The sequence below is a fragment of the Arthrobacter sp. Soil_C_60 genome, assembly GCF_057656375.1.
This window is the reverse complement of sequence record NZ_JBDGKM010000001.1, coordinates 280,351-336,325: the sequence shown is the minus strand read 5'-3', so window position 1 is coordinate 336,325 and position 55,975 is coordinate 280,351. Positions and strand designations below refer to the sequence as shown.

The 55,975-nt window shown below is 65.1% G+C and carries 55 protein-coding genes (2 of these 55 running past the window's edge); 16 read left to right on the top strand and 39 right to left on the bottom strand.

The features are described from left to right. Nucleotides 1–809: the 3' portion of a glutamate--cysteine ligase gene (locus tag AC3A4M_RS01695; protein ID WP_498733486.1), read on the top strand. The gene continues 340 nt to the left of window position 1, outside the view; the window shows 809 of its 1,149 coding nt (coding positions 341–1,149); its start codon lies off the left edge, out of view; it ends in the stop codon at nt 807–809. A 101-nt stretch (nt 810–910) separates the two neighbouring features. Here the strand turns inward: AC3A4M_RS01695 and tsaD are convergent, their stop codons facing one another. The 8 genes from tsaD to AC3A4M_RS01655 form a co-directional block, all read right to left on the bottom strand. Beyond that, nucleotides 911–1,978 carry a tRNA (adenosine(37)-N6)-threonylcarbamoyltransferase complex transferase subunit TsaD gene (gene tsaD, locus AC3A4M_RS01690; RefSeq protein ID WP_498733484.1) on the bottom strand — a complete coding sequence of 356 codons (1,068 nt, stop codon included), beginning with the start codon at nt 1,976–1,978 and terminating at the stop codon, nt 911–913. Continuing rightward, nucleotides 1,975–2,484 carry a ribosomal protein S18-alanine N-acetyltransferase gene (rimI, locus tag AC3A4M_RS01685; RefSeq protein ID WP_498733482.1) on the bottom strand — a complete coding sequence of 170 codons (510 nt, stop codon included), beginning with the start codon at nt 2,482–2,484 and terminating at the stop codon, nt 1,975–1,977. The genes tsaD and rimI overlap by 4 nt, the downstream gene beginning before the upstream one ends. Before the next feature lie 41 nt (nt 2,485–2,525). After that, complete coding sequence (gene tsaB, locus AC3A4M_RS01680; RefSeq protein ID WP_498733480.1) at nt 2,526–3,194, bottom strand: tRNA (adenosine(37)-N6)-threonylcarbamoyltransferase complex dimerization subunit type 1 TsaB; 669 nt, start codon at nt 3,192–3,194, stop codon at nt 2,526–2,528. Between the two features lie 18 nt (nt 3,195–3,212). Then, complete coding sequence (locus AC3A4M_RS01675) at nt 3,213–3,413, bottom strand: hypothetical protein (RefSeq protein ID WP_498733478.1); 201 nt, start codon at nt 3,411–3,413, stop codon at nt 3,213–3,215. A 194-nt stretch (nt 3,414–3,607) separates the two neighbouring features. Next, nucleotides 3,608–4,069, bottom strand: a complete 462-nt coding sequence (locus AC3A4M_RS01670) for a hypothetical protein (RefSeq protein ID WP_498733475.1) — start codon at nt 4,067–4,069, stop codon at nt 3,608–3,610. Between the two features lie 160 nt (nt 4,070–4,229). Next, complete coding sequence (gene tsaE, locus AC3A4M_RS01665) at nt 4,230–4,838, bottom strand: tRNA (adenosine(37)-N6)-threonylcarbamoyltransferase complex ATPase subunit type 1 TsaE (RefSeq protein ID WP_498734076.1); 609 nt, start codon at nt 4,836–4,838, stop codon at nt 4,230–4,232. A 23-nt stretch (nt 4,839–4,861) separates the two neighbouring features. Beyond that, complete coding sequence (gene alr, locus AC3A4M_RS01660; RefSeq protein WP_498734075.1) at nt 4,862–6,142, bottom strand: alanine racemase; 1,281 nt, start codon at nt 6,140–6,142, stop codon at nt 4,862–4,864. Between the two features lie 64 nt (nt 6,143–6,206). Then, nucleotides 6,207–7,304, bottom strand: coding sequence for a carbohydrate kinase family protein (locus tag AC3A4M_RS01655; RefSeq protein WP_498733473.1), 1,098 nt, complete (start codon nt 7,302–7,304; stop codon nt 6,207–6,209). A gap of 72 nt (nt 7,305–7,376) precedes the next feature. On the opposite strand from AC3A4M_RS01655, the gene AC3A4M_RS01650 reads away from it, so the two are divergent. Beyond that, nucleotides 7,377–8,717 carry a family 4 glycosyl hydrolase gene (locus tag AC3A4M_RS01650; protein WP_498731168.1) on the top strand — a complete coding sequence of 447 codons (1,341 nt, stop codon included), beginning with the start codon at nt 7,377–7,379 and terminating at the stop codon, nt 8,715–8,717. Between the two features lie 139 nt (nt 8,718–8,856). Here AC3A4M_RS01650 and AC3A4M_RS01645 read toward each other — a convergent pair whose 3' ends face one another. Then, nucleotides 8,857–10,647, bottom strand: a complete 1,791-nt coding sequence (locus tag AC3A4M_RS01645) for an NAD(P)-binding domain-containing protein (protein ID WP_498733471.1) — start codon at nt 10,645–10,647, stop codon at nt 8,857–8,859. A gap of 176 nt (nt 10,648–10,823) precedes the next feature. On the opposite strand from AC3A4M_RS01645, the gene AC3A4M_RS01640 reads away from it, so the two are divergent. After that, on the top strand, nt 10,824–12,173 hold the full coding sequence (locus AC3A4M_RS01640; RefSeq protein WP_498733469.1) for a GAF domain-containing protein: 1,350 nt from the start codon (nt 10,824–10,826) through the stop codon (nt 12,171–12,173). Nucleotides 12,174–12,524: 351 nt separating this feature from the next. Here AC3A4M_RS01640 and AC3A4M_RS01635 read toward each other — a convergent pair. The 4 genes from AC3A4M_RS01635 to AC3A4M_RS01620 all read right to left on the bottom strand — a co-directional run bounded on the left by AC3A4M_RS01635 (nt 12,525) and on the right by AC3A4M_RS01620 (nt 16,147). Further along, nucleotides 12,525–13,714 (bottom strand): IS3 family transposase gene (locus AC3A4M_RS01635; protein WP_498733467.1). Its coding sequence is split into 2 segments (ribosomal slippage): nt 12,525–13,447 and nt 13,447–13,714, totalling 1,191 coding nucleotides; the frame shifts between segments, so codons are not numbered across the junction. A gap of 61 nt (nt 13,715–13,775) precedes the next feature. Continuing rightward, nucleotides 13,776–15,020 carry an HNH endonuclease signature motif containing protein gene (locus AC3A4M_RS01630; protein ID WP_498733465.1) on the bottom strand — a complete coding sequence of 415 codons (1,245 nt, stop codon included), beginning with the start codon at nt 15,018–15,020 and terminating at the stop codon, nt 13,776–13,778. Beyond that, entirely contained in the window at nt 15,017–15,766 is a 750-nt protein-coding gene (locus AC3A4M_RS01625) for a hypothetical protein (protein ID WP_498733463.1), read from the bottom strand. Before AC3A4M_RS01625 ends, AC3A4M_RS01630 begins: the two co-directional genes overlap by 4 nt. A gap of 162 nt (nt 15,767–15,928) precedes the next feature. Further along, complete coding sequence (locus AC3A4M_RS01620) at nt 15,929–16,147, bottom strand: hypothetical protein (RefSeq protein WP_498733461.1); 219 nt, start codon at nt 16,145–16,147, stop codon at nt 15,929–15,931. Nucleotides 16,148–16,382: 235 nt separating this feature from the next. Here AC3A4M_RS01620 and AC3A4M_RS01615 point away from each other — a divergent pair, with 235 nt between their 5' ends. After that, nucleotides 16,383–16,697, top strand: a complete 315-nt coding sequence (locus tag AC3A4M_RS01615) for an MmcQ/YjbR family DNA-binding protein (RefSeq protein ID WP_498733459.1) — start codon at nt 16,383–16,385, stop codon at nt 16,695–16,697. On the opposite strand, the gene AC3A4M_RS01610 is transcribed toward AC3A4M_RS01615, so the two are convergent. From AC3A4M_RS01610 to AC3A4M_RS01595, 4 genes are all read right to left on the bottom strand, one after another. Beyond that, complete coding sequence (locus AC3A4M_RS01610; protein WP_498733457.1) at nt 16,694–17,188, bottom strand: GNAT family N-acetyltransferase; 495 nt, start codon at nt 17,186–17,188, stop codon at nt 16,694–16,696. The two genes, AC3A4M_RS01615 and AC3A4M_RS01610, sit on opposite strands and share 4 nt — an antisense overlap. Before the next feature lie 89 nt (nt 17,189–17,277). Beyond that, a complete protein-coding gene (locus AC3A4M_RS01605) occupies nt 17,278–19,896 on the bottom strand; it encodes an MMPL family transporter (RefSeq protein WP_498733455.1) in 2,619 nt (872 codons plus the stop codon). A gap of 3 nt (nt 19,897–19,899) precedes the next feature. Next, entirely contained in the window at nt 19,900–20,538 is a 639-nt protein-coding gene (locus AC3A4M_RS01600) for a TetR/AcrR family transcriptional regulator (RefSeq protein ID WP_498733453.1), read from the bottom strand. Nucleotides 20,539–20,600: 62 nt separating this feature from the next. Then, nucleotides 20,601–21,158 (bottom strand): hypothetical protein, encoded by a 558-nt coding sequence (locus AC3A4M_RS01595; RefSeq protein WP_498733451.1) that lies wholly within the window; start codon nt 21,156–21,158, stop codon nt 20,601–20,603. A gap of 297 nt (nt 21,159–21,455) precedes the next feature. Here AC3A4M_RS01595 and AC3A4M_RS01590 point away from each other — a divergent pair, with 297 nt between their 5' ends. Then, nucleotides 21,456–22,187, top strand: coding sequence for a hypothetical protein (locus tag AC3A4M_RS01590; RefSeq protein WP_498733449.1), 732 nt, complete (start codon nt 21,456–21,458; stop codon nt 22,185–22,187). Here AC3A4M_RS01590 and mgrA read toward each other — a convergent pair. Beyond that, nucleotides 22,165–23,202, bottom strand: coding sequence for an L-glyceraldehyde 3-phosphate reductase (gene mgrA / locus AC3A4M_RS01585; RefSeq protein WP_498733447.1), 1,038 nt, complete (start codon nt 23,200–23,202; stop codon nt 22,165–22,167). The genes AC3A4M_RS01590 and mgrA overlap by 23 nt on opposite strands. Before the next feature lie 45 nt (nt 23,203–23,247). Then, nucleotides 23,248–23,658, bottom strand: coding sequence for a hypothetical protein (locus tag AC3A4M_RS01580; protein WP_498733445.1), 411 nt, complete (start codon nt 23,656–23,658; stop codon nt 23,248–23,250). Nucleotides 23,659–23,749: 91 nt separating this feature from the next. Here AC3A4M_RS01580 and AC3A4M_RS01575 point away from each other — a divergent pair, with 91 nt between their 5' ends. Continuing rightward, nucleotides 23,750–24,421 (top strand): helix-turn-helix transcriptional regulator, encoded by a 672-nt coding sequence (locus tag AC3A4M_RS01575; RefSeq protein WP_498733443.1) that lies wholly within the window; start codon nt 23,750–23,752, stop codon nt 24,419–24,421. Between the two features lie 43 nt (nt 24,422–24,464). Here the strand turns inward: AC3A4M_RS01575 and AC3A4M_RS01570 are convergent, their stop codons facing one another. From AC3A4M_RS01570 to glgX, 4 genes are read right to left on the bottom strand one after another with little or no spacing between them, the layout of a single operon-like run. Beyond that, entirely contained in the window at nt 24,465–26,054 is a 1,590-nt protein-coding gene (locus AC3A4M_RS01570) for a bifunctional ADP-dependent NAD(P)H-hydrate dehydratase/NAD(P)H-hydrate epimerase (protein WP_498733441.1), read from the bottom strand. 4 nt (nt 26,055–26,058) lie between these two features. Further along, complete coding sequence (gene treZ / locus AC3A4M_RS01565; protein WP_498733440.1) at nt 26,059–27,819, bottom strand: malto-oligosyltrehalose trehalohydrolase; 1,761 nt, start codon at nt 27,817–27,819, stop codon at nt 26,059–26,061. After that, the gene (gene treY / locus AC3A4M_RS01560; RefSeq protein WP_498733438.1) at nt 27,816–30,119 is read right to left on the bottom strand and encodes a malto-oligosyltrehalose synthase; all 2,304 of its coding nucleotides are present in this window, start codon (nt 30,117–30,119) and stop codon (nt 27,816–27,818) included. The genes treZ and treY overlap by 4 nt, the downstream gene beginning before the upstream one ends. After that, complete coding sequence (gene glgX / locus AC3A4M_RS01555; protein WP_498733436.1) at nt 30,116–32,305, bottom strand: glycogen debranching protein GlgX; 2,190 nt, start codon at nt 32,303–32,305, stop codon at nt 30,116–30,118. The genes treY and glgX overlap by 4 nt, the downstream gene beginning before the upstream one ends. Nucleotides 32,306–32,453: 148 nt before the next feature. Here glgX and AC3A4M_RS01550 point away from each other — a divergent pair, with 148 nt between their 5' ends. After that, nucleotides 32,454–32,819, top strand: a complete 366-nt coding sequence (locus AC3A4M_RS01550) for a TfoX/Sxy family protein (RefSeq protein ID WP_498733434.1) — start codon at nt 32,454–32,456, stop codon at nt 32,817–32,819. Between the two features lie 18 nt (nt 32,820–32,837). Here the strand turns inward: AC3A4M_RS01550 and AC3A4M_RS01545 are convergent, their stop codons facing one another. Both AC3A4M_RS01545 and AC3A4M_RS01540 read right to left on the bottom strand, forming a co-directional pair. Further along, nucleotides 32,838–33,065, bottom strand: coding sequence for a hypothetical protein (locus AC3A4M_RS01545; RefSeq protein WP_498733432.1), 228 nt, complete (start codon nt 33,063–33,065; stop codon nt 32,838–32,840). Nucleotides 33,066–33,097: 32 nt separating this feature from the next. Continuing rightward, nucleotides 33,098–33,481 carry a VOC family protein gene (locus tag AC3A4M_RS01540; RefSeq protein ID WP_498733430.1) on the bottom strand — a complete coding sequence of 128 codons (384 nt, stop codon included), beginning with the start codon at nt 33,479–33,481 and terminating at the stop codon, nt 33,098–33,100. Between the two features lie 102 nt (nt 33,482–33,583). Here AC3A4M_RS01540 and AC3A4M_RS01535 point away from each other — a divergent pair, with 102 nt between their 5' ends. Continuing rightward, a complete protein-coding gene (locus AC3A4M_RS01535) occupies nt 33,584–35,260 on the top strand; it encodes a glycoside hydrolase family 10-like protein (RefSeq protein ID WP_498733428.1) in 1,677 nt (558 codons plus the stop codon). 14 nt (nt 35,261–35,274) lie between these two features. On the opposite strand, the gene AC3A4M_RS01530 is transcribed toward AC3A4M_RS01535, so the two are convergent. Genes AC3A4M_RS01530 through AC3A4M_RS01520 form a run of 3 tightly spaced genes read right to left on the bottom strand, consistent with a single transcriptional unit; the run spans nt 35,275 to nt 38,388 of the window. Continuing rightward, nucleotides 35,275–36,429, bottom strand: coding sequence for a DUF6226 family protein (locus AC3A4M_RS01530; RefSeq protein WP_498733426.1), 1,155 nt, complete (start codon nt 36,427–36,429; stop codon nt 35,275–35,277). A 43-nt stretch (nt 36,430–36,472) separates the two neighbouring features. Continuing rightward, complete coding sequence (locus AC3A4M_RS01525) at nt 36,473–37,975, bottom strand: multicopper oxidase family protein (protein ID WP_498733424.1); 1,503 nt, start codon at nt 37,973–37,975, stop codon at nt 36,473–36,475. Then, complete coding sequence (locus AC3A4M_RS01520) at nt 37,972–38,388, bottom strand: hypothetical protein (RefSeq protein WP_498733422.1); 417 nt, start codon at nt 38,386–38,388, stop codon at nt 37,972–37,974. The genes AC3A4M_RS01525 and AC3A4M_RS01520 overlap by 4 nt, the downstream gene beginning before the upstream one ends. A gap of 154 nt (nt 38,389–38,542) precedes the next feature. On the opposite strand from AC3A4M_RS01520, the gene AC3A4M_RS01515 reads away from it, so the two are divergent. After that, nucleotides 38,543–39,718: a sensor histidine kinase gene (locus tag AC3A4M_RS01515; RefSeq protein ID WP_498733420.1), complete on the top strand. Its 1,176-nt coding sequence runs from the start codon at nt 38,543–38,545 to the stop codon at nt 39,716–39,718. Beyond that, nucleotides 39,715–40,383 carry a response regulator transcription factor gene (locus tag AC3A4M_RS01510; RefSeq protein ID WP_498733418.1) on the top strand — a complete coding sequence of 223 codons (669 nt, stop codon included), beginning with the start codon at nt 39,715–39,717 and terminating at the stop codon, nt 40,381–40,383. Before AC3A4M_RS01515 ends, AC3A4M_RS01510 begins: the two co-directional genes overlap by 4 nt. Here AC3A4M_RS01510 and AC3A4M_RS01505 read toward each other — a convergent pair. Then, nucleotides 40,369–40,539 carry a S26 family signal peptidase gene (locus AC3A4M_RS01505; protein ID WP_498733416.1) on the bottom strand — a complete coding sequence of 57 codons (171 nt, stop codon included), beginning with the start codon at nt 40,537–40,539 and terminating at the stop codon, nt 40,369–40,371. The genes AC3A4M_RS01510 and AC3A4M_RS01505 overlap by 15 nt on opposite strands. Before the next feature lie 125 nt (nt 40,540–40,664). On the opposite strand from AC3A4M_RS01505, the gene AC3A4M_RS01500 reads away from it, so the two are divergent. Together AC3A4M_RS01500 and AC3A4M_RS01495 are read left to right on the top strand one after the other, a co-directional pair. Beyond that, a complete protein-coding gene (locus AC3A4M_RS01500) occupies nt 40,665–41,192 on the top strand; it encodes a hypothetical protein (protein WP_498733414.1) in 528 nt (175 codons plus the stop codon). A 99-nt stretch (nt 41,193–41,291) separates the two neighbouring features. Then, nucleotides 41,292–42,227: a hypothetical protein gene (locus tag AC3A4M_RS01495; protein ID WP_498733412.1), complete on the top strand. Its 936-nt coding sequence runs from the start codon at nt 41,292–41,294 to the stop codon at nt 42,225–42,227. A gap of 22 nt (nt 42,228–42,249) precedes the next feature. On the opposite strand, the gene AC3A4M_RS01490 is transcribed toward AC3A4M_RS01495, so the two are convergent. The 3 genes from AC3A4M_RS01490 to glmS all read right to left on the bottom strand — a co-directional run bounded on the left by AC3A4M_RS01490 (nt 42,250) and on the right by glmS (nt 45,625). Beyond that, a complete protein-coding gene (locus AC3A4M_RS01490; RefSeq protein ID WP_498733410.1) occupies nt 42,250–43,080 on the bottom strand; it encodes a hypothetical protein in 831 nt (276 codons plus the stop codon). 161 nt (nt 43,081–43,241) lie between these two features. Then, nucleotides 43,242–43,592, bottom strand: a complete 351-nt coding sequence (locus tag AC3A4M_RS01485; protein WP_498733408.1) for a holo-ACP synthase — start codon at nt 43,590–43,592, stop codon at nt 43,242–43,244. A gap of 110 nt (nt 43,593–43,702) precedes the next feature. Next, nucleotides 43,703–45,625 (bottom strand): glutamine--fructose-6-phosphate transaminase (isomerizing), encoded by a 1,923-nt coding sequence (gene glmS / locus AC3A4M_RS01480; RefSeq protein WP_498733406.1) that lies wholly within the window; start codon nt 45,623–45,625, stop codon nt 43,703–43,705. A 147-nt stretch (nt 45,626–45,772) separates the two neighbouring features. On the opposite strand from glmS, the gene coaA reads away from it, so the two are divergent. From coaA to mscL, 3 genes are all read left to right on the top strand, one after another. Then, nucleotides 45,773–46,750: a type I pantothenate kinase gene (coaA, locus tag AC3A4M_RS01475; RefSeq protein ID WP_498733404.1), complete on the top strand. Its 978-nt coding sequence runs from the start codon at nt 45,773–45,775 to the stop codon at nt 46,748–46,750. 193 nt (nt 46,751–46,943) lie between these two features. After that, a complete protein-coding gene (locus AC3A4M_RS01470; RefSeq protein WP_498733402.1) occupies nt 46,944–47,645 on the top strand; it encodes a M15 family metallopeptidase in 702 nt (233 codons plus the stop codon). A 65-nt stretch (nt 47,646–47,710) separates the two neighbouring features. Next, nucleotides 47,711–48,091 (top strand): large conductance mechanosensitive channel protein MscL, encoded by a 381-nt coding sequence (gene mscL / locus AC3A4M_RS01465; protein ID WP_498733400.1) that lies wholly within the window; start codon nt 47,711–47,713, stop codon nt 48,089–48,091. Between the two features lie 138 nt (nt 48,092–48,229). On the opposite strand, the gene AC3A4M_RS01460 is transcribed toward mscL, so the two are convergent. Beyond that, on the bottom strand, nt 48,230–49,624 hold the full coding sequence (locus AC3A4M_RS01460; RefSeq protein ID WP_498733398.1) for a cation:dicarboxylate symporter family transporter: 1,395 nt from the start codon (nt 49,622–49,624) through the stop codon (nt 48,230–48,232). Between the two features lie 181 nt (nt 49,625–49,805). Between AC3A4M_RS01460 and AC3A4M_RS01455 the strand changes: the two genes are divergently transcribed. Further along, the gene (locus AC3A4M_RS01455) at nt 49,806–50,798 is read left to right on the top strand and encodes an SMP-30/gluconolactonase/LRE family protein (protein WP_498733396.1); all 993 of its coding nucleotides are present in this window, start codon (nt 49,806–49,808) and stop codon (nt 50,796–50,798) included. A gap of 18 nt (nt 50,799–50,816) precedes the next feature. Here AC3A4M_RS01455 and glmM read toward each other — a convergent pair whose 3' ends face one another. From glmM to AC3A4M_RS01425, 6 genes are all read right to left on the bottom strand, one after another. Continuing rightward, the gene (gene glmM, locus AC3A4M_RS01450; protein WP_498733394.1) at nt 50,817–52,184 is read right to left on the bottom strand and encodes a phosphoglucosamine mutase; all 1,368 of its coding nucleotides are present in this window, start codon (nt 52,182–52,184) and stop codon (nt 50,817–50,819) included. Nucleotides 52,185–52,337: 153 nt separating this feature from the next. Further along, nucleotides 52,338–52,838 carry a 30S ribosomal protein S9 gene (rpsI, locus tag AC3A4M_RS01445; protein ID WP_498731132.1) on the bottom strand — a complete coding sequence of 167 codons (501 nt, stop codon included), beginning with the start codon at nt 52,836–52,838 and terminating at the stop codon, nt 52,338–52,340. Nucleotides 52,839–52,877: 39 nt separating this feature from the next. Next, nucleotides 52,878–53,321 carry a 50S ribosomal protein L13 gene (rplM, locus tag AC3A4M_RS01440; RefSeq protein ID WP_074701333.1) on the bottom strand — a complete coding sequence of 148 codons (444 nt, stop codon included), beginning with the start codon at nt 53,319–53,321 and terminating at the stop codon, nt 52,878–52,880. A gap of 391 nt (nt 53,322–53,712) precedes the next feature. Next, nucleotides 53,713–54,798: an inositol-3-phosphate synthase gene (locus AC3A4M_RS01435; protein ID WP_498733391.1), complete on the bottom strand. Its 1,086-nt coding sequence runs from the start codon at nt 54,796–54,798 to the stop codon at nt 53,713–53,715. An 82-nt stretch (nt 54,799–54,880) separates the two neighbouring features. Beyond that, nucleotides 54,881–55,636 (bottom strand): hypothetical protein, encoded by a 756-nt coding sequence (locus tag AC3A4M_RS01430; protein ID WP_498733389.1) that lies wholly within the window; start codon nt 55,634–55,636, stop codon nt 54,881–54,883. Between the two features lie 70 nt (nt 55,637–55,706). Further along, nucleotides 55,707–55,975, bottom strand: partial view of a mannitol-1-phosphate 5-dehydrogenase gene (locus AC3A4M_RS01425; RefSeq protein WP_498733387.1) — the final stretch only. Its footprint extends 880 nt past the window's final position; only the last 269 of its 1,149 coding nucleotides appear in the window; the start codon falls outside the window, past its right edge; it ends in the stop codon at nt 55,707–55,709.

Below are 55,975 nucleotides of genomic sequence, written 5' to 3'. Positions count from 1 at the left end.
AGCCGGTGACGGACAAGGAACGCTATGCCAAGCTGATCGACCGGACCCAGTGGTGGGGCCAGCAGATGGTGATCTACGGCGTGCATGTCCACGTGGGCCTGGACCACCGGGACAAGGCTTTGCCCGTGCTGGACGGCCTGGTCAACTACTTCCCGCACTTTCAGGCACTGTCCGCATCGTCCCCCTTCTGGGGCGGCGAAGATACCGGTTATGCCTCGCAGCGCGCGCTGATGTTCCAGCAGTTGCCGACGGCGGGCCTGCCGTTCCAGTTCCCAGCCTGGGCCAACTACGAAGACTATGTGCAGGACATGTTCAACACCGGGGTGATCGACACGCTCAGCGAGATCCGCTGGGACGTCCGCCCGGTGGCCGCCCTGGGCACCATCGAGATGCGCATCTGCGACGGCATGTCCTCGCTGCAGGATGTCGGCGCCATCGCCGCGCTGACCCAGTGCCTGGTGGACGAGTTCTCCACCGTACTCGACGACGGCTGGGCCATCCCCACCATGCCCCCGTGGCATGTGCAGGAGAACAAGTGGCGCGCGGCCCGCTACGGCATGGAGGCGATCGTCATCCTCGACGGCGCCGGCAAGGAAAAGTTGGTCACCGAGCACCTGCGCGAAGACGTGCTCAACCGGCTGGAACCGGTGGCCAAGAAGCTCGGCTGCAGCAACGAGCTGGCGGACGTGGAGAAGATCATCGAGCGCGGCGCCGGCTACCAGCGCCAGCGCCGGATTGCGGCAGAGAACGACGGCGACCTGCGCGCCGTCGTGCTCGATGTAGTCCGGCAGATGCGCGGCGAAGCCTAGCTACCGCCGCCTGCTCATCGAGGAAGCAGATAACGCCCTTCCCAAGGCCGGGAAGGGCGTTATCTGCTTCCTCGATGGAGGGGTAACGGGGAGAGGCGGGGCTACAGGTGGACGCTGGTCACCGGCATGGAGGAATCCGGGGCGAAATCGATCCCGGACGGTTCTCCGCCGGCCATGATGATCTGCGAGCCGAGTGCCGCGACCATGGCCCCGTTGTCCGTGCAGAGGTTGATCGGCGGGACGCGCAGCGTGATCCCGTTGGCCGCACAGCGTTCCGCGGTCAGCTCGCGCAGTCGTGAATTGGCGGCCACTCCCCCGCCGAGCAGCAGGTTGGTGATGCCGTGTTCGGTGCAGGCGAGCATGGCCTTGGCGGTGATGACGTCCACCACTGCTTCCTGGAAGGACGCGGCGATGTCGGCCACCGGTACCTCCTGGCCGGCCGCCTCGAACTGCTCCACTGCGCGGGCCACGGCGGTCTTCAGCCCGGAAAAGGACCAGTCGTACCGGTGCCGCCCGGGCTGCTCGGCCGAGCCCATGTACTTGGGCTGGCTCAGTCCGCGCGGGAAACGGATGGCCTTGGGGTTGCCCTCCTTGGCCAGCTTGTCGATCACCGGCCCGCCCGGGTAGCCCAGGCCGAGGATGCGGGCCACCTTGTCATAGGCTTCGCCGGCGGCGTCGTCGATAGTGGAGCCGAGCAGTTCGACATCGTCGGTAATGGACTTCACGCGCAGGATCTCCGTGTGGCCGCCGGAGACCAGCAACGCGCCGAGGTTTTCGGGCAGTTCCTCACCGTCCAGCAGGCCCACGCCGACGTGCGCCACCAGGTGGTTGATCGCGTAGAGCGGTTTGCCCGTTGCGACGGCGAGCGCCTTGGCCGCACAGACTCCCACCATCAGTGCACCCGCAAGGCCCGGGCCGGACGTCACGGCCAAAGCGTCGACTTCGTCCAGGGTCACCCCGGCTTCACCCAGTGCCTGCTGGAGCGTGGGGACAAAGGCATCCAAATGGGCGCGCGAGGCGATCTCCGGGATCACGCCGCCGAATCGCACGTGTTCCTCCATCGAGGAGGAAACGGTGTTGGTCAGCAGGGTGTCACCGCGGACTATGCCTACACCGGTTTCGTCGCAGGAGGACTCGATGCCCAGTACCAGCGGTTCGCTGCGGTTCATGGGGTCTCCTCCGAAGGGGTCGAGGTCGTCGTCGTGGGCGTTGTCGTTTCAAACTGTGCGCCGGGCGCTCCGGTCCAGCCGGCCAGTTCCAGCCGCATGATCAGCGCGTCCGCGCCGTCGCGGTAGTAGCGCGGGCGGCGGTGGATCTGTTCGAACCCGAACCATTGGTACAGCCGCTGCGCCCGCGGGTTGTCCATCCGGACCTCGAGCAGCACGTCCTTGGCCTTGCGCCGCGCGGCCTCCTCGATCAGGCGGGTCAGCATCAGGCTGCCGATCCCCTGCCCTTCCCGCTCCGGCACCACGGCGATGGTCTGCACGTCCGCGATCGGCTCGATGCACATCAGTCCGGCGTACGCGATCACCGTCCCAGCTGGGTCGACGGCGACATAGTAGCTGCGGGTTTCGGGCTGGGACAGCTCGTCGAAGAACATCTGGGTGGGCCAAGCGTCCATCGGAAACAGGCTCTGCTCCAGGGCGTCGACCTCGGGAATGTCGGCCTCGGTCATCGGGCGGATGCCTCCGCGCTGTATGGCCCTGTCGGCCGCCTTCACAGCGCACGCTTCCGCGGCCCGGGGACCTTGGCATCGGATTCGCGCAGGTACAGCGGCGTGGTTTCCAGCAGGGGCAGACCCCGTGTCAGCTTGACGACGGCGGTGCGGCCGAGCGCTTCGGCGGTCGGTTGGGTGCCGCTGAAGTCCGCGACGGCGTGCAGCTGGTCCGGATAGATGCCCGCGCCCTTGCCGTAGGCCGGCAGCTCCGGCACGTCCGCCGGCGCGGAGACGTGCGGGCCGTCCAGCAGTTCGGGGGTTCCGCCGGTGCTGCGGTACCGCGCCCAATAGACTTCCTTGCGGCGCGCGTCCGTGGCCACAATGAACTCGTCGATCCCCAGCCGCCAGGCATCCAGCGCTGCCTCTACGGCGATGGCGTCCAGACTCATCACCCCGTGCAGGGGCTTGTTCCAGGCGAAAGCCAGCGACCTGGCGGTAGCGATGCCGGAGCGAAGGCCGGTGAACGGCCCGGGACCTACGCCCACGACCAAGGCGTCGATATCGGCAGCGGTGACGTCCGCCGTCGTAAGTATTTCCCGGATGCCGGGGGCCAGCACTTCGGCGTGGGTCCGGGTGTCCTCGGTGGCGAATGCCTGCAGGGTCTCCCCGTCTCCGGTGATGAGAGCCGCGCTGGCGATGGCGGAGGTATCGATGGAGAGAATCAGCACCAGACCATTTTACGTGGTTTAGCCGTCGCCCTGCTGCCGTGCGTGCAGCTCTTCGTTCTGCTCGGTTGCCCGCACCCATGCCGGACGCATAAAACGCGGAAGCCAGGCAAGGCTGAGCAGCGAAATCAGCATGCCAACGATGGCGGGAATGACCATCGCGGCCACCACCGCCTTGGGCGCACCGGCTCCAGCAAGCCACGCCGCCGCGGGCGCCAGCACGAATGCAATTCCCCCGTAGAGCAAGCCAAGCCCAGGGTAGCTGCGTACGCCTGGGATCAGGCCGCCGTACGCGAGTCACCTGCGCCAGCGGCCAGAGTAGGACCTCCAACCGGCAAACACCATCGCCGCAGCTGCGAGGCCAGAAGGCCGCAGGCCGGCTGCCTTGGCCGGCGGCTCCGGCTGCGTCAACACGCTCACGCGGCAGCGCTTTCCCACGCCAGCGAGCTGAACATCGCGTCGAAGGCGCCCCGGACCAGCGGCACCTGCCCGACGGTGCTGCTGGCGATGACGTCCAGGCAGCGGCTGTCGAGCTTCAGGATCCAGCGGCGCACAAATACCGTGGTCTCGCCGATCCGGTAGGTGAACTCGATCCGTCGGCCCGCCCGGCCAAAATGTTCCAAGTACTCGCTGGAGATCAGAAGCGGGTCCTCGTGCTGCTGCTGGGCCTCCTCGGCGGCGCGCAGCGCGATCTGCGGCAGCGGTTCTTCGGAGAAGTAGCTCACCACCACGAGGCTGGGGCGGAAGACACCGGCGGGCATGCCGGCCAGCGCCAGGACCAGCTCGGTGTGTTCGACGTAGATCCGTTCCCAACGGGCGGGGGCGCTCACGGCCACTTCGAGGGGCGGACGGATAGTCCTTTTCAGCCATCCGGCCACGCTGGAGCTCCTCAATCAACCCGTTCAAATTGTGCTCCCCACCGTAGGCAGACCGGCCGTGCCCGCGCGATGGGGAGGACTGCCCATGCCTGCTCGTTGACCCCGCAGCGCCGGCATGGGCGAGCGCAGGTCCGGGCGCAGCCCTGCTCTGGCGAGACTCCTAGAAAGGATTGCCGCAAGCCCAGCGCGGACCGTAGGCACTGATGCGGATCTGCCGGTCTTCAGCGTCGTCCGGTTCATCAAAATCGAGTACGACGGCGGGGCTGCCGCCGGCTTCCGCGGTGTCCGTTGAGCCCGCTGAGCTGGCTGAGTTCACGGTGCTCGCGGTGCTCGTGTTGTTCGCGGTGTTCGTTCCAGCTGCGGCCAGATCAGCTCCGGTGGCGCGCACCAGCGTGATGTCCAGCCGGCTCTCCGCCAGGTGTTCGACCCGGTCGCGGCCCCACTCGACCACGGTCACCGCGCTGTCCATCGTGTTTTCCAGGTCGATATCGTCAATTTCGCCAGACGACTCCAGCCGGTAGGCGTCCACATGCACCAGGTCCGGCCCGTCCCCCAGGCTGGGGTGGACCCGCACCAGCACAAAAGTGGGCGAGATGATGCCGGATCGCACGCCCAGGCCTTCACCCAGCCCCTGGGTGAAAGTGGTCTTTCCTGCCCCGAGTTCCCCGGTCAGGACGATCAGATCCCCCGCCTGCAGCTGTGCACCGATCCGGGCAGCCAGGGCCTGGGTTTCTTCCGCACTGGCTACCGAATACTCCGCTTCCCACATCGGTGTTGGTTCCTCGAGGCCAGTCACTCGCGGTCCCCCGCACCATGGCTGCCGTCCGCAGCGGCGGAGGGCCCGCCGTCGTAATCCCCGCCGTCGTAAGTCCCCGAGTTGCGGTCCGCGCCGTCGTAATTCGCGGTGAAGTCCACGGAAGGCTCCATGCCGGCGGCCGCACCGGTCTCGAGGTCCCGGCCGATGTAGACGCGGGGCACGCGCGGACTGACCCTCGTGACGATCTCATAGTTGATGGTCCCGGCCGCCGCAGCCCAGTCCTCCGCCCCCGGCGCATCCTCGCCTGGGCCGAACAGGATGACTTCCGCGCCGACAAGGTCCTCGGCCTCGGAGGTGCGCAGGTCCACCACGAACTGGTCCATGGCCACCCGGCCCACCACGTCATAGCGCTTGCCGCCGATGGCAACCTGGGCTCCGTTGGCGCTGCGGGGAATGCCGTCGCCATAGCCCATCGGCACCAGGACCAGGGTTGTGGGCTCCTCGGTGTGGTAGCGCAGGCCGTAGGAAACCCCTTGGTGCTCGGGAACGAGTTTGCAGTTAGCCACCCGGGCGCGCAGGGTCATCGCCGGCTTGAGTTTGAGGTCCTCCGCCACCTGCCCCTCAAAAGGTGAAAGACCGTACAAGCCAAGGCCAACGCGCACCAGGTCGAAGTGCGCATCCGGACGGGTCAGGGTCCCGGGCGTGTTGGCCAGATGCCGCACCTCGAGGTCCAGGCCGGCGTTCTCGGCCACCGCCACCGCTTCGCGGAACCTGTCAATCTGCTCATCCGTTTCCGGCCGGTGCGGTTCGTCGGCGACGGCCAGGTGCGAGAAGACCCCGACCACGCGCAGCAGCCCTTCCTCCTGGAACTCCACGGCCCGGCTGACCAGCGGCTCCCATTGGGCAGGCGGGCAGCCGTTGCGGCCCAGCCCGGTATCGATCTTGAGCTGCACGCGCGCCGGCCGTTCCTGCCGCTTGGCCGCCGCCGCCACGTATTCCAGCTCCCAGCCGGAAATGCCCAGATCCACGTTGGCATTGATAGCGGCGTCGAAATCGCTGTCGGGAGTGTGCAGCCAGGCCAGGATCGGGGCGTCGAAGCCGGCCGACCTGAGTTTGAGCGCTTCGGAAATGTGCGCGGTGCCAAGCCAGCTCGCCCCGGCTTCCAAGGCCGCGCGGGCAACCTCAACGGCGCCGTGCCCGTAGCCGTCCGCCTTGACCACGGCCATCACCCGCGCGGGGGCCGCGATCTCGAGGAAATGCCGGACGTTGGCCCGGATGGCGTCCAGGTCAATCACTGCCTGACGGTCATAACTCATGCCTGCTGGAGAACTCACCCGTTCATTCTTTCATCAGCAGCCCGGAATCCGGCTCAAGCCCGTCTCAGACGTCCGAATGCCGCGCCACGGTGGCGGTGGCCCGGCGGACAGCCAGCGGCGGAATCTCGGGGATGATCTTCTCCAGGAAGGCATACCGGCGCAGCCACTGGCCGCGGACTCCCTCGCGAGCGTCGTTCACCCGCTGCCACCAGTCCGCCACGTCGCCCCAGCCGGGTGCCGCCAGCGACCCGCCGAATTGCTGGACAGACAACGCGGCACACAGGTTGGCAAACGCGAGCCGGTCGGCCAGCTTCCATCCGGCCAATGTGCCCATCAGGAACGCCGCGCTGAAACAGTCCCCGGCGCCGGTGGAATCATAGGCCTTCACCGGCAGTGCGGGGACCCAGTCCTCTTCCCCAGTGATCGAATCGATGGCAATCGCCCCGCGCGAACCCAGGGTCACCACGGCCACCGGCACACGGTCCGCGAGGGCATACAGTGCCGCCCACGGATCATCGGTACCTGTGTAGTGCATGGCCTCGGCGTCGTTCGGCAGGAAGGCGTGGAATCTTTCGAGATTGGCCAGGGTGGACTCGGACCACTGCCCGGTAGGGTCCCAGCCAACATCGCCGAAGAGTTTTGTCCCGTTTCCGGCAGCGGCCAGTGCCCACGGTTCCAGTTCGGGCGCCAGCGACGTGATGGCGGCCCGGCACGGCGGCGGATCGCCAACCAGTTCGGATGCGCTGAGCGGGGCGGCGTGGCCATGCGTAATAAACGAACGGTCCCTGCTGGTGGAGAGGGAGACCGTGACCGGCGAATGCCATCCCGGGAAGTTCCGCGACAGCGACAGGTCAACGTACTCCTGCGCGCCGATCGTGTTGCGGTTGAATTCGCCGTACGCGTCGTCCCCGAAAGCCGCGGCCAGTGTGGTGTTCAGGCCCAGCCTGCTGGCGGCAATGGCCTGGTTCGCCACACCCCCGGGGCAGGACCCCATTCCCTCGCTCCACAGTTCTTCCCCCGGCTCCGGCAGGGAGCTGAGACCGGTGAAGATAATGTCCAGAAAGACCGGCCCCGTCAGCAGCAGGTCGAAAGCCGGGCTCTCCGGTGTCCGGCTTGCAGCCAGCGGGTCATATCCGTGTGGTTGGTTGAGGATGTTGGTCATACTGGCACAATACAAGCAGGGGGCTGGCTGTCATTTTTGATCCAGCCGGGTAATTCGTCTCAAAGGGGTGCTGTGGTCAAGCTGGTAATTCTGGGCGGCGGAGGTTTCCGGGTGCCGTTGGTCTACCGGGCGCTTTCCACCGGACCTCATGCGGGGCTCATTGATGAACTGGTGCTGCAGGATACGGACGGCAGCCGGCTGCAGGCCATCGCACGCGTACTCGGCGATCTTCCCCTGCCCGACGGCGCTCAGCCTCCCCGGTTCACGCTGACCGAAAACCTCCAGGACGCTCTTGCCGGAGCGGATGTGGTTTTTTGCGCCATCCGCCCGGGCGGCACTGCCGGCCGAACCGTCGACGAACGCGTTGCGGCGCGGCTGAACATCCTCGGCCAGGAAACCACCGGCGCCGGCGGCATCGCCTATGCGCTTCGGTCCATCCCCGCCGTCCTGGAGATCGGCCGGCAAATGCAGGTGCACTGTCCGGACGCGTGGCTCATCAACTTCACCAATCCCGCGGGCATGGTCACCGAGGCACTGCACAAGATCCTTGGCCCCAAGGTCATCGGCATCTGCGACTCCCCGGTCGCCTTGGTCAGGCGCGCGGCCCAGGCTGTCGGGGTTCCGCTTCAGGAGGGGCGGTTGACCGGGGTTGATTACGTGGGCCTGAACCACTTGGGCTGGCTGCGTGCCCTGAATTACGACGGCGAGGATCGGCTTCCCAAGTTATTGGCCGACGAGCGGGCACTGGCCTCCTTCGAAGAGGGCCGGGTGTTCGGCGCGCCGATGCTTCGCGTGCTCGGAACCGTTCCCAATGAGTACTTGTTCTACTACTACTTCCGGCGCGAAGCGACGCTGGCCATGGCCGGGGCAGCCAGGACCCGCGGCGAGTCCATCCACGATCAGCAGCAGGAGCTCTACGCCAAGCTGCACTCGTCGCCGACGCCGTTCCAGGACTGGGATGCTGTCCGACGGTCGCGCGAAGAGGGCTATCTGGCCGAAGCCCGGCCCGAAGGCGGGTCGCGGGATGAGTGCGATGTGACCGGCGGCGGGTATGAACGAGTGGCGCTCCAGACCATGCGGGGACTGCTCTCCGGGGAACGGACCGAGTTGATCCTGAACGTCCGCAACGGCTCCACGCTGCCGCAGCTTCCTGAGGATGCCGTCATTGAAGTCCCTTCGGAAGTGACGGCCGATGGCGCCCGGCCGCTGCCGGTCAGGCAGCCGCTGACTCTTCACCAGGCCGGCCTGATGGCACAGCTGAAGGCGGTGGAACAGGAGACTATCAAGGCAGCCCATGGAGACCGGGATGCAGCCCTGCGGGCCTTCATGATCCACCCGTTGATCCTGTCGGGCCACGTGGCGAACCGATTGCTGGAGGCCTACGAACAAGCCCACGGCTACAAGTGGGCTTAAGAACGACGTCCCGCCCGCGCAAGGATTCGCGCTCGCAAAGCTGACCGGGAAACGACGCCGGCCGATCGCTTTGGGGCGACCGGCCGGCGTCGTTGTTCATTGTTTCTGCGGTAAGGTCCTCTGGACGGGCATTGCCCGGCTAGCGCGCGTGGTGGGACTCCTGCAGTTCGTAGACCGGAGTCTTCAGACCTTCCATCCGGGCCTTGAGCTGCAGGGCCAGGTAGGTGGAGTAGTGCCGGCTCTGGTGCAGGTTGCCGCCGTGGATCCAGAGGTTCTCCACATTCGTGGGCTTCCACATATTGCGCAGTTCGCCCTCCCAGGGACCCGGATCCTTCGGTGTGTCGGAGCCGTACCCCCAGCACTTGCCCACCTGGTTGGCCACTTCCGGCGACACCAGGTCCGCCAGCCACCCGTTCATTGAGCCGAAGCCGGTGGCGTAGACGATCAGGTCCGCCTCCAGCTCCGTGCCGTCGTCGAGCACCACGGCGTTGCCGGTGATCTTGTCCACCTCCCCGTTGGCCAGTTTGACCCGGCCGTCAATGATCAGCTGGGACGCGCCTACGTCGATGTAGTAGCCGGAGCCGCGCCGCAGGTACTTCACGAACAAGCCGGAACCGTCTTCGCCGAAGTCCAGGTCGAACCCCGCGGCCTCGAGCTGGGAGTAGAAATCGGCATCACGTTCGGCCATCTTCTCGTAGACCGGTTTCTGCGCGTCCGGCAGGATCCGGTACGGCAGCGAGGCGAAGAGCATGTCCGCCTTCTCGGTGGTTACACCGTTGGCCAGAGCCTTTTCCGAGTACAGGTCCCCGAGGCCCAGGTCCATCAGGGACTCGCTGCGGGAGATGTGCGTGGAGGAACGCTGCACCATGGTCACGTCCGCGCCGTGCTCCCACAGGTCGGCACAGATGTCATGCGCCGAATTGTTGGAGCCGATAACCACGGCCTTCTTGCCGGTCCAGTCCCCACCGCCCGGGTGCTGGGAGGAGTGGTGCTGCTGGCCCAGGAAGGAGTCCGCGCCGTCGAACTTCGGGATGTTCGGGTAACCGGAAACACCGAGGGCGAAGACCAGCTGCTTCGGCCGCAAGGTGACCGGTTCGCCGTCGCGTACAACGTCCACGATCCACTCGCCGGCGGCTTCATCGAACTGGGCCTTGGCGCACTCCGTGCCGGACCAGTAGTTCAGCTCCATGATCCGGGTGTAGTGCTCCAGCCAGTCGCCGATCTTGTCCTTCGCGGCGAAGACCGGCCAGTCATCCGGGAACTTCATGTACGGCAGGTGGTCGTACCAGACCGGATCGTGCAGGTGCAGGGACTTGTACCGGTTGCGCCAAGAGTCCCCCGGCCGCTGGTTCTTCTCGATGATGATGGTGGGCACGCCGAGCCGCCGCAGCCGCGCCGCCAGCCCGATCCCGCCCTGCCCGCCGCCGACAATGACGGTATAGGGCTGCTCCTCGTAGCCGAGCCTGGCCTCCTGCTCTTCCTTCAGTTCCAGCCAGGACTTGCGGCCCTTGGTGATGCGGTGCGCTACGCCTTTGTCCCGGTTGGGCCCCTTTTTCTCCTCGAACCCCTTGAGCTCCTGCATCGTGGTCAACAAGGTCCAGCATTTGCCGTCGCGCAGCCGTAAGTGGGCCCAGCCCCGGGCGGCGCCGGTCTCGAAATTAACCCAGGCCTCGGTCGCCGCCGCGTCCCCGGTGGCGTCCTCCGCCAGCTTCCAGCCGGAGGGCTGCACATCGGCCAGCCTGGCTTCGAGCATCCGCCGGATCTCGGCCTTGCCTTCCAGGGTCTTCAGGTTCCAGGTGAAGGAAACAAAGTCCCGCCAGAAGCACTCGTCGTCGAAGAGCTCCAGTGCGCCGTCGATATTTCCGGCCTGCAGCGCTTCGTCCAGATTGTCCAGCCACGCCTGCGCGACGTCGTTCGGTGAATCCGCCATGTCCACTCCTTTGTGTCAATTGCTCGTGTCCTGAGGGTCGCAACAGCTTCGGCGGTACGCGTATGCTGGTGCGAACGTGATCGACATCACCAGTGTCAGCCAGCGGGGGTTGCAACGGCGTTACACAGCGGCCGGATCCCCTTCCCTCCGGCTGGCATCGAACGAAGGAGCCACGGTTGCCTGCAAGCCCGCCCTATCCAAATACGGGTGCCGCCTTGGAGCCTGGGCTGCGTTTCACTGCGCCGCGTGAGTACGCCCGGCTGCTGCGCACCGCACACGAGCAGGTCATCGGTGGGGTCCACCGTCCCGAAATTCCTTCCGTTGTGGTCGACTCGTGGCGGCGTTCCATGGCCTTGGGCATCGACCCGGACCAGCACAGCCCCAGGCATCTGCACGATCCGGCCGACGTCGCCGATCTACGCCGCGGCCACCGTCTCCAGACAACGCTGCCAGCGCTCTCAGACCTGCTGGCCGAAGAAGGTTCTGAAGGCCGCCACCTGCTCATCATTACGGATGCCCAGGGCGAGGTGCTGTGGCGGATCGGCAGTCCCTCGGTGCTGCGCAGGGCTGACTCGCTGGAGTTTATCGAGGGCGCGGACTGGTCCGAGGCCGGCATCGGCACCAACGCCATCAGCCAGGCCCTGACCACGGGCGCTCCGGTCCAGCTGTTCTCTGCCGAGCATCTCGTCCGCACCCACCACGAATGGGCATGCACAGCGGCGCCGATCCGGGATCCGCGAACCGGCCGCATCCTCGGAGTGCTGGATGTTTCCGGACCGTTGGACACGCTGACCACGGACAGTTTGCGCATGGTGCGCTGCGCCGTCCGGGTGGCCGAGGAACTGCTGGCAAAGCACGACGGCGGCGTGCGGGCTACCACTTCCGCCCCACCGGAGCGCCGCAAGGGTTCCCGCCCGCCGACGGCGCCGCAATCATCTGCAGGCGTGAAGCTGGAACTATTGGGCGACAGGCCTGCCGCAGTACTAGCCGATGGCTCGCAGGTTCCGCTGACGTTGCGACGGGCCGAAATCCTGGCACTGTTGGATTCCCGCCGCCAAGGCTGGAGCGCGGACGAGCTTGCGTTCGAGCTCTACGGCGATACAGGAACGCCCTCGACGGTCCGCATAGAAATGCACCGGATCCGAGGTGCGCTCGGCGATGTCGTCGCTTCCACGCCGTACAGGCTGATCGGGCTGACGGAACGGGGATCGGATGCCCGTCAGGTGATGGAACTGCTGCGCCAAGGCAACGTGCGAGAGGCGCTTGATGCCTATGGTGCGCCATTGCTCCCCCGCTCAAGTCTGCTCTGCGTGGAACTCCTGCGCGAGGAACTGAACCTTGCTGTCGGCGCCGCCGTACGCGCCAGCGGCTCAGCCGAACTGATCAGCCGGTGGCTAGCCACGGACATGGGCTCGGGCGATGCCGGCGCCGTTGACGCTCTGGAGCGTCTGCTCGGCCCTTCGCATCCCCGATGCTCTACCTTCCGTGCTCGGATCGAATTACTGGATCGAACTCTCCGCAGCTGACCGGTGAGATCGCCAAAGGCTTCGAAGAGGAGTCCGCGTCCGCGTCCGACAGCATCTGACAGATCCTGTCCCGAGCCAACTCCCGCCGCTTCCCCATTGGTCAGAATGGTGGTTCTTTTTCGTCGTCGGGTGGTTCCGGTGGTGGTGGTCTTTTGCGTTTGAGGCGGCGGCGGAAGTCGTCGGGCAGCGTATCGAGGACCCGGTCGGTGAAGGAGGGCGGTCCGGCGCCGGTATCGCCGGGTCTGGTGGTGTAGGTCTGGTTCCCGGGCGGGGTGGTAGTGAATTCGCCGGGCCTGGTCTGGGTGACTTTGGGCTGCTTAGCGAATTTCGGACAGCGGAATTAGCGGTTTCCTATGCGGCCAGGGCTGGCTGCTGGTAACTGTAGTGGACGTCGTTGGGGTACCGGTAATAGAGTGCGGAGTGCCTTCTGCGGGAGTTGTAAAAGCCCTCGATGTAGCGGATGACGTCCCTGCGAGCCTGGGTCTTCGTCGCGTAGACCGTGCGATAAACACGCTCGTTTTTCAGCGCGGAAAAGAAGGATTCGGCCATCGCGTTATCCCAACAGACCCCGGTCCGGCCCATCGAGGACCGCATGCCTAGTTCGGTGACCAGGGCGCGGAACGAGGCGGAGGTGTATTGGCTGCCGCGGTCCGAATGCCAGATCGCACCGGGCTCGATCACGCTCGTCTCGGCGGCGTTACGCAGGGCGGTCTCGACCAGCTCCGCACGCATGTGGTCGGCGACGGCCCAGCCCACGACTTTCTTGGAGTAGCAGTCGATGACGGTGGCGAGATAGACGAAGCCCTGCCAGGTATGGATATACGTGATGTCGCCGACGAACTTGGTCCCGGGCCGGTCCGCGGTGAAGTCCCTCTTCATCAGATCCGGGATCTTCGCCGCCGCGTCGGCATCGGCCTCGGTCGTGGTCCTGAACGGGCGCGGCTGGCACGGGATGAGGTTCTCATCGCGCATGATCTGGCGCACCAGCTCCGGTGAACAACCGGTGCCCTCGTCGGCCAGGTCGGCGTGGATCCGCCGGTAGCCGTAGGTGCCGTCGGATGTTGTGAAGAAGTGCCGCACGCGGGCGGTGAGCGCCTGCCGGCGGGCCGCGGTGGCTGAGAGCGGGCGGGAGAGCCAGTTATAGAAACCGGACGCGGAAACGCCAAGCCACCGGCACATCTCCACCACCGGACTGGTGCCGGCTGGGTCGTTGCGCTGGGAGTCGATGAATTCATACTTCGCCACTACCGTGGCTCCCGTGCAAAGTATGCGGCGGCTTTTTTTAGGAATGCGGCTTCGGCTTTCAACTCGCGGTTTTCCCGTTCGAGTTCCTTGAGCCGGGCACGTTCGGAAACGTTCAGGGCCTCGTCCTCATCGGGCACGTTTCCTGCGTTACGGTATTTCTTCAGCCAGGTCCGCAGAGTCTCGGCCCCGACGCCGTTCTCCTCGGCAACGGATTTGATCGTCTTGGAGGTTGTGATGACCTCCTGGCACAGATCGTCCTTGAATTCCTGGGTGAACCGTCGTTGTGATGCAGACATTCTGCACGTTCCTCATTTCAGTAGTCCCTCTAATTTTATGAGGGTCCACTGTCCGAAATCCCTAGGCTCCCCACTTTCCGGCGAGGGATTTGAGCCGGTGGTCCGACCCGCAGCGCGGGCCGAGGTTGCCGAAATCCGTCCGGCCGTGCCCGCCGTTCGCGTGGTAATCGATGGTGTGGTCCAGGTCGCAGTCCTTCGCCGGGACATGGCAGCCCGGCGCCGTGCAGGTGGTGTCGCGGTGCCGGACCGCGCGGGCCAGGTCCGCCGGCGGCCGGTACACCGTTTTGCCGTAGGAAAGGATCGTCCCGGTCTCGGGATGCGTCAGGATCCGGTAGAACGACGTGGCGCCCTCGCAGAGTTTCCGGGCGGCGCCGGCGGGAATCGGCCCGTACCCGTCCAGGGTGGCCGGTTCCTCGTCCAGGCCCATCAGCGTGAACACCGGCACGGTCAGCGCGACCTCGGGCCGGATCCCGGCCGCGGGCCCGGCCTCCATCCCCGCGTGCAGGAGCAGCTCGCTGAACACGTCCGCGCGCAGCTGCCCCACCGTGCGGGTCTCCGCCGCGGTCTGCAGGCCCCGCGCGGCCTGGGTGAGGCGGTCGTACGCGGCATAGGCTTCCTCGGCGGGCAGGTACGCGCCCAGGAACGCCATCCCGTCATCCGCCGGCTCCAGATACACGCTCCGGCACTTTTCCTGCCGTTCGCGGCGCACGGTGATGGTTTCCGGATTCAGTTTCTCGCGCTGCTTCCGCGCCGCGTACTGCAGCTCGCCCGGCGTTTTATCCGGCGCCTCCCCCAGCAGCGCCTGCTCGAATCCGGGTTTCGCCTCGTCCGGGAGGGTGTCGCCCTGCCGGGTGATCACGCCCGCGTGTTCCAGGTCCAGCTCCCCGGCGGTGAGCGCGGCCAGCGTGCCCGGGTAGTGTTCGCACAGCTCCTGCGCGGTCTCGTACCGGCCGCGGGCCTGCTTCTCCGTGATCCGGTACAGGCAGGCCAGTTCCTTGATCACGGACTGCTCGGCCAGCTCTTCCAGCCCGGCCCGGCCCGGCGACGGTGTGCCCGGTTCCGGCGGCGGCAGCTCTTCGACGGCGGTTTGCCCGATCCGGTGGGTCAGGCGCACCAGGCCCGCGTCCAGCCACGCCGCCAGCCGCCGCCCCGCGGCCAGCTGCTCCACCGCCGACCGGTAATCCAGTCCCTCATACCCCGGCACCCCGGCATCGGCATCGGCATCGGCAACCAGAACGGTGCCCGCAGCGGCGACCGCGGCCCCGGCGTCGGCCGCGCCAGCGGCGGCAGTACCGGCAGTGTTCACCGCGTTGCTGCTGCCGTTGCTGGCGGTGGCGGTCTTAGCCTCGGCCGCATCACCGGCGTTGGCTGCATCGCCGGGGTTGGTGTTGTTGGCGGTGGCGGTTGCGGTGGCGGTGGCGTGGCGTGGAAGAGTTTGAACCAGTCGGCCGGGGTGCCGGCGGTGATCCGGCGGAGGCGTTCGGCGTAATACTCCCCGTGCGTTTCGGTGAACAGGTCCCCGGGCAGCCCCTCGAGGTCTTCGGCGGGCCCCCAGCTGGCGGGGAACGGGCCGGACGGCGGCCAACTGGCCCAGGCTTCCTCGCGCTCCCAGGCCGCGAAGTCATCGAGGCCGGCGCTGGCACCCAGATGCTCCGGCTCCCCGACCCGGGCCGGGACCTCCTGCCCGGCCAGCGGGTCCTCGCCGTAGGACTCCAGCGTCGGCGGGTCCAGGACCGGGCCGCGGGCCTCTGCGTAGATCTCCTCCATGTAACCGGCCATCGTCGCGTGCTTGGGCGGTTTGCCGGCCGCAATGTATTCGCGGGCGTGTGCCAGGCCGCGTTTGCGGTCCTGCGCAGCATGCAGGTCCAGGCGCTCCAACGCCTTGCGCAGCGCTTCCTGCCGCTGCTCGGCGGTCGTGGGCCGGCCCTGCTGAAGGCAGCGCACTGTAAACCCGTGCGCCGTGAGCCCCTGCGCCCCGGACTCCTGCCCCGCGGACTCCTGTCCGGGGGCCGGGGAACCGGAAACCGGTGCCGAACGCTCTTCCGCTGCCATGACTTCAGTCCATCATCCGGCTGTGACAATACGGACGCTTATTCACAGCGTCTGACGGGTTCCACGGATTCTCTTCAAAATTCTTTTCCACACCGGTTTTCCCGAGCCCGGCAGGCAGGACTCCGGCAGGAACATGCAGTCGCGTAGAAGTGCAGTTTGCAGCTAAAGACCGCTGAGGTCGCGAAAGGCTTCGCGGATGGCTACCTCATGGGCGACGGCGTGGAATCTGAACATCGTTTCAGTGTCCGCTACCAGCCGTTCATTACACTCCCGAAAGAGTTCCTCATTAACACGCCTCTGCAAAACCTCCAGATCAGGCTCGGACAGGGTTGAAAGATCTTTCGGAAACTCGTCCGATGGTTTCAAAGCAGAGAACGGCATGTCAGATCCCTTCTCCAGCTACCCCAAGCTGGGCCTCCTCAATGAATTCGGCGAAACGGCTGCTACCGCATCGACTTCTCCATTTGACCGCCGTTCCATCAAACTGGCAATAGTCGGCGCAGGGGAAATACCCAGAGCCTCGGACAAAGCCGGCAGTAGCTGAAAAGGCACCGCCCGGAACGTCTGGCGGACAGGTTCGTAGACGTTCCAGCCAGCGCCATGCAAAGGTGGTGCCATGCAATCCGAAGACGACGTCCGCCGCATCTGCCTGTCATTTCCGGGAGTCACCGAGAGACTCAGCTGGGGCAATCCGGCATGGTTTGCGCGAACGTTAATGGCCCGCATTTGGGAGGAGGGCGTGCTCACGGTCAAGACCCGGGAACGCGACGCCCTCGCCGGCACATCCCCGGATACGTTCTTCTGGACACCGCATCATGAACGCTCGCCCGAGCTGGTGCTGGTGCGGCTGGAGCAGATCTCCGCTGAGGAGCTGACCGAGCTTCTGGATGATTCCTACCGCATCGCAGGCACGGTCAGGAAAGCCCGCTAATCCAGCTTCCGGTGCATGACATGCAGCCCCACCAGCCCCTCAACGGGATGGTCAAAGGCGTCCGGAATAGTCGCCAGGATTTCGAAGCCCAATGATTGCCACAGCCGAACTGCCCTGACATTGGAAGCAACGACGGCGTTGAACACCATGGCGCGGTAGCCGTCTGCCCGTGCCTGCTCCAGAACGTGCTCGGCCAACACCCTCGCGATACCTTTGCCGCCGTGGTCCGGGTGCACCATGAACCCGGCATTAGCAACCCCGGCCGCAGCACCGCCATAGTTCGGGTGGACCTCGGCAGTCCCGGTGACTGCACCGCCGTCGTCAATTGCTACAAAGGTGCGGCCCCGGCCGGACAGATGCAGCCACTTCGCGCGAAGCGACTCTTCCGAGCTGTCGGGGTCCAACGTGTAGGTCTCCCCCGCCCGGATGATCGGTTCCATAACGGACCAGATGCCGGGCCAATCGTCAGCCGTGGCGTCGCGAATGTGCATAGTGCTCCTCATCTCCAGGCGAGCCTGCCGGAAGGTTGCAACGGCGGGCGGAAATCCCCGTCCGCCGTGCAAGCGATGCCAGCTTGCGGTTAGCGGACGCTTGCTTCCTCAAGCGTATCCGTGGCGCCGTCGGCAGGGGCGGCGGCAGGACCGCCCGAAACCAGCTTCGCCCCTTCGACATCGACGTCCGGCAGGATCTTGTCCAGCCAGTTCGGCATCCACCACGCGGACTTGCCCAGCAAATGCATGGCCGCGGGGATCAGCGTCATGCGCACCACGAACGCATCCAGCAGCACACCCAGCGCCAGAGCGAACCCGATGGGCCGGACCATGGTCAGGTGGGAGAAGATGAAGCCGGCGAACACGGAAACCATAATGATCGCGGCGGCCGTGACCACCTTGGCTCCGTGGTTGAAGCCACTGACCACCGCGGTCCGCGCATCCTCGCCGTGGGCGAAGGATTCGCGCATTCCCGAGACCAGGAACATCTGGTAGTCCATCGCCAGGCCGAAGAGCACGCCGATCAGGATCATCGGCAGGAAGCTCAGGATCGGGCCGGGATGGTGGACGCCGAATACCTCGCTCAGCCAGCCCCACTGGTAGATCGCCACGACGGCGCCGAAGCTCGCCCCGAGCGACAGCAGGAAACCGGCGGTAGCCAGCAGCGGCACCAGAATGGAGCGGAAGACCAGCAGCAGCAGGATCAGCGAGAGCCCGATGACAATGGCCAGGTAGACCGGCATGGCGTCGGCAAGCTTGTCCGAGACGTCGATCTGCATGGCGGGCTGGCCGGTCAGCGAAACCCCGACGCCGGTGCTCGCCTCAAGCGCGCCGGCTTCGGCCCGCAGGTTATGGACCAGGTCCTCGGTGCTCTGCGCCGCCGGGCCCTCCTCCGGGATGACCTGCAGCACGGCGGTGCGGCCGTCCTCGCTGGTGCCGGTAGGCACCGCGGCGGAGACGTAGTCCATGGCGCGCAGTTCCTGCGACAGCTCCAGCAGGGCCTCGTCCTTGGCTGTGCCTTCAAGGCCTTCCGGCAGATCCGCCACGATGATCAGCGGACCGTTGATGCCTTCGCCGAAGTTCTCGCCGAGCTGCGTGTAGGCCTGGTATGCCGTGGAGTCCGCGGGTTCGGAGCTGCCGTCGGGCAGGCCCAGCCGCAGTTCGGCGGCGGGAACCGCCATGAGTCCAAGAATGGCGACGCCGGCCACCAAGGACAGCCACGGATGACGGGTGACGGCCTTGCCCCAGCTGCGTTTGGGATCGTTGTGGAACTCGGGCGCCGCCGTCGTTGTTTGAACGGTTTTTTCACTGGCGGGGCCGCTCATTCCGGCCTTGGCCCAGGCCCGCTTGGACAGGATCCGCTTGCCCATGATCGAGAGCATGGCCGGGGTCAGCGTCAAAGCAACGACGACGGCGACCGCCACCGTTGCGGCGCCTGCGAGTCCCAGCACGGCCAGGAACGGGATGCCCGGGACCGCGAGCGCGGCGAGGGCGATGATCACGGTCAGGCCCGCGAAGAGCACCGCGTTGCCGGAGGTGCCGGTGGCGCGGCCGATCGATTCGACCAACGGGACGCCGGAGAGCAGCTGCGTGCGGTGGCGGTTGACGATGAACAGCGAGTAGTCGATGCCTACGGCCAGGCCGAGCATCAGGGCCAGAACCGGCGAGATGGAGCTCATTTCGACGACTCCGCTGAGCGCCATGGTACCGCCGACGCCAACACCGACGCCGATCACCGCCATCAGCAGCGGCAGCCCGGCTGCGATAAGCGTGCCGAGCATGAGGATCAACACGGCTGCGGCGACGGCGATACCGATGATCTCCGCGGCGCCGAAGAGCTGCGAAATGTCCTCGACGATGTCCTTGCTGTACTCCGCCTGCAGACCCGGGACGAGGCCGGCCTCAGTGATCTGCTGGACCTGGTCGCGGTCGGACTTGGCGACCTCCATCATGGGTTGTTCGAACTGGACCTGGACGAAGGCGGCCGAACCGTCCTCGGAAACGAAGCGCAGGCCTTCGGAGGACTGCTGCTGCAGTTTCGCTGCTTCAAGCTCGGCGACGCCGGACTCGTACTCCGCGCGGCCGTCTTCCAGCTGCTGCTCGGCTTCGGCCAACTGGGCCTGGGCCGCTTCCAGCTGTGCGCGCTGCGGCTCCAGCTGGGCGCGGGCCTGCTCCGCCATGGCGGTTTGACCGGCCGCCTCGAGCTGCTGGATCTGCGCCTCGGCGGTCTCGATTTGCTGCTGGGCCGGTGCAAGCTGAGCCTTGCCGGCGTCCAGCTCGGTCTGGCCAGCCTCCAGCTGCTGCTTGGCTGCGTCCAGCTCGGCTTCGCCGTCGTCAATCATTTCCGGTGCATCGTCCAGGGAGGTCTGTAGGGCGAGTGGATCGGTGGCGCTCTTGACGGCGTCGTTGTCCGTCAGTTCTTGGGAGATCGCGGTGATGGCGTCTTCCTGCTCGGCGGTGAAGGCTGCGCCGTCCTCGGTGGTGAAGACAATCGTGCCGAGGCCACCCGAGGCCTCCGGCATCTTCTCCTTGAGCTCATCCAGCACGCCCTGCGCAGGGGTGCCGGGGATGGTGAAGCTGTTGGACAGCGTGCCGCTGAACGCAACGAGGGAACCGCCGACGGCCACCATGATGGCGAGCCAGGCCGAGACGAACCACCACCGCTTGCGGGCGGCGAACTTGCCAAGGGAATACAGCAACGAGGCCATGCGTCAGGAGTCCTTCGAAAGTGAATTGAAGCCGGTGCGCAGCATCCCGATGCTCACCAGCAGATGCTTTTGGAACGAGCCCGGATCCGGCGAGCGGCCGGAAGTTTCGGCAGCGGCTTCCCGCATTGCGGCCTGGCCGCAGGCGATCAGGGCACCGGCGAGCGAATTGATCAGCAGGTCACTCTCGGACTGGGGCAAGCGGACGCGCAGGCCCTCTTCGAGTTTCTGCTGGGCTTTATTCCAGACCTGCAGCTGCATCCGCTCCAGCTGGGGATCGTCCTCCCCCATGGCGTAAATCTCGCAGAGCAGCGCCATCTGTTCCTGGGACACTTCCCCGCCCAAGGTGGCGAGCACGGCGTCCATGATCGGCTCGTCGGCCGGGCGGTCATAGAGCTGTGCGAAGGCGCCTTCCAGGAACTCTTCCACGGGGCGAGTGAGCGCAGCCTCGATGGAGGGGAAGTAATTGAAGAAGGTGCGGCGGGAGATTCCGGCCTCTTCGGCCAGTTGGTCAACGGTGAAGCCGCCGGGCCCATTGGCGCGGGCGAGGCTAAGCGCCGCCGTTGATATTGCGGTCCGGGTGGCGCGCTTGTTCAGCTCGCGCCGGCCGGAGGGGTCGGCTGATGGTGGTTGTTCCGATGTCACTCATCTACGATAAACCCAACCTTGCACAGCATGCAAAGTTGCACACAAGGCACTATTTATTTCTAGTCCTGGTAATTCACGAACCGCTTGACGTCGTCGAGCTCCTGCTGAAGATCTTCAATGGTCCGCTTATAGAGGGCGAACTCTGCTTTTTGCCACTTCCTCCGAACAACGAGGGCGAAAAGTGCCAACGGAATCACCGCAAGGCATCCCCACCCGGCCGCAGCGAAGAATTCGAGAGCAACGGGAATGGCGTGTTGAATATCCCGGACATCGTTAATCCTCGCCACGACGTCGTCCATGACGGAGTCGAGCGGTTGCAGATGCTGTCCGATCATCGGAGTGCCCGACAATGATGGGGCGGACAGCGGAGCATCATCAGACCAGCGTGGATCCCTCGGATGCGCAACCACGTAGATTCCGAAAGCGATGTTGGCAGCAATGAAGGTCACCACGGCTCCGAGGGCGCCCGCGAGCAGTTTTCGCGCATACCGCAGGTATCTTGGCGGTTGCGACAGACGCTTCCGTGGCTGCCACAGGCACACCGCCAGCCCCACCACGGTTGCCAGTATCCAGGTGCCCGCACTGAATTCTTCGATACTGATTTGGGCCATTGCCACAGGGATAACCGCTCCTAGTAAATACAAGGCAGATTCTCGGCCTTGACGCTACCGATTCTTGCGGACGCGTAGCGCCTGCGGCCAAATCGACTCGCAGAGTGACCACAAAGGCCATGCATCAAGAAAAGGGTGAATGACCTTAGAAGAATAGGTGAAGCGTCATCTACGACGAGTCTCTACTGGGACTGTTACGGTCACGATTGGGATTCAATGTCGGCAGGCAAGCGTTGAGAGATTGCTTCCCCACGATAGGGTCCACTCTGGCCCACCGGCACGGCCAGCTGTCACGATGGTTTCATGCCATCACTTCACGGCAGGGAGAAGGAAAAGGGGCAGGCTGTACGTCGGGAGCCTCCAGCGGACTGGTCTACGTTGCTGGACCGAATCACCAATGAAATCACAGAGCTGCTGGAAAACCGGCGGATCTGGTTGAAGATGACTGCGGGTTCTACAGAGCAGGAGACCGAAAGCCGCTTCCAGAGTGCCGATGGATGGTGCAATGCTGCAGCTTCACCAGACGGGCAAAACTGGCTGGCCATGCTCTACCACCGCGACGCAGCACTGGGAATCCGGCGCATGGTCGACGGCGACCGCCGGACCGGCTCGTTCAAGCGGCTCCTGCAAAAGATGGCAGAAGAGCCCAGCGCGCTGACCCGTGAATGGTTCCTCGGCGATGCAACCGAAGAACGCCGTCGTGAATTGGATCTTGCTTTCAAGACAGAGGCAGACACGCTGAAGTTCGGGCACCTGAATCCTGCGGTGCCGCGCGCGGACCTAGCCGTGCTGACCGAGAAGACCGCCGGGATCAAGTGCTATGTGGACCAGCACATCACCCACGCCCAGCTGGATCCGCACTCGGCCATGCCGACGCCGTCGGACATAGACGCGGCGTTGGATCTGCTGGCCCGGTTGCTGGACAAGTACACGTTCCTGCTGCAGCCCCCGCGGGCTGATGGCGTGGCAGTGGCTTCAGAGCCCGACGACGCCGGAAGCGCCGCGCCTGGCGCTACTGCTGGGCCCAGAGGTTAATGCCGGATTCCACCGCATACTGGTCGATCATGTCGATCTCCTCCAGGGAGAAGTCCAGGTTCTCGACGGCGGCGAGATTGTCCTCGAGCTGCTTCACGCTGGAAGCGCCGATGAGCGCCGAGGTGACCTGGCCGCCCTTGCGCTGCTCACGGAGCACCCAGGCGATGGCGAGTTGGGCCAGGGACTGGCCGCGTCCGGCGGCGATCTGATTCAAGGCACGGACACGTGAAAGCCGGTCTTCATTCAGCCAGTCCGCCGCGAAGGACTTGTTCTGCGCAACCCGCGAGTCGTGCGGGATCCCGCCGAGGTAGCGGTCGGTCAGCAGACCCTGCGCCAGCGGGGAGAAAGCGATGGAGCCCAGGCCCTCTTCCTCGAGGACTTCGAGCAGGTTGGGGCTGCCGTCTTCGACCCAGCGGTTGAGCATGGAGTAGGACGGCTGGTGGATCAGCAGCGGCGTGCCGAGTCTGCGCATGATCCGTGCGGCGTCGCGCGTCTGCTCCGGTGTGTAGGAGGAGATGCCGGCGTACAGCGCCTTGCCCGAGCGGACGGCCTGGTCCAGCGCGCCCATGGTCTCTTCGAGCGGGGTCTGGGGATCCGGCCGGTGGCTGTAGAAGATGTCGACGTAGTCCAGTTCCATCCGCTTCAACGACTGGTCGAGGCTGGAGAGCAGGTACTTCCGCGATCCCCATTCGCCGTACGGGCCCGGCCACATCAGGTAGCCGGCTTTGGTGGAGATGATGAGTTCATCGCGATACGGCAGGAAGTCCTCGCGCATGTGCCGGCCGAAATTGGTCTCGGCGCTGCCGGCCGGCGGCCCGTAGTTGTTGGCGAGGTCGAAGTGGGTGACACCCAGATCGAAGGCGCGGCGCAGGATGGCACGCTGGGTTTCGAACGGCTTGTCGTCGCCGAAGTTGTGCCACAGGCCCAGAGAAACCGCCGGGAGCCGCAGTCCACTGCGTCCTACCCGGCGGTATGGAATCTTCTCGTAGCGGTTGCCCGCAGCCTCAAACGTCATTCGTCCATCATGCGTTTACCCTCCGGTCGCTTTCAAATCGAAAATTCAGTGCTTGTCGTCAGAGGACAGGCGGTTAAGGGCCAGAGCGCCGACGAGGAGTCCGAAATCACGCAGGGCGACGTCGAAGTAGCCGGGTACCAGCAGCAGGTTGATGATGATGCCGGCGAGCCAGGCAGCGACGACCAGCGAGCCGATCCGCGGCTTCCATGCCACGAGAATGCCGGCAAGGATTTCTATAACGCCGACGGCATACATGAATGCTTGAGGAGAAACCGGGATGATGTCGGTCGCGATGGGGGCCAGGTAGGTGGTCCAGTCGACCATCACGTTGAAGAACTTATCGAGGCCGAAGAGAATCGGCGCGATGGTGAAGACGGTACGCAGCAGCAAAAAGGCCTGGTGCGTGTGGCTGCGCAGACCGGGGCGGTCTGCTAGGCGGGACTGGTGGGTGACCATGACCGTTCCTTTCTAAAAGTAGTGATACTTGACTTTAGAAAGACGCGGCTGTTATGTCAATGGTTGTTGTTTTTAGAGTAAAATCGCAGGTATGAAAGCACGCACGGAGTCCGATTCGGTCAGCGCAGTTGCCGCTTTAGCAGATTCCTCCCGGCGTGGCGTCTACGAATACATCCTCGAAGCGGAGGGGCCGGTGAGCCGGGACGACGTCGCCGGCGCCCTGGGCATGGTGCGCGGCACGGCGGCCTTCCATCTGGACCGGTTGGCGCGGGAAGAACTGCTGACCGTCAGCTACCGGCGGCTCACCGGGCGCAGCGGACCCGGGTCAGGCCGGCCGACCAAACTGTATGCCCCGGCGGTCCGGGAAGTCTCGGTCAGCCTGCCCCAGCGCCATTATGACTTGGCCGCCGAACTCCTCGCAGCCGCCGTTGAGAATTCGCACCGCACCGGAACGCCGGTGGACGAGTCCCTGCGGCGGGTGGCCGCCGAGGCCGGGAACTCCATCGGCAAGGACGCGGACAGCTTGGAGCAGGCCCTGGAGAAGTACGGGTTCAAGCCCGAGACGGAAGAGGACGGCAGCATCGTCCTGCAGAACTGTCCTTTCCACCGCCTGTCGCAACGCCACACTGCCACCATCTGCGGGCTGAACCTGGATCTGCTGTCGGCGGTGACCGGCAAGACCGGACCTGCGGGCTGCACCGCGGTGCTGGATCCTGCGCCTGGGCGCTGCTGCGTCAGGATCCTGCCGCCCGATCCCGCCTGAATCCCCGCAACTCCGCCCGAGGTACAGCCGTCAGGTGGGAGCTTCAGCCGTCCTGACGGAGTTCCAGCAGCATCCGCACGGTTTCGGGCACGGCCCGGCTGATGTCCGACGCGGCGACGGGTCCCCCGGCGGCGGCCTCGGTTCCGGCAATCCCGTGGACAGCGGCGGCCATGGCAGCCACAGCCGCCCAATGGTCCGGCTCCGCAATGCCTGCGTTGGTCAGGAGGTCGCGCTGGACTGCGGCGGCGAGCGCGCCGAGGATCCCGGCGAGCGTGTCACCCGAGCCTGCCGTCGCCAGCCAGGGCGTGGCGTTGTCCTGGGTAAAGAGGGCACCGGATGGTGAGGAAATGACGGTGGTTGCGCCCTTAAGCAGCACGGTGGCACCGGTGAGCCCGGCGGCAAGGCGTGCAAAGTCCGACGGCGATGCCTCCACCTGCTCGCGCGTCACCTCCACCTCCTGCTCGGCGAGAATACGGACGAGTTCGCCGGCGTGCGGCGTCAGGATGACCTGCGGGCCCAGGTCGGAGGGCAAGTTGTCCAGCGCGCCGGCGTCTGCCACTACCGGCAGCCCGGAAGAGAGTGCGTCTCTGACACGGGCCTGCTGGTCCCGGTCCCCGGTCGCGCCGGGCCCCACCAGCCAGGCCTGCGCACGGCTCTCCCCCACGCTGCCCTGGCTGCAGACAGCTTCCGGTGTTGAGAGGTTGACCAGACGGCAGATCACCTGCGGACCCAGGTAGCGGATCATGCCAACGCCCGTGTCCGCGGCCGCCTGCGTACACAGCAGTGCGGCTCCCGGATACTGGGCCGACCCGGCGACGATTCCTAGCACGCCGCGCGTGTACTTGTGGCTGGTTCTCTGCGGCACCGGCCACCAGTCAGCCAGGTCCGCCGGTTCCAGCCGCCGAAGTTCCGGTACCGGGAGATACGGACCGAGGCCGATGTCTATGGTCAACACTCTGCCTGCGAACCCGGCAGCGGGATCCGTGAGCAGTCCGGCTTTGGCTCCGCCGAAAGTCACGGTGAGATCGGCCGGCAGGACGGGCCCGAAGACTTCCCCGGTATCGGCAGAGACTCCGCTGGGCAGGTCGCAGGCGACGGTCAGTGCCGGCGCACCCAGCGCGATGATGTTCTCCACCAGTTCCTTCGCCGGGCTGCGCAGGCCGCCGGAGGCGCCGGTTCCGAGAATCCCGTCGATCAGCGCATCGGCACGGGAGCAGATGGCTGCAGCCTCGGCAGGGGTGACGAAGGGACCGGCTGCCGCAGCGGCGGAGACATCGGCACCCCCGCCGGTACCGTCGCCGCCAGCAGCTAACCGCAGCACGGTCCCGCCGGCTTTCTCAAACGCGGCCAGCGCCTGCGGGTGGCTGCGCACCGAGGTGAGCACCGCCGTCGTACTCATTCCCCTGCCCGCAAGCGTCGCCGCGGCGAAGAGCACGTCTCCCCCGTTGTTGCCGCTGCCAGCCAGTACTACCAGCCGCGCGCCGTAGGTACGTCCGCGGGTTTCCCGTACTGCCCGGACCACGGCGTTGGCCAGGCCGTGGGCGGCGGTGGCCATGAGCCGGTCGCCGTGGCCGGCGTCGAGCAGCGGCTGCTCGGCGGCGCGGATTTGGCGACCGGTCCAGGCCCTGATCATGCTCCTAGCCCTGCCCGCGGATGATCGCGGCGGAGTTGCCCGGCAGGGTCAGCACGCCGTCGAGCTTCACTTCGTCCGCGGTGGCCAGCAGCAGCCGGCCGTTGCCCGCATCCACGGTGCAGGGCCGGTCCGCGAAGTTGAAGCACACGCTGATCCGGCCGCGGCGCAGGATGAACCAGCCGTGGTCTTGGTCGAATTCCACGTGGCCCGAGGCGAAATCCGGGTCCGTAAGTTCCGGGGCCTGCCGGCGCAGCGCAATCAGGTCCTTGTAGAGGGCCAGCAGCCGGGCGTGGTCCCCGCGCTCCGGCTCGGACCAGTCCAGCTTGGAGTTGGTGAACGTGGATTCGGCCTGCGGGTCCGGCACGAGGTCCGGGTCCCAGCCCATCCGTTCGAACTCCCGGAGCCGTCCGGCCGACGTGGCCTCGCCCAGTTCCGGCTCCGGGTGGGAGGTGAAGAACTGCCAGGGGGTGGACGCGGCGAACTCCTCGCCCATAAAGAGCATGGGCGTGAACGGCGACGTCAGGTTCAGCACGGCAGCCATCGCCAGCCGGCCATAGCCCAGTGTGGAGGACAGCCGGTCCCCTGCCGCGCGGTTGCCGATCTGGTCATGGTTCTGTGTGCAGACCACCAGCTGGCGCGCGTTCACCCGTTCCTTGTTGATCGGTCGGCCGTGGTGCCGGTGCCGGAAGGATGAGTACGTGCCGTTGTGGAAAAAGCCTTCCGTGAGCACCTTCGCCAGCACGTCCAAGCCCTCGAAGTCTGCGTAGTAGCCGGCGGTTTCGCCCGTGAGGTTCACATGGACTGCATGGTGGAAATCGTCGCTCCACTGCCCGGTCAGCCCGTAGCCGTTGACGTTCCGGGACTCCAGCAGCCGCGGGTTGTTCAGGTCAGATTCCGCGATCAGGAACAACGGCTTGTCCAGCTCCCGCGAACATTCATCAGTGGCGGCCGAGAACTCCTCGAGGATGTGGACCGCGCGCTCGTCATGGAGCGCGTGGACAGCATCCAGCCGCAGCCCATCCACGTGGTAGTCGCGGAACCACATCAGCACATTGTCCAGGATGTAGCGGCGGACCTCGTCCGAATCCGGGCCGTCCAGGTTTACCGAGTCACCCCAGCTGTTGCCGCCGGCAGCGCTCAGGTACGGGCCGAAGCGCGGCAGGTAGTTCCCGCTGGGGCCCAGATGGTTGTAGACCACGTCCTGGATCACGCCGATGCCGTGCCGGTGCGCGGCGTCCACGAACCGCTGGTACGCCGCGGGACCGCCGTAAGTTTCCTGCACGGCGTACCAGTGCACGCCGTCGTAGCCCCAGTTGTGCGTGCCGTTGAACGCGTTGACCGGCAGCAGTTCCACGAAGTCGATGCCGAGCCCGGCGAGGTAGTCCAGCTTGGCAGCGGCGGCATCCAGCGTCCCCTCCGGGGTGAAGGTGCCCAGGTGCAGCTCGTAGATCACGCCGCCGTTCAGCCCCGGTGACTGCCAGCCGCCGTCCGTCCACTGGTGGGCGCCGGCGTCGAAGGTCCGGGACAGCCCGTGCACTCCGTCCGGCTGGCGGCGCGAACGCGGATCCGGCAGCGGCGTGGTTTCCCCGTCCAGCAGATAGCCGTAATCTGTCTCCCCCGCGGGCGCCGCGGCCGGGTCGGCCAGCGACCACCAGCCGCCCTGGCCCTGAACCATGGGCAGCAGTTGTCCGGCGGCCTTCAGCTCGACGGTTTTGGCCAGTGGAGCCCAGACGTCAAAGCGCGCGGGGGCAAATCCGGTACTCACTGTTCTTCCTCCTTGACCAGCAAGGCCACGGGCAGGCCGGCGAAAACGTCACCCACCGGGAGCGACCCGGTGCTGCTGAAGACCAGCCCGGTGAGCACGTCCTGGTAGCGTCCGGCCGGAATAACGACGGCGGTGTCCCGCCATCCGCCGCCGCGCTGCAGTCCCAGCGGCAATCGGGTGACTAGCGTGATGGCTCCGCCGCGGTCGAAACCGAAGACATGCTCCGTGGCGGCGCCCTCGGCGTTGACCGCTTCATAGCCGGTGAACAGGTCCGGACGGTCGCGGCGCAGCCGCAAAGCCCGGGCCACCACCAGCATCTTAACCTGGGCACCCTCGTCGATGGCGGGAACCGTCCCCTCGCCGAGGCGGGCGAGGGCTTTGTGCCGGGCATCGAAGTCCACCGGCCGTCGGTTGTCCGGATCCACCAGCGAATGGTCCCAGAACTCGGTGCCTTGGTAGACATCCGGAACGCCGGGCATGGTCAGCTGCACCAGCTTGGCCGAGAGCGAGTTGGTCCAGCCGGGCAGCTTGGTCTCTTCCGCCAGGGTGCTCAGGATCCGGTTGACCTCAGGGTTGTCGAAGGCTGCATCCACGGCGGCGTGCAGCTGTTGTTCGAACTGCTCGTCCGGGTTTAGCCAGGAGGTGCTGTTACCCGCTTCACGCGCTGCCTTCTCCGCGTAGGCGTGAGCGCGCTTGCGGCTGAAAGGCCACGCGCCCAGGGCCGCCTGCCACAGCAGGTCCGCGAACGGCACGTCACCCAGCGGCGCGGCCGCATCCAGCTCCGCGAACTTTCCGGACCACTCGCCGGCCATCTCGGAGAGGACGCTGATCCTGGCGCGGGTGTCTTCGCTGCGCTTGGTGTCATGCGTGCTCAGCGCGGTCATGGCCAGCGGTTGTTCCAGCTGCCGGCGGACCAGCTTGGTGTGCAGGTCGAACGGCTCGATGGCGAAGATGGAGGGGTCCGCGCCGACCTCGTTCAGCGAGGTCAGCCGCGAGTAGCGGTAGAACGCAGTGTCCTCCACCCCCTTGGCCATCACCATGCCCGAGGTCTGCTGGAAGCGGACGGCCAGCGCCGTCAGCTCGCCTTCAGGATTCAGCAACGGCTGCAGGGCGGTGATCGTCTCGGCCAGATCCGGGCGGCGGACCTGCGCGGCGATCACCGCTTCCTCAAGGTACTCTGCGCCCTGCGGCAGGTAGCTGCGGTAGACCGGGAAGCAGGCCAGCAGTTCGGCGAGCGCGTCCGCCGCAATCTCCTGCTCCAGATCCGCCTCGGCCGGGATGAGCCGGGTCAGCCGGAGCACTTCGGAGCGCAGGATGCCGTCCGTGATGGCGCGCTTGGTGTCGTGGATCATGTGCCGGTAGGGCTCCACGGGGGCCACTTCGGTCAGCTGCTCCCGGCCCTCCGGGTCCACGAACAGCCGGTCCACGTCCGCGAGCGCGTCGTACCCGGTGGTGCCGTGGCAGAACCAGCCCGCAGGCAGGCTCTCCCCCGGTTCCAGGATCTTTTCCACCAGCACATACGCGCCGCCGGTCAGCTCGTGCAGCTGGCGCAGGTAGCCGCCGGGATCCGCGAGGCCGTCCGGATGGTCGATGCGCAGCCCGTCCACCAAGCCCTCGGTGAACCAGCGCCTGATTTCAGCGTGCGATTCCTCGAACACCCACGGCACTTCCACGCGCACCCCGGCGAGCGAGTTCACGCCGAAGAACCGGCGGTAGTTCAGCTCGCTGTCCGCCCGGCGCCAGTTCACCAGCTGGTAGTGCTGGCGCTCATGAACCGTCCGGGCATCGGCGCCGTCATCGGCCGTTCCCGCGGCCACGGGGAACCGGTTTTCGTAGTAGCGCAGTTCGCCGTCCACCAGCTCCAAGACGTCCAGTTCCGCGCCGCCGTCGCCCAGGACCGGCAGCCGGAGCTTCCCGCCCGCGGCGTCCCAGTCGACGTCGAAGGCCTCCGCATACCGCGAGCCGCGCCCCTCGGCCAGCAGTGACCACCACCAGCGGTTGTTCACCGGCGTGGCCACGCCCATGTGGTTGGGCACAATGTCCACCAGCACGCCCATCCCGGCTGCATGCGCGGCCTCGGAGAGCGCCTTCAGCCCCTCGGCACCGCCACGCGCCGGGTCCACCACGGCGAAGTCGACGACGTCGTACCCGTGGTCCGAGCCGGGCTCGGCGGCGAGGATCGGCGAGAGGTACACCCAGTCCGCGCCGAGCTCGCGCAGGTACGGCACCAGTCGCGCGGCGTCGAACAGGTTGAAGGACTCGCGGATCTGCAGCCGGTAGGTGGAGAGCGGCGTTTTCATGCAACCCCCTTGCCACTGCCCTTGGCATCGGCCATGGCCGCCAGCGACGCCGCCACGGAATGGTCAGGCTCGTCGGCCGGCGGCGTGTAGGCCCGCAGCACCACCATCGCCTTGGCCTGCACCGTCATCTTCTTTCCGGCCGCAATTGGCTTGGAGTCGGCAAATTTACCGGCGGTGTCAATGACCTCGTCCCACTTGGCCGCGTACTCCTTGGGCGGCAGGACGAACTCCATGTCGTTGTCGTCCGCGTTGAAGTAGATCAGGAAGTTCTCGTCCGTGATCCGCTGCCCGCGCTCGTCCCGGCCCTGAATCCCCTGGCCGTTGAGGAATACGCCGATGCACCGGCCCAGCGCCGCATCCCAGTCCTCGGGCTCCATCAGCGTGCCGTCCGCGGTCAGCCAGACAATGTCCGGCAGCGCCTCGCCCTCGCCCCGGCGCACCGGCCGCCCGTCGAAGAAACGACGGCGGCGGAACGTGGGGTGCTCGGTGCGCAGCTTGTTCACCGCGGCGACGAACTCCAGCAGCGGCTGGTCCACCTTGTCCCAGTCCACCCAGGACAGCTCGGAGTCCTGGCAGTACACGTTGTTGTTGCCCTGTTGGGTGCGGCCCAGCTCGTCGCCGTGCGCGATCATCGGCACACCCTGGCTCAGCAGCAGCGTGGCCAGGAAGTTCCGCTGCTGCCGGGCGCGCAGGCCCTGCACCTTCGGATCGTCCGTCTCCCCCTCCACACCGCAGTTCCACGAGCGGTTGTGGGATTCGCCGTCGTTATTGTCTTCGCCGTTGGCCTCATTATGCTTCTCGTTGTAGGAGACCAGGTCCCGCAGCGTGAAGCCGTCATGGGCGGTGACGAAGTTGATCGAGGCCACCGGGCGGCGGCCGGAGTCCTCGTACAGGTCAGCCGAACCGGTGATGCGGGAGGCGAACTCGCCCAGAGTAGAGGGCTCGCCGCGCCAGAAGTCCCGTACGGTGTCCCGGTAGAGCCCGTTCCACTCCGTCCACAGCGGCGGGAAGTTGCCCACCTGGTAGCCGCCGGGGCCAACGTCCCACGGCTCCGCAATGAGCTTGCTCTGCGAAACCACCGGGTCCTGCTGGCAGAGTTCGAAGAAGGTGGACAGGCGGTCCACGTCGTAGAACTCGCGCGCCAGCGTGGAGGCCAGGTCGAACCGGAAACCGTCCACGTGCATCTCCGTGGCCCAGTAGCGCAGCGAGTCCATCAGCAGCTGCAGCGAATGCGGGTGGCGCACGTTGAGCGAGTTGCCGGTGCCGGTGTAGTCCATGTAGTACTGCTTCTCATCTTCCATGAGGCGGTAGTACGCGGAGTTGTCGATGCCCCGGAAGGACAGGGTGGGGCCCATGTGGTTGCCCTCCGCTGTGTGGTTGTAGACCACGTCCAGGATGACCTCGATGCCGGCCAGATGCAGCTCGCGCACCATGGCTTTGAACTCCTGCACCTGCTGCCCGGCGTCCCCGGTGGAGCAGTAGGTGTTCTGCGGGGCGAAGAAGCCGATGGTGTTGTATCCCCAATAGTTGGAGAGGCCCTTCTCCTGCAACGTGCTGTCGTTGACGAACTGGTGCACCGGCATCAGCTCGATCGCGGTGACGCCGAGCTTCTGCAGGTGCGCGATCACCGACGGATGCGCGATGGCGGCGTAAGTGCCGCGCTGCTCCTCGGGGATGTCCGGGTGCAGCTGCGTCAGGCCCTTCACATGCGCCTCGTAGATGACCGAGCGGTGGTAGGGAATGCGCGGCTTGCGGTCCCCGTCCCAGTCGAAGAACGGGCTGACCACCACGCCCATCATCATGTGCTCGGCCGAGTCCTCGTCGTTGCGCGAGTTCTCATCGCCGAAGTTGTAACCGAACAGCGACTGGTCCCAGTCGATCTCCCCGTGCACGGCCTTGGCGTACGGGTCCAGCAGCAGCTTGTTGACGTTGCAGCGCTGCCCGTTCGCGGGGTCATAGGGTCCGTCCACGCGGAAACCGTACTTCTGGCCGGGCAGGATCTGCGGCAAGTAGCAGTGCCAGACGTAGCCGTCTACATCCTTGAGCTCAACCCGGGTTTCTTCGCCGTCCTCGTCGAACAGGCAAAGGTAAACACGCTCAGCTGCCTCGCTGAAGAGGGCAAAATTGGTTCCGTTGCCATCGTAAGTGGCACCCAGCGGATAGGCTTCTCCGGGCCAAACTTCCATGTACTGCTCCTGACGCTAGACGCTCTTGTATCTTTCATACAGTATGCGAAAGACAGTTTGATGATGATTCGGAAACATCGGACGAATTACGACGGCGGGAAGCGGCTGACGCTCTAATCCCACCGATGCAGGAAGGAAGGACCGGATTATGACGGACCGGCACCGGCCAAGCCACGAGGCTTCGCTTGCCCTCCTGGATACGCTGGCGGTGCGGTTTTCCGAGGATCCTCTGGTCGAACGCGGCACCATGTTCCGCAGCCCCGGCATGAAAGTGGGCGGGAAGATCTTCGCGTTCCTGGGCGGCAGCGACCGGCTGATCGTGAAGATCCCGCGGCACCGGGCGGAAGCGGCCGTTGCCGCCGGCGAAGCAGAGCCGGTCACCATGGGAACGCGGACCATGAAGGAATGGGTGGCCTACCCTGCAGTCTCCGACGATCCGGAGGAAACCGGGCAACGCTGGTCCCGTGCTGTCGATGAAGCCTACGCCTACGTGAAAAGTCTCCGGCCCGGGTGACGTTCGGGAAGCTATCGGCTAGTCGTCGGCTTCGCCGCCTTCTTGGCCGCCGCCTTCGCCGCCCTGTTCGTTGCCGCCTTCTTCACCGCCGCCGTCGTTCTCTTGCTCCTCGCCGTTGTTCTCGTTCTGTTCCTGCTGGACGTCCTGGTTGTTCCCTTCGTCCTCGCTGGGGTTGTCGCAGCCGGTCAGGAGCAGTGCGCACAGCGCCAGCAGCGTGGCGATGCCCTTGGAAATCTTGGTCGTCATGAGGCGTGCCTTTCGATAGTCGTTTGCTCAGGTCAGGGCCGCTGGGCGGATTCGAACAGTTCGATCAGGTTTCCCGCGGGGTCGGCGAGCAGGATTTGGCGCCCGCCAGGTCCGGCCACCACTTCGGTGCGAAACGAGAGGCCGGCATTGCGCAGCCGCTCGATCTCGGCGTCGAGGTCCTCAAAAATCAGGTGAATGCGGTTGCCTCCGGGAGCGGTGTAATCCGCCGGGGTGGCGCGGGCACCGGAGCTCGCGGGTCCGGAGAGCAGCAGCCGCAGCGGGCCGCGGACCACGTCCGCAAAGGCCGGTGCTTGCATGTTGACGGTGAAGCCGAGGTGCGCGGTGTAGAAGTCGACGGCGGCCTGAACGTCATCGACGAGGTACCGGACACTGGCGTATTCATTCGGTGCTGTCATGGCTTATTCTCCTTCGAACACGTCTTCAACACTCCCCTGTTGCGGTGATGATCGCAAGCGTATCGTTGAGCTAGCAGCATTCTTTATCGAGGTGAGCTGGCCATGACTGGCAGCGATTTGGGGACAACATTTTCGCGGCGGCAGTTCAACACTGCGGCGGCCTTAACCGTGCTTGGCGCCGCAGGCCTGCTCGGCGGCAGCCTCTCCAGGGCGGTGACGGCGGCAGGACCACGGCCGCTCGAGGTCAGCCTCGCCGCGGCCGTCCTCAACAGGGTCTACCGCATCACCACGCGGGAGCGCGCGCGGGTCACGGACGCGCCGAAGCACGAGTTCCGCGGCTTCTGGCTCTCCAGCGTGGTCAATATCGACTGGCCGTCCCGTTCCGGTCTGACCGCGGCCGTCCAGCAGGCCGAGCTCCGCGGCTGGCTGGACCTGGCCCGCAGCCGGAACCTGAATGCCGTGCTGCTGCAGGTCCGCCCGGCCGGCGACGTCTTCTGGCCGTCCAAGGTCGGCGAACCGTGGTCCCGCTACCTGACCGGCACCCAAGGGAGGAACCCCGGCTACGATCCGCTGGCCTACGCGGTCAGCCAGGCCCACGCCCGGAACCTGCACCTACACGCGTGGTTCAACCCGTTCCGAGCCGGCATGACCCCAAACCTGGCCGATCTGATCTCCTGGCACCCCGCGCGGAAGAACCCCAGCTGGACCTTCGCCTATGGCAGCCGCCGCTACTACAACCCCGGCATTCCCGCAGTACGCAGCTTCATCATCAAGGTGATTGCGGAAGTCGTGGCGAAGTACGACGTCGACGGCGTGCATCTGGACGACTACTTCTATCCCTATCCGGTCACCGGCCAAAGCATTCCGGACTCGGCCGCCTACAACGCCTACCGGCTGCCCGGTGAGAGCCTGGCGAACTTCCGGCGGCGCAGCGTGAACGTCTTTGTCCGCGACCTGAGCGCCAGGATCGCCGCCACCAAACCGCGGATGCTGTTCGGCATCAGCCCGTTCGGCATCTGGCGCAACCAGTCGACGGACAGCCGCGGCTCCGCGACCTCCGGGTTCCAGAGCTACGACGGCATCTTCGCCGACTCGCGGCTCTGGGTGAAGCAGGGCTGGCTGGACTATGTAGTGCCGCAGCTCTACTGGCACCAAGGCAATCCGGCCGCGGACTACAACACGCTGGTCAATTGGTGGTCGGCCCAGGTCAGCGGCACCAGCTGCAAGCTCTACATCGGCGAGGCCGCCTACAAGGTCGGCGACCCTGCCCAGGGCGCCGACTGGCAGGACCGGCGGGAGCTGTACAACCACACCGCCAAGTGCCGGGCGACGGCGCGGGTCAGCGGCCAGGTCTACTTCTCGGCCAAGTCCGTGCGGGCCAACAAGCTGGGCAGCATCACCCTGGTGAAGGACAAGTACTACAAGCGGGTGGCCATGACGCCGGTCATGTCCCATCTGGGCGCCCAGCGTCCCTACACCCCCGTGATCAGCAGTGCGCGCTGGAACGGCTCCGGCGTCGAGCTCATCTGGCGCGGCTCCAACAGCGGGACCCTGCCGCGGCATTACGCCATCTACCGCTGGGAAGCCAAGGCGGATTCCGCGGCCTTCATCCCCTCGCAGGCCGGGGCCCTGCGCCGCGTCCACCGCCGCCGCGGCAACCCCGAGAAATTCGTGGATACCGGAGCGGTGCGGGGACGCACGTACTGGTACGTCGTCGTCGGACTCAGCGACCTGATGGTCGAATCCGTCGCCGCTTCGGCAATCTTTATCCGCGCCTGAGAGGAACCTGAGGGTCAGCTGGTCCGCAACGGCCAGGGACGCCAGCCCTCCGGCACTTCCTGCAGCTTCAGCTCAGCCTCGCGGAGCCGGATCCCGGCGACGGCATCGGGCTCGCCCCTGCCGCCTTCCTCCCAGGAGCCGTCCGCCGCCGTCAACGCATATTCGCTCCACCCGCGCTGGCCCACCGGATACCGCTCGCCGTAGCCGCCGGCGGCGACCGCAAGCACCAGCCGCTCCAGCCGGTCGGCCTCTGATTCGGCAGTTTCGTCGCAGGCGTCGCAGCCGCAGGACGGGAAAATGAACTCGTGCAGCAGTCCGGCGTGCACCACCACGCCGGGGTAACTGGTAAACCCGATAGTCAGGACCGCGGCGCCAGGGTCGCGGGGACGAAGACGGACCGCTTCCCGCACCTCATCGGAGTGCACCAGCAGATCCGGCACGTGCTCAGGGGCAGGATCCACATCGACGTCGTATACCTCGCCAAGGTGCTCGATCAGCGCGCGGGCCACGGTGTGCAGTCCGGCGAAGCGCTCGGTATTGCTGTCCAGGCTGTAGGCCTCCGGCGGCGGGCCGTCCTCGCCCCACCTGCTCCCGTACGGAATGGGCGGCCCGTCCGGCGAGCTGAACTCCTGCACAGGCAGAGCCGGCCGGCTATACGGAGGTTGGCCTGGCGCCGGCTGCGCCGGCCGCAGCTGCATGGCGGGCAGGTTTTCTGCCTCTTCGCTTTCCCACTCCTGGATGACGGAGATGAAGCCCTGCAGCCACTCGGCATCGGCATCGCGGATCCGGGCGGGCAGGCCCTCGATCTCGAACTGCAGGTCATCGTTTCCGACGGTGGGTGAACTGCCCTCGAAAGTCCGCCACTGGGCGTCCGGCCTCAGGCTGGCCAGCACGTTTCCGGCGAACACTCCCGCCGCGGCTTCGAGCGCGCTGTCAGCGGCAATCCGGGCGCCGGATGAGTGCAGGAACTTCACGAGCCGGGCCGGATCGGATGCCAGCTGCCCTGCGCCCACGTCCTGTTCCTTGCAGAAGGCGAGGAACGGCGCGTACCCACGCGCGTGCCGGACCGGCCGCTGGACTTCGGACTCCGGCCGGTAAAGCGCCCGCGAGCGCTGCATCGGTTCAGGCAGTTCTACCGCAGGTCCCTCGAAAACATCCTCGTCTCCCATGACCAGATCCTAGCCGGTAGCTTCCGCTGCCGCAGTGGTGGGGCTAGTGCGCGTGGTGAGCACCGCCGTCGTTGGTTGGAACTGAACCGGCGGAGTAGCCCGGCTCGACCACAACGAACTGGCCCATCATGCCCTCGTCTTCGTGCAGCAGCAGGTGGCAGTGGAACATGTACGGCAGCTGCGGATCCGCGTAGTCCTCGAAGGTCATGATCAGCCGGTAGGTCTTCTGCGGCGACAGGTACACCGTGTCCTTCCGGCCGGCCAGGCGGGCGGGCGGGGCGTCGCCGTCGATGCTCAGGATCTGGAACTGCAAGTCGTGGATGTGGAAATTGTGCGGGAACAGGTTCTTGTTGCGCACCTCCCACACCTCGGTGGCGCCGACGGTGACGGTCTCGTCGATCCGGCCCATGTCCATGGTCCGGCCGTTGATCTTGCGTCCCTCGAGTTCGAAAGTGCGGGTCACGGAGGCGTCGAATTCGTCGATCCCGAATTCGCTCAGGGTCGGGGAAACAGCGGACGACGGCGCCAACTCGCCGGCGGCGCGCAACTCCAGGACGTCGAAGGAATCGTTGGCACCGAAGGCGAACGGCGCGGCCACGGCACCAAGGTCAGGCTCCGAGGAGCGCAGCATCGCCGTGCTTCCCGGTTCCATATCCACCACAATCTCGGCGCGCTCCCCCGGCGAGAGCTGGATGTTGCGCTGCAACAGCGGCGAGCGCAGCAGCCCGCCGTCGGTAGCCACCAGCTGGAACGGCCGGGCGTCCTCGAAACCGAAGTTGTAGATCCGCGCGGTGGAGCTGTTGAGCAGCCGGAGCCGAATCTTCTCGGTGGTCACGGTGTGGTGCGCGCCGATGGTCCCGTTGACCATGACCGTGCTGCCTAGCAGGCCGATCTCGTTGCCATCGTTCTGCAGGGTCAGCTGGCCGTCCTCGGTGAACTGCTTGTCCTGCACAATCACCGGGATGTCGTCCGCGCCGTACTCCGAGGGCAGGCCGGAAGCGGCGGTGTCTGCGTCGTCGAGGATGAACATGCCGGCGAGGCCGCGGTACACCTGGTCCTCGGTCTCGCCATGGGGATGCGGGTGGTACCAGAGGGTGGCGCCCGGCTGGTCGATCCGCCATGCGGGGCGCCAGGTACCGCCCGGTTCCACCTCCTGATGCGGGCCGCCGTCCATCGCCGCTGGCAGATGCATGCCGTGCCAGTGGACGCTGGTGGTGCGGTCCAGCTCGTTGGAGAAGTTCACGGCGACCTTCTCGCCGCGCTTGGCCCGGAGCGTGGGGCCGAGGAAGCTGCCGTTGAAGCCCATGGTTTCGGTGGCGGAAGCGGTGGGGGAAGCTCCAGTGGAGAAGTCGGTAGTGCCGGACCGGGCCGTCAGGTCGAAAACCCTGGTGCCGTCGTCGTCAATCCTGGATTCGGCCAACGGCGGGATGTGCAGCGGCTGGTCGAAGTCCGCCGGCATGGTCACTTCCGAAATTGACCCGCAGCCGGCGAGCGCCAGCATTACCGCAGCGCCGAGCGCCAGGAGTTTGGGAACGCGCTTTTTCATCGGGCCACTCCAACCCGGCCTCGCCGCAACTCCTGCACGCCCCACGCCAACAGGCCGGCGACCAGCCCGTAGAACGCGTTGGTCAGTACCAGCGGCAGGAGGACGAACGGCATCGTCAGCGGCCCCTGCAGCTCGCCGGTCAGGATCGGCGTCAGGAGGGCGCTGATGACCACCAGGTAGACCGCGTAGGCCACGCCGGCCAGCACGAGCGTCAGGACAGGGCGGCCGACGTTGCCCAGTCCGACAATCAGGATCCAGGCCAGCGCGGTCGCGAGGATCAGGACCGGGGCCACGGCCCGCACGCCAAGCGCCTCGGCAACACCGGTCAGGTGGGTGAGGGGATGGATGAGGCCCAGGGCGCCAAGCCCCAGAATCAGCGGCCAGTGCAGCGAAGATTTATGTGTTTGTTCCATGACTTCAACGCTAGGAAGTGGGCGGGCCGGCCACATCGGCCTCCTGCCGTCACTTGCGGTAGTCAGTTGTGTGCCGGGGTGTCGTTGAAAAGCGACAATGGAATACAGCCGCAGGCGGACGCGCCCCGGCGGCAAGGCTCCTACGATGGCAAGCATGGACAAACCTGCCAGGACCGAAGAGGCCCATCCCCGGCTGGTCGATGCCCTGCTGGCGGTCGGCATGGCGCTGGCAGTCTCGGTGGTCATCGCCGCGGATCTGGAAGGCACGGGGCAGGCCCAGCCGGCGGCGTATCTGTTCGCGCTCTGCTTCGGCCTGCTGATGCTGGCCCGGCGGCGCTTCCCGCGGACAGTTCTGGCGGTGACCATTTTCGGCATCTTCGCCTATTACGCGCTCGGTTACCCGCCCATCGGCATCTCGCTGCCTGCCGTGGCCGCCGCCTATTCCGCCGCCGAGGCAAACCACACGCGCTGGGCCGCCGGCGCCGGCGCAGTCCTGATCGCCGTCTCCGCCTACTTCCGCATCAAGGAAGGCCAGCCCACTGCGTACCTGGTCAGCTACGAACTCATCACCAACATTGCCCTCATCGCCGCGGCGATCGCCCTCGGCGTGACGGTGCGGATGCGCCGCGAGTCCCGCGCCCAGCAATCGCGTCTGAACCTGCTCACCGCCGCCCAGCACGCGCGCGAAGCCGAGCAGCGCATCCACGACGAACGAATGCGCATGGCCCGGGACCTGCATGACGTCATCGGTCACACCATGTCCGTCATCTCGGTCCACAGCAACGTAGCCGCAGAAGCAATAGGGAACGACGACGGCGCCGCCACCCGCGCCATCGAACAGATCCGCACGGCTACTTCGGAGACGATGAAAGAGCTGCGCTCTACGGTCAAGCTGCTGCGCTCCCCGGAGTCCGGCAACGGCCGCACCGCGGTGGGCCTCGACGGTGTGGAGCAACTCTTTGGCTCGGCGCGAGAAACAGGGCTTGAGGTGGATGCCGCCGTCACGGTGGCTCCCGGCGAGCTGTCCGGCACTATCGAGGCGGCGGCCTACCGCATCCTCCAGGAGTCGCTGACCAACGTGATCCGGCACGCCAATGCCTCCAGCGTGAAGGTCACGGCCGGTGTGGAATACGGAGTACTTCGGCTCCAAATAGTAGACAACGGCCATGGGTCCGCGACGGCGGAGGCCGGGGTAACCGCTGACCATACCGGCCACGGGCTGATCGGCATGCGGGAGCGTGCCACCCAGCTCGGCGGCTACCTCAGTGCGGAGAAGACCTCGGCAGGATTTGTGGTCCGCGCGCAATTACCCGCGAGACTGGAACCATGATCCGGATAGTGCTGGTCGACGACCAGGAACTGGTGCGCACAGGACTGCGCACTCTCGCCGAGCGCGACGGCGACATCGAGGCCGTGGCGGAGGCCGACAACGGCAAGACCGGACTGGACGCCGTCCGCCGGCACAAGCCCGACGTTGTGCTCATGGACATCCGGATGCCCGTCATGGACGGTCTGGAAGCGACGTCGAAGATCATCGCCGACAAGTCCCTGGCCGGCGTGCGCGTCCTGATCCTGACCACCTTCGACGAGGACGAGAACGTTTTCGATGCCATCCGGATCGGCGCCGCCGGATACCTGCTCAAGGACATCTCGCCCACCGAACTCCGCCGCGCTATCCGTGTCGTGGCCGAGGGTGAGTCTCTGCTCTCGCCCTCGATCACCCGCAAGGTTATGCAGTCCCTGGCCAGCGGTGCTGCGCTGAAGGTCGATAACCGGCCCCTGCAGAACCTGACGGATCGCGAGCGCGAAGTCCTCGCCCAGATCGGCCGCGGCCTGTCCAACGACGAACTGGCGCAGAAGCTGTTTATCAGCCCCGCGACCGCCCGCACCTATGTAAGCCGTTTGCTGGCGAAGCTGCATGCCCGCGACCGTGCACAGCTGGTAGTCCTCGCTTACGAAACAGGTCTGGTCTCGCCGGGGTCAGCCGAAAGGTAAGACCAGGAGAACCGTCGCGTCCACTTGCGCGGCGTCGACCGCCCCGAACTGCCGGGAGTCCACGGACTCAAGCCTGTTGTCTCCCATCAGGATGACGTGGAAATTAGGCGACCCCGATTCCAATAACCCTATGACCGCGGCCCCCGTTACACACACGTACCAACAGAGGATTGAGCGGCTTATCCCGTTGCCAGGCCGCCTTCAACGCCTTGCAACGGGCTAACCTCTGCCGCTGCCGGACGCCCAAGGTTGGTTCAAGAACCAACCAATAACATCTACCCATGCATTCTTCCGCGTTTCAGGACGGACCGCAGATGCCTCGAACCCGTGCAGCTCAGCACCGTGACTACTGCTCTCCAAGTACGGATATCGATGTCCTGGAGTACTGCAACGGATTGTTAGCGGATGCCCCCAAGAGGGCCAAAGTACGTCTGGATCTGCTTCTGGAGCGGACCTACCGCGTGATTACAGCGCAGGCAAAACGAAGTTTTGAAGCTGCCGGGGATCATTACACCGCCTCGGCCTTTCAGGAACTGCTCAACAGGCCGGATTTCCGTGGACCAATGGCGTGGGACTTCTTGGCCGACTCACCGCCCAGAATTGCCGTCCGAATGCGGATCAGCAGCCTCTTGCGGTCGGAATGGGTGCGTGACGCGCTACTTAGGAACGTAAATGTCGATGCAGCCACCGTTCAGGAGCTGGTGACGGCATACCACTCACACGCCCATGCTCCGAATCTTGTCCCCAAGCACCGCCAAGGAGCATTGCTGCCGTTTCTGTTCAAACGGAAGACAGGTCGGCAGACGTGATGGAATAAGACCGTGGACACGAGTATGCAGCGGACTGAATTGACTCCCGGGATCGAAAGCCTGAATCAGGCGTACAGGGAAGCAACAGATGCACTAGTAATGGAAGACCGCGAAGCTAATCAACGCGTCCTAGACCTGCTCCAAGTCTGGTGGGACGTACTCAGCGACGATTTCCAGTTCGCGGAAACCCATGCCGACAACTTCCTTGCGAACGACCAGCAGGTTTTGGATTACCGCACGACCATCGAGCAACTGGCCACAGCTATACGTCAACGCGACTCAGTCAACATTGAGTTATGGAGCGAGAAGTTGCTCGCACTTCTCGACCGCTACTTGCGGAGGGTGGAGAAGAGCGCCAAAGAACGGGAAGGCAGGTTCAGTGGCGACCAAGGTGGTCCGAGGGCAGCTGCCGCTGCCCAGGTTCGCAACGACCGGAGAACCGTTGGCTTGGTGATAGAGCGCCTTGAACAGATGGAACTATCGCATCGGCTACGGGTGGCCACGCGAGAGGCCGGTGCAGCAGTGCGAGAGGCACAGAAGGCGGCGGAAGATGCGCGCAACGCTGCGGGCTTCGCTGCAGGGTCTAAGCTGACCAAACAGTTCAACGACCTCGCTGACACGGAATCGAAATCGGCAAAGAAGTTTCGTTTTTGGACGATCGTCACTATCATTGCTGCGGTCCTTTTGTCCTTCTACTTTGGTCCGGACAAGGATGCCGAAACGGGCCACGCCCTTTTCCGAATTGCGCTCCTCGCTGGTGTGCTCGGCCTGGCCACTTATCTCGGACGCCAGGCCGCGCATCACCGAAATTTAAGCACTTGGGCGGCAACCATCAAGGTCCAGCTACTGACGTTCGACGGATACGTAGATCCCGTGGGCGACGAGACGCTGAGGGACCAGATGCGAGTCGCTTTTGCAGCGCGCGTATTCGGCTCCGCGCCAGAAGGCAAGGACGAGCCGAGTCCAACCCTTATCTCGCCGGTGGGCGAGCTGGTGGCTCAATTCGCACGGGGTGGGCAGGGCGCGAAACCCTAGCGGAGCGGGCACTCCCCCAGCCCTATTTGAGACTGCGGCAGAGCGCCAGGTAACGTGCGCCTGCTGTTTCAATCAACTGGACAGCCTCATGCAACAAGACCGCAAGCATCCCATACCTGATGGTGACTCTGAACGTTGCCCCCGTTTCGGTACGGGTTTCGGCTAGCTCGTCGAGCTGGTGAGAGGCCAGCTGCGCCCAAAGCTTTCCGTGGGCGTGGCCGCTAGCCAGTTGCCATGCTGAGAGCCACGGCATGATTACATTCTCGTGATAACGTTCAAGCTCTTTCAGCATTCCCGTCATGGTCGGCATTCGTCCTTCTTTACCCAGCGGCTCCCACGCCCCAAGCTCTGCAATCTCGGCGACTTCATGCAGGCGCTCCCGGTAACTTTCCTGCCAAGCCTTCCAACGAGGCTCCCCAACCGACTGACGAAGCGCCGCCCCGTTCCTCACTTCGTCCACCTCGAGCATGATCCTCCTCTTAACCCGAAGAGTGGAACTGCCCGGCTCGAACAGCCAAAGCCCAGTGGCTGCACAATCTAAAGCGTTGCGCACCAGAGCATAGGCACCATAAGGGCCAGCGGTGATTGATATCGCCTTATCCTCCTCTCGGAGGATCATGTGCCCCAGGGATTCCAAGCAGCCGAGAGCCGCAAGGAGCTGACCATAGCCGTAGCTCGATACGGGATAATGTGGCGTTCGGGAATCATCGGCGGCCAGCTTTGACCTTGGTTCCACGTCGACATGTTGTTCAATCGCATGGCTAAGCTTCTCCACCCGTTTGAGTAACTGCCAAACATACCTGCTGTACTCAATTTCGTCAGGGTCAGTCTCCGGGAAATGTTCAGTGGGCACGAACGTGAGTCTAGAGCACTGGCAGGTCTAGGCACTCCCCCAGCCCGCCGCGCCGGTAGGTCTAGCTGGTCACCGTCATGTACGCGCCAGGCCGTGCTCGAGAATCCGCCCGGGAGAACCGCCCGTACTAAACGTGCCCGCCGAGGGCAGGCAGCCGGGAGCTACCTCTCAGCGACAGCCATCGCTGTAGCCAGGTCGCCGTCGTGGCTCATAGACAGGTGCCAGAACTTCGCACCCTTGGCTTCGGCCGCCGCCGCCACGGTCCCGGAGAACTCGGGGTACGGATCTCCGCCGTCGTCAATGCATATTGTGCAGTCCTGCCAGTTCATCCCTGCGGGTGCTCCGAGCGCCTTGGCAATGGCTTCCTTGGCGGCAAAACGTGCTGCCAGGGAGCGCGTATTCAACACCCGCTCGGCGGGCGTGAACAACCGGTCCACCAGTCCCGGTGTCCGCTCCAGCTGCTTCCGGAAGCGCGACACCTCCACCACATCAACGCCGATTCCCACGATCATGTTTCAAACCTATCCTCACAGCGGCCGCTCAGGCCTTGAATGAACAATAGCTGCCCGTTGGGAGATCCCATCGGACAGCTATTGTTTACGTCAGTAATGGCTTGCAGCCTCTACTCGACGGTGACGCTCTTGGCCAGGTTGCGCGGCTGGTCCACGTCGTAGCCCTTGGCATTGGCCAGTTCGCACGCGAAGATCTGCAGCGGCACGGTGGCCAGCAGCGGTGCGAGCAGCGTCGGGGTCTCCGGGATGTAGAAGACGTGCTCTGCGTAGGCCTTGACCGCTTCGTCGCCCTCTTCGGCGATGACGATGGTCTTGGCGCCGCGGGCCCGGATCTCCTGGATGTTGGAGACTACCTTGGAGTGCAGCGAGTGGCGTCCGCGCGGCGAGGGCACGACGACGAAGACCGGCTGGCCTTCCTCGATCAGCGCGATCGGGCCGTGCTTGAGCTCGCCGGCGGCGAAGCCTTCGGCGTGGATGTAGGCCAGTTCCTTGAGCTTCAGCGCGCCTTCCATGGCTACCGGGAAGCCGACGTGGCGGCCCAGGAACAGCACGGAGCGGGTCTCGGCCATTTCGCGGGCCAGCTTCTTGATCTGGTCCGCGTTGTCCAGGACGGACTGGATCTTGGCCGGGATGGCGGCCAGGTCGGAGAGGATGTCCTTGATCTCGCCCTGGAACTTGATGCCGCGCAGCTGCGCCAGGTACAGGCCCAGCAGGTAAGCGGCGGTGATCTGCGCCAGGAACGCCTTGGTGGAGGCAACAGCGATCTCCGGGCCGGCGTGCGTATAGAGCACCGCGTCGGATTCACGCGGAATTGTGGAGCCGTTGGTGTTGCAGATCGCCAAAGTCTTGGCGCCCTGTTCCTTGGCGTAGCGCACGGCCATCAGGGTGTCCATGGTCTCGCCGGACTGGGACATCGAGACGATCAGGGTGCGCTCGTCCACGATCGGGTCGCGGTAGCGGAACTCGTGGCTGAGCTCCACCTCGGTGGGGATCCGGACCCAGTGCTCGATGGCGTACTTCGCCACCTGCCCGGCGTACGCGGAGGTACCGCAGGCGAGCACGATGATCTTGTTGACGTTCTTCAGTTCTGCCGGGTCGATCCGGACCTCGTCCAGCGTGAGCCGGCCATCGGCGTCGGAGCGGCCCAGCAGGGTCTGGCCCACGGCCTCGGGCTGGTCGTTGATTTCCTTCTCCATGAAGGAGGGGAAGCCGCCCTTTTCCGCGGCGGCAGCGTCCCAGTCCACGTGGAATTCGGTACCTTCGGCCGGCTTGCCGAAGAAGTCGGTGATCTCGAAGCTGTCCGGGGTGATGGTGACAATCTGGTCCTGGCCCAGTTCCACCGCGCGGCGGGTGAAGTCGATGAAGCCGGACACGTCGGAGCCGAGGAAGTTCTCGTTCTCGCCCAGGCCGACTACCAGCGGCGAGTTGCGGCGGGCGGCGACGACGACGTCGGGCTCATCGGCGTGGATGGCCAGCAGCGTGAACGCACCTTCCAATTTCTGGCAGGCCTGCTGCATGGCCTCGGCCAGGACGGCCTTGCCGCCGCTGGTCTTAACCAGCGAGCGGTAGATGTCGCCAAGCAATACGGCGGCTACTTCGGTGTCCGTTTCCGAGAGGAAGGTGTGGCCCTTGGCCAGCAGCGATCCCTTGACCTCGGCGAAGTTTTCGATGATGCCGTTGTGGATGACGGCGAGCTTGCCGTCATCGGCCAGGTGCGGGTGGGCGTTCTGGTCGGTCGGCCCGCCGTGCGTGGCCCAGCGGGTGTGGCCAATGCCGGTCAGCGACACCGGCAGCGGACGCTCTTCCAGCTCGGTGACCAAATTGCTCAGCTTGCCGGACTTCTTGCGGGACTCAATCCCGCCGTCGGCAATAACGGCAACGCCGGCAGAGTCATACCCGCGGTACTCCAGGCGCCGCAGTCCTTCCAGCACCACGTCGAGGGCGCTGTGGCTGTCAATTCCAGGAGCAAGATCAGCATTGCTGCTTCCGGCCGGCAAGTCGCGGCGGCCTACATAACCTACGATTCCACACATGCCATAAAGCGTACCTGCCCCACCGCCGGAGAGTCGCACCGGACGGGCATGAAACGCGGCACCACCAGCTAGCACCATATTCCGGCCGCCGGGTATACGTCGTCTTGATTTTGGGTAATGTGCCGCCCAACAGGCACAATTCGTTAAGTGAGTGAAGAGACACCGAAGACGGCGTCGTCCAATGGTGAGAGTAACGTCACACCTTTTGTCGAGCTGGACCGGCAAACATGGTCCCGGCTTTCCAACGAGATTGAACAGCCCCTCAACCAGGAAGACATCGAGCGGCTGCGCGGTCTGGGCGAACAACTGAACATGGACGAGGTCCGCGAGGTCTACCTCCCGCTGTCCCGGCTGCTGAACCTCTACGTGGGAGCAGCCGGCGAGCTGCACAAAGCCACCACCACCTTCCTGGGCGAACAGACCCGCCGCACTCCCTTTGTCATCGGCGTCGCCGGTTCGGTCGCCGTCGGTAAATCCACCACCGCCCGAGTGCTGCGCGAGATGCTCCGGCGCTGGGAGGGCACCCCCAACGTCGAGTTGATTACCACGGACGGTTTCCTCTATCCCAACGAGGAGCTGGAGCGCCGCGGCCTGATGGACCGCAAGGGCTTCCCAGAGTCCTACAACCGCCGTGCGCTGCTGCGCTTTGTCAGCGAGGTCAAGTCCGGCGCCGAGGAAGTCCGGGCCCCCTGGTACTCGCACCTGACCTACAACATTGTCCCGGGCAAGGAAATTGTGGTCCGCCGTCCCGACGTGCTGATCGTCGAGGGGCTGAACGTGCTGCAGCCGGCCCGGCCCCGCGCAGACGGCCGCTCCGGCCTGGCGCTGAGCGATTTCTTTGACTTCTCCATTTATGTGGACGCCAAGACCTCGTATATTGAACAGTGGTATGTCAACCGGTTCCAAAAGCTGCGCACCTCCGCGTTCGCGAATCCGGAATCGTATTTCCACCGCTACGCCTCGCTGACGGACGAGGAAGCCGTGGAAACGGCGCTGAGCATCTGGCGCCGCATCAATGAGCCGAACCTGGAGCAGAACGTGCTTCCCACCCGGGGCCGGGCACAACTGGTGCTCACCAAGGACGCGGACCACTCGGTCCGCCGAATGCTGCTGCGGAAGACCTGAGATGAACAGCAGGACTGCCATCAGGACAATGACCATGGCCGCGGTCCTTGCCGTTCTTGCCGGCTGCGCGGGTCCTTCCCCTGAACCTTCCAACCAAAGTACGACGGCGTCATCCGCAGTTACGTCGTCACCCTCGCCTTCGGGGGCGGGGCGCGATGAGGGAACGGCAGCCCCGGAACCGGGAGAAACCAGCGTGCCCGAGACGGACGATCCCCAGGTCCCTGCGACGCCGGAGGAGACCAGCGGGCCCGAACAGCCGGAGGAGCCGGACCAGCAAGCCGACCAGCCCGGCGCGGAAGGTCACGACGATCCGGCGAGCATCGACGTCGTTGTTAATAAAGACCGGCCGCTGGAACCGATGGATTACTACCCGGCTGACCTGCGCTCCCCCAACGTGACCACAGGTCCGGGCGGCGCCGGTGCCCAGTTGCGCGCGGCCGCCGCCACTGCCACCGAGGAAATGTTCGCCGCTGCCGCTGCGGAGGGCGTCGGCATGACCATCGTGAGCGGCTTCCGTTCCTACGACACGCAGGTCTCCACTTACCAGCACTGGGTCAATGTCAATGGCAAGGCCGGGGCCGACGAGGTCTCGGCGCGCCCGGGCTACTCGGAACACCAGACCGGCCTCGCCTTGGACATCGGTGACAGCAGCGGCGCCTGCAACCTCAGCGCCTGCTTCGCGGACACCGCCGCCGGCAGCTGGGCCGCGCAGAACGCCCACCGCTTCGGTTTTGTGGTCCGCTACCAGCCGGGACAGGAAGACGTTACGGGATATTCGCCCGAGCCATGGCACCTGCGTTTCATCGGCAAATCCGACGCGGCCGACATGTACAACAGCGGTGTGAAGGCGCTGGAAACCTACTACGGACTGCCCGCAGCACCCGATTATCTTTGAGCTGTTTCCCTAAAAGCCGCCAAGTATCCATTGCATTCAGTACGACAAGCGGTACATTGGGGCGCATGTTACAAGGATTCAAGGAATTCATCATGAAGGGCAATGTCATTGACCTTGCCGTCGCTGTGGTCATCGGCACCGCTTTTGCCGCTGTCGTCAACTCCCTCGTCGGAGATGTCCTCATGCCGCTGATCTCGATGCTGGTCGGAACCCCCGGCTTCAGCAACTTCCTGGTCTTCGGCGCGGTCAAGTTCGGCGCCTTCCTGACCGTAGTCATCAACTTCCTGCTCGTAGCCGCCGCCATTTACTTCGTCGTCGTTGTTCCCATGAACCACATGATTGAACGCCGCAACCGCCGCCTCGGCATCACTCCGGCAGAGGAAGAAGCCGATCCACAGGTCGTGCTACTGACCGAAATCCGCGATTCCCTGCGCGCCCGCCAGTAGGAATCTTCTTATCCGCCCACCGTCCGGCTCAACTGAGATAATCCCGCCGGGCGGATCCAGCGAAGCGTCCCCATCCTCTCGGGTGGGGACGCTCCGTTTGCGGTCTTAGCGGGGTTGTTGCCGATCCAGCCGGAGGCCTCAGTGGGCATGTGCCTTGTACGGATGTCCCGGTGTACCAACTGGTTCCGTCCCGGTGTACCCGTGGTCCTCGTCCATAGTGGTTTCATCGAAGGGATCGTCACCGGCCAGCACCCTGTCCACCTGCTCCGGGTCCATTTCCTGGGTCCATTTGCCGATCAGGACGGTGGCCACCGCGTTTCCGGTGAAGTTGGTCAAGGCTCGCGCCTCCGACATAAACCTGTCGATGCCCACAATCAGGCCTACGCCCTCCACCAAGTCCGGCCGGTGGGACTGCAGGCCGCCGGCCAAGGTTGCGAGCCCGGCGCCGGTGACACCCGCGGCCCCCTTCGAGGCAATGATCATAAAGACCAGCAGTGAGATCTGCTCCCCCAGCTGGAGGGGCGTACCCAACGCCTCGGCGACAAACAGGGCAGCCATGGTCAGGTAGATCGCCGTCCCGTCCAGGTTGAAGGAGTATCCGGTGGGGACGGTGACACCGACCACCGGTTTGGCCACGCCCAGATGTTCCATCTTCGCGATCAGCCGCGGCAGGGCAACCTCGGAGGACGAGGTGGACACGATCAGCAGGTACTCCCGTGCCAGGTACCGCATGAGTTTGAAGATATTGATTCCCGTCACCAGCTTCAGCAGGCCGCCGAGAATAACGACGATGAAGAGAGCGCAGGTGATGTAGAAGGCGATCATCAGGGTGCCCAGGCTGATGATCGCGTCCAGCCCTGTTTCACCGACGACGGCGGCAATGGCACCGAAGGCGCCGATCGGGGCGAGCCACATGATCATGACGAGGATACGGAAGACCAGAGTCTGCAGGTAGCCGATCCCCCGCAGGATCGGCACACCGCTGGGACCCATTTTCTGCAAGGCAAAGCCCACCAGCAGCGCGACGAACAGCGTCTGCAGGATGCTGCCGAAAGTAAGCGCGGAGAACAGCGTGGTTGGAATGATGCTCAGCAGAAACTCCACTGTCCCGCCGGTCTCTTCCTCGCCACCCGCTTCGAACTCGGTAGCGCCGATGTCCAGTCCGGCTCCCGGCTGGATGATGTTGCCCACGACCAGGCCGATTGCCAATGCGAAGGTGGACATCAGGATGAAGTAGCCCAGCGCCAGCCCACCGACCTTGCCCACCGTGGCCGCCTTGGCGATCGAACCCACGCCGAGCACGATCGTGCAGAAGATCACCGGCGCGATCATCATCTTGATCAGCCCGATGAAAGCGGTGCCCAGGGGTCTGAGCTGCTGGGCGAAGTCTGGCGCCAGGAAGCCGATGATGATGCCGAGCACCACCGCCACGATGACGGACACGTAGAGCAGATGGGTACGGTCCTTCTTTTTAGTGGTTCCGCCGCCTGCCGTTGCCGGTTCTTGCGACGGGCGTTCAGCCGGGGAAGACATGGCTTTCTCCTTTGTCACCGCGGGACCTGCTGATGTAATAACTGTCCCACCGGCCATGTTCCAGCACCATAGAAAAGGGCCAATTACAAGGGCCAAAAGCGTTATTTCCCGCGTAGCATTGGAGAAGACACTGGGAGCCCGCTCCGGTGACTCCCGGACTTCTTTCCGCACGGAGACACCCATGTACAACAACCCAGCCCCGATTCCCTCCCGGCGCCCGCGGCTCGGCAAGACCGCCGCAGGACTTCTCGGCATAGCCGCCCTGATCGCCTCGGCCGGCCCCGTCTCGGCCCACCCCGACCATCATGACCGTCCGGACAATCCGCCGGACAGCATCGAACTTCCTGACGCCTCCTCGGCCGAGGGCATCACCGCCGGAAGGGGCAGCTCCTTCTATGCGGGTGACCTCTTCGAGGGTGACATCTACCGCGGCAGCCTGCGCAGCGGAACGGCCAAGGAGATCATCGACACTCCAGAGGGCCGCAAGGCGGTCGGTATGGACTTCAGCAAACGGCATGGTCTGCTCGCCGTTGCCGGCGGCGATACCGGCCAGGCCTACTTCTACGACACGGACACGGGCGAAACCGTGGCCAAGTACCAGCTGGCCACGGCCGGGACAGCGTTCATCAATGACGTCACGCTGACCCGACGCGGTGCGTGGTTCACCAACTCGCTCCAGGGCGAGCTGTACTTCGTACCCATCGACCGCCACGACGGCGACCTTGGGAAAGCCAGAACACTGGATTTGAAGGGGCCGGCCAGCGAGACGCCCGGAGACTTCAACCTCAACGGCATTGCCGTAGCCGACGACGGCCGCACGCTGGTGGTCGCCCATTCGGCCAAGGCATCGCTCTTCACGGTGAACGCCCGGAGCGGGGAAAGTCAGCTCATCCGCAATCTGGACCTGCCCCATGTGGACGGCATCGTCATCGACGGCCGCAATGTGTGGGCCGTTCAGAACATGATCAACCAGGTGAGCCGGATCAAAGTCTCCGATGACCTGCGCCGCGGCGAAGTAAAGGAAGTCATCACCGACGAACTCTTCCAAACACCGACGACGGCGGCACTCATCGGGGATGATCTCGCCGTGGTCAACGCCAAGTTCGACACCGGCCTCCCGCCGACGGCCGACACTTACGAGGTGGTCATCGTCGATGCCTTCGGCGAAGAGTGATCCCCTGCTGCTCCGCCGCTAGTCCGCGGCGACCGGCTGCGGCAGTCCGAGATGCTGCTTGACCGCCGCCGCTAGCTGGTCTGCCGTGGATTGGGCGGTGGCCATGTCGGCTGCCTCGACCATCACACGGACCACGGGCTCGGTGCCCGAGGGGCGCAGCAGCACCCGGCCGGTTTCGCCCAACACCTCGCTGGCGGCGGCGATTGCGGCCTGCAGCTCGGCGTTGCTCTTCACCGCGGCCTTGTCCACGTCCTTGACGTTGATCAGCACCTGCGGCAGGTGGTTCATGGCCTTGGCCAGTTCCGAGAGCGGTTTCCCGGTCTTGGCGACCTGGGCCGCGACCTGCAGGCCGGTAAGGACGCCGTCGCCGGTGGTGGCGTAGTCGGAGAAGATCACGTGGCCGGACTGCTCGCCGCCCAGGGAGTAGCCGTGGGCGCGCATGCTTTCGAGCACATAGCGGTCCCCCACCGCGGTCTCTTCGATCCGGACGCCGGCTTCCTGCAGTGCCAGCTTCATGCCCAGGTTGCTCATCACGGTGGCAACGAGGACGTTGTCCTTGAGCCGGCCGTCGTCCTTCATGGCGAGGGCAAGGATGGTCATGATCTGGTCGCCGTCGATCACGGTGCCGTTCTCATCCACCGCCAGGCAACGGTCCGCGTCACCGTCGTGCGCGATGCCGAGGTTCGCGCCGTGGGCCACCACGGCCTTCTGCAGCTCCTCCAAATGGGTGGAGCCCACGCCGTCGTTAATGTTCAGGCCATCGGGCTCGGCACCAATGACAACGATCTCGGCACCGGCGTCGGAGAAGACCTGCGGGGAGCAGCCGCTGGCCGCACCGTGCGCGCAATCCAGAACAACTTTGAGGCCGTCCAGGCGGGCCGGGAGGGTCTGCAGCAGGTGGACGATGTAGCGGTCCTCGGCGTCGGCGAAACGCGAGATGCGCCCGACCTGGGCGCCCGTGGGCCGGTGGCGGGGGTTCTTCATCTCGGCCTCGATGGCGTCCTCGACCTCGTCCGGCAGCTTGTGGCCGCCGCGGGCGAAGAACTTGATGCCGTTATCAGGCGCCGGGTTGTGGGAGGCGGAGATCATCACGCCGAAGTCAGCGCCCAGGTCCGCGACCAGGTAGGCGGCCGCAGGTGTGGGCAGCACGCCGGCGTCGTACACGTCCACGCCGGCACTCGCGAGCCCTGCGGAGACGGCAGCGCTGATGAACTCGCCGCTGGCACGGGGATCCCGTGCGACGACGGCGGTGGGCCGCTTTCCGTCTTGAACCTGCCGGTGGCCAAGGACTACTGCAGCGGCCTGGGAAACTTCCATCGCCAGTTCTGCAGTGATCAGTCCGTTGGCCAATCCGCGGACACCGTCGGTACCAAATAATCTAGACACAGGAGACCATTTTACGGGAGGGAAACAGAGCAGCATGACATGTTGCTCCCAAAGCCCATGTTAACGCCAGAACCCCGCCCAGTGGATTGCACTGGGCGGGGTCCTGAAGCAGTCCGGGTAACGCCTGTAGCGCTGGTTCCGGAAAGCGCAGATTTAGCGCTTCGAGTACTGCGGTGCCTTACGGGCCTTCTTCAGACCAGCCTTTTTACGCTCGATGATACGGGCGTCGCGGGTCAGGAAGCCGGCCTTCTTCAGGGCCGGACGGTTGTTCTCGCGGTCGATCTCGTTCAGCGCGCGGGCGATGCCCAGGCGAAGCGCACCGGCCTGGCCGGAAGGGCCGCCGCCGTTGATGCGTGCGAAAACGTCGTAAGCGTCATCCAGCTCAAGCAGCTTGAACGGATCGTTGACTTCCTGCTGGTGCAGCTTGTTCGGGAAGTAGTTGGCCAGTTCGCGGCCGTTGATGGTCCACTTGCCGGAACCCGGAACGATGCGCACGCGGGCAACAGCTTCCTTGCGGCGGCCAACGGCGGAACCGGGGACGGTCAGGGCCGGGCGCTCCTTGGCAACGGCCTGCGTTGCTTCGGTGCCGCTTTCCGAGGTGTAGCTGGTGAGGTTCTCGCCAGCGGTGTTCAGCTCTTCAGTATTCTGAGCCACGATTCTCCTTGAATAAATTCTTTAGTGTGGTGGCCAGGACTACTGGGCGACCTGGGTGATTTCGAAGGTCTTCGGCTGCTGGGCAGCGTGCGGGTGCTCGGCACCTGCGTAGACCTTCAGCTTGCCCAGCTGCTGGGCAGCCAGGGAGTTCTTGGGCAGCATGCCGCGGATTGCCTTCTCGACTGCGCGAACCGGGTTCTTCTCCAGCAGTTCGGCGTAGTTGACGGAGGACAGGCCACCCGGGTAACCGGAGTGGCGGTAGGCACGCTTCTGTTCGAGCTTGGCGCCGGTCAGGGCAACCTTCTCAGCGTTGATGATGATGACGAAATCGCCCATGTCCATATGCGGAGCAAAGGTCGGCTTGTGCTTTCCGCGCAGCAGTGTTGCGGTCTGGCTGGCAAGACGACCCAGGACAACGTCGGTGGCGTCAATGACGTGCCACTGGCGGTTGATATCGCCGGGCTTCGGGGTGTACGTACGCACGGTTTTTGCCTTCGTTTGTTGTTCTCAGGGTAGCGGCGCATCCGTAACGGAGACGCACGCAAGTTCATCTATGCGCTACCGGAACTTCAGGTGAGGACTGAAATGTAACCAGTGGTCCAGAGAATCTCGGCTATTTCCATGGACCAGGTGACTCTGCAACTGAGCCGTCTCACGGACATAGACGTATCGAGGTTGGACACGCACAACGACTACCAAGGTTACCGTGTTTGAGTGGATCAGGTCAAAAGGACCTGCGTGTTGTTCCCTCGGGCTCCGGGCCAAGCAGCCGCGGGAACACAAACGCGTCCGCAGTCATGGCCGGATTAGGGCGGGAAACCAGCCCATTCCAGACGACTACTGCGGACGCATTGTGTACTGACTGCGTGGGTTTCTAGCGTTCGATGTCGCCGCGGATGAAGGCTTCGACCTTGTCGCGGGCGATGTCGTCGTTGTACTGCTCGGGCGGGGATTTCATGAAGTAGCTCGACGCCGACAGGATCGGGCCGCCCACCCCGCGGTCCAGGGCGATCTTCGCCGCGCGCACCGCGTCGATGATCACGCCGGCCGAGTTCGGCGAGTCCCAGACCTCCAGCTTGTATTCCAGCGATACCGGGGCGTCGCCGAAGTTGCGTCCCTCCAACCGGACGAACGCCCACTTGCGGTCATCGAGCCAGGCCACGTAGTCGGACGGGCCGATGTGCACATCGTCGGCGTGCAGCTTCGCTTCGACGTTGGAGGTCACGGCCTGGGTTTTGGAGATCTTCTTCGACTCCAGCCGGTCCCGCTCGAGCATGTTCTTGAAGTCCATGTTCCCGCCGACGTTCAGCTGATACGTCCTATCCAGGGTCACGCCGCGGTCTTCGAACAGCTTCGCCATCACCCGGTGCGTGATCGTGGCGCCGATCTGGCTCTTGATGTCATCGCCGACAATCGGGACACCGGCGGCGGTGAACTTATCCGCCCACTCCTTGGTGCCCGCAATGAACACCGGCAGGGCGTTGACGAAGGCCACGCCGGCGTCGATCGCGCACTGGGCGTAGAACTTCGCCGCGGCCTCGGAACCGACCGGCAGGTAGCAGACCATCACATCGGCCTTCGCCGCGCGCAACTCGGCCACGATGTCGACGGGCTCGTCCGGGGCCTCGACGATGGTTTCGCGGTAGTACTTGCCCAGGCCGTCCAGGGTGTGGCCGCGCTGCACCGTCACGCCCGTGGCCGGGACATCGGCGATCTTGATCGTGTTGTTCTCGCTGGCGCCGATGGCGTCCGCCAGGTCCAGTCCGACCTTCTTGCTGTCCACATCAAACGCGGCAACGAACTCGACGTCGTTCACGTGGTACTTGCCGAACTGCACATGCATCAGGCCGGGAATGGTCGAATCCGGGTCCGCGTCCCGGTAATACTGGACGCCCTGCACCAGCGAGGCCGCACAGTTACCAACGCCAACGATCGCGACCCTGATGGGGTTCTCTGCCACGGTTCTCCTTTGACAAACACTGCGACTGGGGCCGCGTCCGGTGGAAGCGGCCTGTCCATTCTAGCGGCACGAAAACAGTGCCCTACGCTGTGGATCCGTGGAGACCAGATGCAGGTGGTGCCTGTGGCAGTGGCTGCGATTGCCTGGCCCAGGAAACGCCAAGCCAGATCCAAGCACTTCCGTAGAGGACGGTCAACGGCAGGCCGAGGTAAACCTCGGGCACCCCGATAATGCCCAGGAAGGTGCTGACAAGAAGCCCAAGAGGAAGTGCGGCGATGAACAATGCCGCAGCCGGTTTCGGCATCCTCAGGTGACGGAGGCAGGCGATACCCAACGGGATCGCACCCAATGCGGCCAGCATGGCGCCGAGGAATCCAGCATCCTGCCCGGCCTTAACCACGGTTTCCGCTTGGCCGCCAAGGACGACTGCCAGCAGGGAACCGGCAATCATGACTATGTTTCCGGCGAGCACGATCCACCATCCAATCCGGAACGTCCAGCTCGCTGGACGTGGTGCCTGATACCAGAGTTGGACAAGCGCAAAGGTCAGCAGGAGCACGATGATGATGCCCACAGCGTTGTATCCGCGAAAGAACAACTCTCCTTCAGAAGGATGACCGCCGGCGTTGAAAATCGGTTGCCGAAGGGGCGTAAGCGCCCAAAGCGTTCCACCGATTACCGCGCATACAGCAGCAGCGGCAGAAATTCTTCCATGCGCCGACACCATCGGATTACCGGCGCCATGGCCCGTGTTTTCCGTCGTTTTCATCGCTTCATCTTCTTTGGCCGATAGTCGAAAAACGCTCCTAATCATCTGATAGTGCGCCTGCCCGACCACGACGTCCAGCGTTTTGGAGGAGCGGCTTCGATTACCCGAAGATGGTTGGCAAAAGCTCCATGGCTGCCGGCTACATCTCGGTCTGGCGGGCTTCGATCAACTTCTGCACCTGCGGGAAAAGCGGGTGCCCGGCTGTCAGGCCCGTGATCAGTTCCGCGGCCTCGGCCGGTTCGGAGTCGGCCAGAATCCGTAGCAGCTCCTTGGCTTCCGTGTCCGCCGGGTCGTCGAAGCGCAGCGCAGCCGCCATCGCCTCGAGCAGCGCCACGGGCACCACGCCGCGTTCGGCGAGTTCCGCGGCCGGACCGACGAAACGCTCGTGCCGGCTCAGCTTGCGCAGCG

Bases quoted from the DNA above. Each gene is read 5' to 3' on its own strand.
- tsaD (WP_498733484.1), bottom strand. From the start codon at position 1,978: ATGAACCGCAGCGAACCGCTGGTACTGGGCATCGAGTCCTCCTGCGAC.
- rimI (WP_498733482.1), bottom strand. From the start codon at position 2,484: ATGACCGAGGCCGACATTCCCGAGGTCGACGCCCTGGAGCAGAGCCTG.
- tsaE (WP_498734076.1), bottom strand. From the start codon at position 4,838: ATGTGGGAAGCGGAGTATTCGGTAGCCAGTGCGGAAGAAACCCAGGCC.
- alr (WP_498734075.1), bottom strand. From the start codon at position 6,142: ATGAGTTATGACCGTCAGGCAGTGATTGACCTGGACGCCATCCGGGCC.
- AC3A4M_RS01655 (WP_498733473.1), bottom strand. From the start codon at position 7,304: ATGACCAACATCCTCAACCAACCACACGGATATGACCCGCTGGCTGCA.
- AC3A4M_RS01645 (WP_498733471.1), bottom strand. From the start codon at position 10,647: ATGGCGGATTCACCGAACGACGTCGCGCAGGCGTGGCTGGACAATCTG.
- AC3A4M_RS01625 (WP_498733463.1), bottom strand. From the start codon at position 15,766: ATGGCAGCGGAAGAGCGTTCGGCACCGGTTTCCGGTTCCCCGGCCCCC.
- AC3A4M_RS01620 (WP_498733461.1), bottom strand. From the start codon at position 16,147: ATGCCGTTCTCTGCTTTGAAACCATCGGACGAGTTTCCGAAAGATCTT.
- AC3A4M_RS01615 (WP_498733459.1), top strand. From the start codon at position 16,383: ATGCAATCCGAAGACGACGTCCGCCGCATCTGCCTGTCATTTCCGGGA.
- AC3A4M_RS01610 (WP_498733457.1), bottom strand. From the start codon at position 17,188: ATGCACATTCGCGACGCCACGGCTGACGATTGGCCCGGCATCTGGTCC.
- AC3A4M_RS01605 (WP_498733455.1), bottom strand. From the start codon at position 19,896: ATGGCCTCGTTGCTGTATTCCCTTGGCAAGTTCGCCGCCCGCAAGCGG.
- AC3A4M_RS01590 (WP_498733449.1), top strand. From the start codon at position 21,456: ATGCCATCACTTCACGGCAGGGAGAAGGAAAAGGGGCAGGCTGTACGT.
- mgrA (WP_498733447.1), bottom strand. From the start codon at position 23,202: ATGACGTTTGAGGCTGCGGGCAACCGCTACGAGAAGATTCCATACCGC.
- AC3A4M_RS01580 (WP_498733445.1), bottom strand. From the start codon at position 23,658: ATGGTCACCCACCAGTCCCGCCTAGCAGACCGCCCCGGTCTGCGCAGC.
- AC3A4M_RS01575 (WP_498733443.1), top strand. From the start codon at position 23,750: ATGAAAGCACGCACGGAGTCCGATTCGGTCAGCGCAGTTGCCGCTTTA.
- AC3A4M_RS01570 (WP_498733441.1), bottom strand. From the start codon at position 26,054: ATGATCAGGGCCTGGACCGGTCGCCAAATCCGCGCCGCCGAGCAGCCG.
- treY (WP_498733438.1), bottom strand. From the start codon at position 30,119: ATGAAAACGCCGCTCTCCACCTACCGGCTGCAGATCCGCGAGTCCTTC.
- glgX (WP_498733436.1), bottom strand. From the start codon at position 32,305: ATGGAAGTTTGGCCCGGAGAAGCCTATCCGCTGGGTGCCACTTACGAT.
- AC3A4M_RS01550 (WP_498733434.1), top strand. From the start codon at position 32,454: ATGACGGACCGGCACCGGCCAAGCCACGAGGCTTCGCTTGCCCTCCTG.
- AC3A4M_RS01545 (WP_498733432.1), bottom strand. From the start codon at position 33,065: ATGACGACCAAGATTTCCAAGGGCATCGCCACGCTGCTGGCGCTGTGC.
- AC3A4M_RS01540 (WP_498733430.1), bottom strand. From the start codon at position 33,481: ATGACAGCACCGAATGAATACGCCAGTGTCCGGTACCTCGTCGATGAC.
- AC3A4M_RS01535 (WP_498733428.1), top strand. From the start codon at position 33,584: ATGACTGGCAGCGATTTGGGGACAACATTTTCGCGGCGGCAGTTCAAC.
- AC3A4M_RS01530 (WP_498733426.1), bottom strand. From the start codon at position 36,429: ATGGGAGACGAGGATGTTTTCGAGGGACCTGCGGTAGAACTGCCTGAA.
- AC3A4M_RS01525 (WP_498733424.1), bottom strand. From the start codon at position 37,975: ATGAAAAAGCGCGTTCCCAAACTCCTGGCGCTCGGCGCTGCGGTAATG.
- AC3A4M_RS01520 (WP_498733422.1), bottom strand. From the start codon at position 38,388: ATGGAACAAACACATAAATCTTCGCTGCACTGGCCGCTGATTCTGGGG.
- AC3A4M_RS01515 (WP_498733420.1), top strand. From the start codon at position 38,543: ATGGACAAACCTGCCAGGACCGAAGAGGCCCATCCCCGGCTGGTCGAT.
- AC3A4M_RS01510 (WP_498733418.1), top strand. From the start codon at position 39,715: ATGATCCGGATAGTGCTGGTCGACGACCAGGAACTGGTGCGCACAGGA.
- AC3A4M_RS01500 (WP_498733414.1), top strand. From the start codon at position 40,665: ATGCATTCTTCCGCGTTTCAGGACGGACCGCAGATGCCTCGAACCCGT.
- AC3A4M_RS01495 (WP_498733412.1), top strand. From the start codon at position 41,292: ATGGAAGACCGCGAAGCTAATCAACGCGTCCTAGACCTGCTCCAAGTC.
- AC3A4M_RS01485 (WP_498733408.1), bottom strand. From the start codon at position 43,592: ATGATCGTGGGAATCGGCGTTGATGTGGTGGAGGTGTCGCGCTTCCGG.
- glmS (WP_498733406.1), bottom strand. From the start codon at position 45,625: ATGTGTGGAATCGTAGGTTATGTAGGCCGCCGCGACTTGCCGGCCGGA.
- mscL (WP_498733400.1), top strand. From the start codon at position 47,711: ATGTTACAAGGATTCAAGGAATTCATCATGAAGGGCAATGTCATTGAC.
- AC3A4M_RS01460 (WP_498733398.1), bottom strand. From the start codon at position 49,624: ATGTCTTCCCCGGCTGAACGCCCGTCGCAAGAACCGGCAACGGCAGGC.
- AC3A4M_RS01455 (WP_498733396.1), top strand. From the start codon at position 49,806: ATGTACAACAACCCAGCCCCGATTCCCTCCCGGCGCCCGCGGCTCGGC.